The organism is Aquimarina sp. KJ22-3, from assembly GCF_055808215.1.
This window is the reverse complement of sequence record NZ_CM147859.1, coordinates 3,633,672-3,680,000: the sequence shown is the minus strand read 5'-3', so window position 1 is coordinate 3,680,000 and position 46,329 is coordinate 3,633,672. Positions and strand designations below refer to the sequence as shown.

Below are 46,329 nucleotides of genomic sequence, written 5' to 3'. Positions count from 1 at the left end.
GAGAAAATGTTTAACTATACCTTGGGTCTTGTATATAATCTTGCTTCACAATTTTGATGATTTCTATACTTAAGAAGCCAAACTCTTCAACCACCTTACCATACATTCTATAAATACCTTTTCCTTTTAGTCTATATTTTTCTTGTACAGGAGGAAATAATACGGTATCGAATACGTCTCCATACTGATCTAAAAATGTACCAAACGACATTCGCTTCCCGTTATGAGTTCTTGTATTTTTCATAGCAATAAGGTATCCGTAGATGTCAATTTTTTTATTTAGATACTCCTTTAATTGAAGCGCACGATTTTTATTTGCTGGGGGGATGCCAATATGGGATAATATCCGCATATGGGAAAACCAAAGGATTCTATTTGTTCAAAAGCCATTTCTAGTGATGATGTAGTTAATTCGGGTAATTCATATTTAGTCCTTTTTTCATGAAATAAGAGTTGTTGGTTGGTATATGGAGTAGGTGTATGGTTGAGTTTGAAATGAGCTTCCCATAACAATTCGTGTTTGTTTTTTTGTGTGAACCTAAAAGCGTCAATTTTAATAAGAATACTCATTTGTTCGATACCAATAGGTACACGATCAATAAAATCGTCTAAACTAGAGTAGGGGCCATTCTCATTTCGATCCATCAAGATAATTTCTATTGTTTTATGATCCAGGTCTCTTAAAATCATTAGCCCTAGGAAAATCGTTTTTCCTTTTAATATATGTTCGTAACTACTAGTATTTATACAAGGAGTCAACACGATGGCTCCTAGCTGCATTGCTTCATGCAGATATACTTCTGGGCGATAGAATCCACCACCATTATTCAGTGTAGCAACCAAATATTCTATTGGGAAATAGGCTTTTAAAAACAGACTTTGGTAGCTTTCTACAGCATATGATGCCGAGTGACCTTTTGGGAAAGCGTATCCTGCAAAACTAGAGACCTGATTCCATATTTCGAAAATTAGAGATTCTGCATACCCTTCGGCTCTACAATTGGAGATAAACTTGTCTTGAACCTCTTTAAACTCTTTTCTGGATCTAAATTTTCCACTCATTCCTCGTCGCAACACATCAGCTTCATCAAGAGTAAGTTTTGCAAAAAAATGGGCCACTTTGATCACATCTTCCTGATATACCATAATGCCATAAGTATCTTCCATTAGATCCAGCATGATGGGGTGAGAGTTTTTTCTTCTTTCTACATCATGTTCCCGTAGGATATACTCTCGCATCATTCCGCTTTTTGCTACTCCAGGGCGTATGATAGAACTGGCAGCAACCAAACCTAGATAATTATCGGTTTTTAACTTGCTTAATAGCATCCGCATTGCTGGGGACTCTACATAAAAACAAGCTAAGCATTTGGCCTCTTTTATTAGTTTATTAATATTAGGATCTTCTTTAAATCTTTGGATATCATGAATATCAAAATCCGCCTTTTTGGGTTGATTATACGCTATAATTTTGATCGCTTCTTTGATCTTTGCTAATCCGCGTTGGCCTAGAATATCATATTTGTATAAACCAAGGTCTTCGGCAATAATCATATCGAATTGTACAGTAGGAAATCCTTTTGGAGGTAAATCGGTAGCAGAGTAATAGTGCAATGGTTGTTCGCTGATTAAGATGCCGCTGGCATGAATACTGATGTAATTTGGCATGCCCTGGATGAGCTGACTATAGATAACTACCAGTTTATGGATATGATCCAGACTATTGTAGTTGTAATCCCCTTCACTAAGTTTATCAATCTCAAATTTGGGCAATCCAAATACTTTTCCGATTTCTCGTACGGCTCCCTTATAATGAAAGGTAACATAGGCTCCTAGTAATGCTACATTTTTGAATTCTTCAAAAATAAATCGTGTAACATCTTGTCGATCCCTCCATGAAAAATCTACGTCAAAATCAGGAGGACTGGTACGATGTGTATTGATAAATCGCTCAAAATAAAGATCTAATTCGATAGGATCTACATCGGTAATACGCAATAGGTAAGCTACGATACTGTTGGCCCCACTACCACGTCCTACATAATAATACCCTTGTTCTCGCGCATAATTAATAATCCTCCAGTTGATCAAAAAATAAGAAACAAAGTTCATTTTGATGATAAGAGTTAATTCTTTCTCGAGGCGATCAGTAACATCTTGTGTAACTATTTTGTATCGATATGGGAGACCTTCTTGACAGAGTTTTCGTAATAGCTTGTTGTCTTCTTCTATCGTCCCTGTATATGTCTTTTGGTTGAGGGAGGGGTTGTTTTTTGAAAAATCAAAATCTATAGTACATTCTTTGAGAAGATGTTCAGTATTGTGATTGATGAAATCAAATTCTGAAAAATGTTCCTTTATGGTATTTGCAGGAATCATCTGTTCAGAAAAAGAAGCTTGTTGTTCTGTAGGTAGGCGACTGAGTAAAATATTGTTATCTATGGCTCGAAGTAAACGATGCGTATTGAAGTCTTTTTTATTCCTGAAGGTAACAGGTTGAAGAACGACTAGTTTTTCTTTGAGGTGTACATATTTTGAAAATCGGAGTTTTGGGATTTCTTTGATAGAAACACCAATAAATTCGTTGGATTCAAATTCGGTTTTATGTATTGCAATTACTTGTTCTAGTGGATAGATAACAAACGCATGCTTGAAATGAGGTGCCAGAACGGGTAAATCAATTTTTTGGTGAGCATGAAATGATAAGAAATCATTGAGCTCTTTGTATCCTTCATTATTTTTGGCTAATGCTACATATAATGGTTGGTGGTTATTTCTGAAGTCGATACCAACGATGGGTTTTATTGCATACTCTCTTGCTTTTCTTACGAAGTTTAGGCAAGCCGAAGTGTTGTTGATATCTGTTAAGGCTAGAGACTCTACATGGTTTTTTTTAGCCAATTCTAATAGCTCTATTTCGGAAAAAGTTCCGTAGCGTAAACTGTAATATGAATGGCAATTGAGATACATTACCGATACTATTTTGACTATTGTTTTCTATGGGCCAATACAACAGGAGGTTGCCCATTAAAAGGATTGTGCATTCTCCCGATAGTAGAAGCCCCCATAGCAGCCGCCCTGATGACACTTCGATCCCCGTATCGAATTCTTATGTCATCAAGGGCTTGATATAAATTGAGCTGCTTTTCATTGTCCTCAAAAAGATTAATCTGATAATTACCACTGACTAGATGGCTAAATCGAATCCCTATTAATCGTACCAATAATCGTTTTTGGTACAACTTTTCAAACAGTTCCAAAATTTTAGGTATAAGAATATGGTCTGCGCTGGTGTATGGTATTTTGAGTTGTTTGGAATAGGTGTTAAAATCAGAATATCTCACTTTTACAGCAATGCATGCTGTAAGCTTATCTCCTCTTCGCAATTGAAAAGCTAGATTTTCGGTCATTGCGATCAGGATGTTTTTAAGTTTATGTATATCGATGGTATCTCTATCAAAAGTTCGTTCTGTAGAAATTGATTTGCGTTCAGAAAACCCGATAACAGGAGTGTTATCGATACCATTAGCTCGTTTCCAGATGGTAAGGCCATTAACTCCCAAAACACCTTTCATTACATCTGCAGGCATTTCCTGTACTGTTTTTACATAGCGAACACCAAGATTTCGTAATGTATGATAGGTTTTATCTCCTACCATTGGGATTTTTTTAATAGATAATGGAGCGAGGAAAGGTTTTTCGGTCCCGAAATCGATCTTTAACTGGTTATTGGGTTTGGCTTCATTGGTTGCCACTTTGGAAACTACTTTATTGACAGATAAACCAAATGATATGGGTAAACCAGTTTCAGCAATTACCTTTTGGCGTAATTCTGTAGCGTATTGATAGGCTCCAAAAAATTTATCCATTCCCGAGAGATCAGCATAAAACTCATCGATACTTGATTTTTCAAATACCGGAACTTTTTCTTTAATGATCTCTGTAACTACATCAGAGTATTTACTGTAGGTTCCCGCATTGCCTTTTATCACTACTGCTTCTGGGCATAACTCTTTTGCAATTTTCATCGACATTCCTGAGTGTACTCCATACGACCTTGTTTCGTAACTGCATGCGGCTACAACACCACGATCACTTGTACCACCTACTAACAAAGGTTTACTTTGAAGGGAAGTATCTATGAGCCGTTCTACCGACACATAAAAGGTATCTAAATCGAGATGTAATATGGTTCTCAAAACATTGTATTTGGAATAATTCCAAAATTATGGAAATTTTCCAAATATATTGAGATTATGCCTGATTTTTTATTAACATCGTAGCATAAAAAAACGACACCCAGATGACCGGATGTCGTTTTGTAAAAATTTTATTTTGGGGCTACAAAATAAAATTCAGCATTTGTTATCGTTAGTTCTCCAGGTTATAGCTAGCAAACTGTTGCATCGCTGTTTGGGTCAATTCTTTTGCTCTATTTACATAGAATGACTTTGTATCGTCTAAAGATTCATTCTTTAATTCGTTTTCGCTTCTTAGATAGTCTGATTGTGTTTCGAAACTAGATTTTTCGTTTAATACAACACTTAATTCTTGTAAAGCGCTCTCTAACTTCTTAAGTGCAGTTTCGGCTTTAGTCTTCACAATCGCTTGTTCTTTCAACTCAGCAGCACGCTTTGCTTCCAACTCAGCTTTCATTCTATTCTGCTCAGCAATTTGAGCTTCTAGTTTTTGTTGTTCTAATTCTAACTCACGACGTTGTGCTTCAAGCTCTTGCTGTTTTGCAGCCATTTCACTTTTCATCTCTGCAATTTCATTTTCCTCTTCTTCGATAGAAGCCTCATCTGCATATGCATAATCACCTGCATTAGCCTGACAAGTAGTCAATATATCTAATAATTTTGGACTAGCGTCTTTTGCTCTTTTTGCAAAATATCTACTACGCTCGTAAGTATCCTGCTCCAAAGCACTTTGCATATCTACTCTTGCTTGATATGCAATTTCGTTTGCAGCCTTACATCCGCATTCTTCAGCTAATGCTTCTACTTTTTCGAATGCCTCAATAGCTTTGTCTGCATACTCTTGAGTGTGATATACATTATTTGCACCGTGCGCTTTTTTACTATGCGAATATGCATAACTAGCGGCTGTTAGTGCATCATCATATATTTCCTGTGCATTAATCTGAAAAATAAAAAAAGATAAAAATAAGGGAAGTGCAATTTTCTTCTTCATAATGGGGGCTTTTAAATCACAAAGCAATTATACAATATTTTTTAGGTAACATCCAAAAAAATCCGTCATTAATCGATAAAATGCGCACTTTATCTTGAATTTTACGGGTAAACCACATTTTTAGTGAAAAATATCCTACTGTTTTGGTAAGAATAGGGGGATTTAATAACATCGGACTGTTCTTAACAACGCAGATATTTCGGTAATATTTTAAAAAATGCATAAAAAATAAATTTTCTATTCTCTTGGTTTATCTTGTAAGTTAATTGTGTATCTTACGTCTATAAATTTTATGAAAAGACAAATAATAGCATCAATTAATCATAACCTTGGCAGAGCGATTGCTTTGTTAGACGTAATAGACTCCAAAACCTATCAAGATACTTCTATCGGTCCTTACTATTCTAGTATTGGTTCTCATATTAGACATACGCTAGATTTTTTTGATTGTATCATTAGTGGATTAGACACCAATGACATTGATCTTACAGCCAGAAAGCGCGATGAAGTTATCTCTACAGATAAGGACGCTGCAAAAGATCATATCTATAAAATTCAGGAGACATTGACTTCGTATACCGATGTAAATACAGATTACCTAATCCATGTTACAGATAATATGGGGCAAGGAAAAATTACTGTTAATTATACGCTGGAGAGTATTTTGGCTCATGCCAATAGTCATGCTATCCACCATTATGCTACTATAGGATATATGCTAGAACAATTGGGAGTGTCTATTAAAATTCCTGGTTTTGGTTATAACCCTACCACACCTGTAAATAAAAGAGAAGGTATTTAATTGTAATTGATATTCCGGCTATTTCTTACCGAAAAGGGATTCCATGATGGTTCGAAGCCCTTTAAATGCCATAAAAATTGCAAAACCAGCACCAAGTAGCCCAAGGATTAGTATAGGAATATACCAGGGATGATCTTGATTTTTGAAAGCAGAATGGATAATTACCGGGCTTATAAACATAAAAAGCAATGCCATAGCCATGCGTTGTATTCCTTTTCCTAATAATTGTTTATCGGTTCTTTTAGGCTCCATAGTTTGTGATTGCATTACGAACACTTCCGTGTAGTTCTAATAATTCTGCTGCGGTTTCTTTGTCAATATTTAACTCTTCCATAATCATTCTGGTTCCTCTATCTACCAGTTTGTTGTTGCTAAGTTGCATGTCGACCATTTTATTGCCTTTTACTCTTCCTAATTGGATCATGGTAGCAGTAGAAATCATGTTTAGTACCAGCTTTTGCGCAGTACCGGCTTTCATACGAGAACTTCCGGTTACGAATTCTGGACCGACTGTTACTGCTACGGGATGCTGAGCGGTAGTAGCTAATGGGCTTCCTTGATTACAAGTGATGCATCCTGTACTAATATTGTTTTCATTACATTGTTGCAATGCCCCGATAACATAGGGTGTAGTCCCAGAAGCAGCAATACCGATTACCACATCTTTTTCTGAAATGTTATATTTCTTGAGGTCTTCCCATCCTTGATCTGTACTATCTTCTGCAAACTCTACTGCTTTTCTGATCGCCTGATCTCCTCCAGCAATTAATCCAATTACCAGATCATGAGAAACCCCAAAAGTAGGAGGGCACTCGCTGGCATCTACAATACCTAATCTTCCGCTGGTACCTGCCCCCATATAAAAAAGTCGCCCCCCATCTTTTAGTCTGTCAACGACTACAGAAATCAATGTTTCTATTTGAGGAATTGCTTTTTGAACCGCTAGGGGTACAGATTGATCTTCTTTATTAATATTGGTTAACAATTCATTAATGCTCATTTTTTCTAAATGATCATAATGAGAAGATTGCTCGGTAATTTTTGTAAAGGTCATGGTACAAAAATACTGATTTTTGAGTTGAGAAAAATAGATCTCAACAGGACTATTTGGGATTACTTTGCTTCGATAGTAAATTCAGAACGGTTAGCTTCAGAAAGATTAAAGTACCCTAGAGGGTAATTATCTGGATTTGTTGTGTTTAGGATATTTCCTCGTAATACCGCTGGAGGCGTTTGAAATGGGTTCCCTCCATCCTGTTCGCTTTGTTCGATAAGTAAAGAAGAGTAATTAAAATAGCGTTCGTCTATTCCTAATATTTTGATAGTTACATCTTGTCCTGCAACCATATCTTCGTAGAAATAAGAGAAATTAAACGATTCTCCCTGGTAAAAACGGTCTTCACTGGGTAGAAATAGGCTAAAATCAAAATCGAAAAGATAAAAATCATCTCGTGATCCATCATCCGTAAAGAAAATAATCACTTCTGTCTCATCTCCATCAAAAAGTGTGGCATCTCCTTGTACAATATTGTCGATAGGAACACTAGGTACCAGTTCTGTAGTCGCAATATAAGTTTCGTTGTCATGAACTACTGTAAGTGTATACGAAGTCCCGAATTCTGGAACAAAAACTCCAGCCGGGAGATAAAGCCCTTCTGTCGCTTCAAAAAAATTGATTACCGAATCATCACTATTATTAGTTACAAAAACGGTAGCATCACTTACTGTGGGGACGTCATCATCAAAGAAAGGAGCAGATAAAGTGAGTCGAATTCCGCCTTCTACATCGATTTGGGGTTCGTTAAGATATACTTCAAAAGAAGCATCAATAACCAGTCTGGGTTCCCCGGTAGGAAGATCAACATCTATCACATCTTCACAACTGGTAAACAGAATAACAAGCAATAAAAGATATTGTAAATTTTTCATGCTCTAGAATTTAAAATTATAAGTCACTGCAGGAATGATTCCAAAAATCGATGTCCTAATCGCTTCATTGGCAAAGGTGTCTTGATTTCTACTAAAAGCAATCGAAGCAGCATTTCGTCGGTTATATAAATTGTAAATGCTAAATACCCATTCTCCCTGCCATTTTCTACTTTGATTCTTTCTAGGTGTAAGTGTCGCAGAGATATCTATACGATGATACTCTGGTAATCGTTCGCTGTTTCGAAGTCCATCGAATACAGGTACAGATAAGCCCTGAAATTCGAATTGCCCTGTTGGGAAATTTGTGGGCTGACCGGTTTGAAATACAAAATTAGCTCCAAATTTCCATTTTTCGTTCAGCTCATAACTCCCGTTGAAGGATATGTCATGCGTCTTGTCATATGGAGTGTTATACCACTCTCCATTATTAATCCCTGGCTCTAACGGAGTTCTTCCGGGTGTTCTTTGTTCTGATTTTGATAAAGTGTAGGCTAACCAGCCTTTAAATTTACCTTCGTTCTTTCTCAACAAAAATTCCAATCCATACGCTCTGGCCTCACCATTCAAAATATCTTGTTCGATGGCATTGTTGGCAATAAGCTCGGCACCATCAATATAATCTATTCTGTTTTCGATCTCTTTATAGAAAACTTCGGTTTCTACAGAATACTCATTGTCTTTGATGTTTTTAAAAAAACCAAAGGCATATTGATTCAATAATTGTGGTTTGATGTATCTGCCACTAGGTGTCCATACATCCAGCGGAGTAGGAGAGTTGGTATTTGATAATAGATGTAAATATTGTGCTAATCGGTTATAACTTGCCTTGATAGAGGTGTTTTCGTTAAAGGCGTACGCCAGTGCTATTCTAGGTTCCAGATTGGTGAAGTTTTCGATTTGATCACTTCGGTTAAAACTTTCTGTTCCTATAGGTTCTGCAGATTCATAGATCTGTAGTTCTTGGTTAAAAAGCAGCGGATTATCATTTTCGTAAACGTTTAATTCGTTTTGCCCTAGTCTAATAAAATTACTGATTCGTAATCCGTATTGCAGCGTCAGCTTATTAGAAATTCGATGTTCGGCATCGATATAAGCTCCAAATTCGTTGGCATATTTATCGATCAGTTTTTCCCGGATAATACCAGATTCTTCACTATCAGGTTTTATTTCTCCAGGATTAAATCTGTAGTAAATGTTGTTGATACCATAATTCAACTGAAAATTATCACTCAAATAATGTTTCAGATCGTATTTTACATTAAAATTTCGTATCCCCGAATCCCATTCGAAACCAACAAAGTCTAATTCTAACCCATAGAAATAATCCGAATAGATCAAAGAGAGGTTAGAAAACAATTTGTCCGAAAACAGATGATTCCAACGGAGGTTAAGCACGGTGTTGCCATATATATTTTCGAAACTTTCAGAAATGCCAAATACATCTCTACCAAAATAACCAGATAGATATAGGTTATTGTTTTCGTTAAGCTTGTAATTGAGCTTGGTATTCAAATCAAAGAAATAGGCAACATTATCATTATCGAACAAAGGAAGAAAAAGATGCGCATACGATGCTCTACCTCCAACCAAAAAAGCACCACGATCTTTCACAATAGGTCCTTCTGCCAATAATCTACTAGAAACAGCACCTAAGCCTCCACTAGTCTTGAATTTTTTGCTATTTCCTTCTTTTTGATATATATCCAATACGGAAGAAACGCGACCACCATAACGGGCAGGGATTCCTCCTTTGTACAGTTTGATATCTTTGATAGCGTCTGGATTAAAAACAGAGAAAAAGCCAAAAAGGTGAGAGGAGTTAAAAATGGTAGCTTCATCTAATAAGATTAGATTTTGATCGGCAGCGCCCCCTCGTACATTAAAACCCGAAGCTCCTTCGCCACCACTTGTTACACCGGGTAAAAGAATGATGGACTTGATGACATCGGCTTCTCCCAAAACCACAGGAATTTGCTTTATGGTATTGGCCGAAAGCTTGTTGATGCTCATCTGAGGATTTCTAATATTTAGTTTTTCGGTTTTTTCGGTAATCACAACTTCCTCCAACATTTCTGAGGATTCCGATAACTGAAAATTAAGTTTCATATCCTCATTTAACACAACTTCTTGTACAATGTCTTTAAACCCAAGATAGCTTACCTGAACCGTATATGTGCCTTCGGTAAGTGTAATAGAATAAAAACCATATTCGTTGGTAACGACACCATTCCCAATTTCTGGAAAAATGACGTTGACTCCGATCAAGGTTTCGTTACTTGATGCTTCGGAAATTGTGCCACTGATGGTGAATTTCTCTTGACTAAATATTGAAAAATGTAATGTACAAATGGCCAAAAGGCTCAATAAAATGTTCTTTTTCAAAAGCAATATTTTTAAAATTTGTACGGTTAGGAAGGTAATTAAATATATGCTAAAGTATCCAAAATTAATAAATAATAACCCTTCGTTATTGAGTACATATCCTAAATAAATGTTATTTATCCGCAGGAATATACCAATAAGAAGAGTGTATCAACTAATTGTTACTTTAAAGAATTGTAAAATTATGTGGTTGAATTATTATGATTGTGTTTGCCCATAGGGCACACTTAACCACAACCTGTATGGTTACATTGTTTAATTAAGATTCCCAGCAAAAGCTAATGGGTATCCATTCTGAGGAGTGTATAAAATTACTACTTCTGGATTGATCACCGGGATGGCATTTAAGATATACCTTGTCGTCTTCTGCAAATACATAGGCACTATTAATTTTGTTGGTTCGTATTTTGTTTTTTTTCATCCGGGGCTTATTAAAAGGTTTTCACCTATCAATGTAACATCAATTACTGTGCCTAAAATTAAAAGTAGCTTTTGATTACGTTATTTTACGGAATTGAAAAGGTTGTTTTTTTAATTTTAAATAACTGAAAAACAAGTGTTTGGTTTTGGTTTGTTGTTTTTTTAGTATTTGCTGTATTTCTTATGCTTTTTAGATTCTATACCCTATTCCGATTTTCAAAATATTCACATTAGTGTTGAAAGTGGTATCAGGTACATCATCGTTTGTACTTAGCTTTACAAAATCACATTGTAACTGAATAAAGAACTTTTTGAAAACATCATAAGCTATCCCTGCATTTAGGTTGATTCCGCCTTCGGTTTCACTGGTGTCAACTGGAGCTATGCTAGATCCACCAGAAGCATCAAAAAACATGATGGTATATCCAACTCCAAGAGAAGGGTGCAATTTTTGAAGAGATGGGATGTCAAGTTCTCCAAAGATTCTAGGTTGTACTGCATATGCGGTGATATCGATATTTTGAAAGTTATCGTTGATGAATAGACTTCCATTTAAAGAAGCTCCAATTTTGATAAATTTTATGTTGGCAAATCTGTAATCTATACCCAGATCGATGATTCCATCATAATTCTCTCCTATAAAATTCTGATCGATAGGTAAAGGGTAATTCAATTCTAAACTAATTTTAGAGTCTTGAGAAAAAGATGTACTTGCAAAGATTAAAAGCAGGGCGAATAATAGGTGACGTTTCATAATATTTAAGATGTTACAATGTTAGTTTTGATGATCGTGTAATTGTTTTTTGTATCTATTTTTTCCTAAGTTGAAAACTCCAATTTTGGCGCCTAGCCCTATTGAGGTTCCATTAATGTTATCCAGTACTGTGGGTACAGGATCAATAGGGGTAGAGAATCGGTATTTGATACCTCCTTCTAACTGGATGTATTTATTGAGGTTATAGAGAACGTTTATTCCTGGTTCTAATACTCCCATCATATCTGTGCTTTTTGTAAAATCGCCAGAACCGTTAATATATCCGATCCCTAGTAATACGGGTATAGATAATTTGACCTTCTTATTATTGAAGAATACATTCTCCACATGAAGTCCTCCGTAAATACCTCGTAGGTCAAAATCTCCACCGGATGTTTTATCAATTTCTGTTAATCCAGAAAAAAGTGTTCTCACTGCTATTCCCAGTTCCATTTTCTGATTGGCTACATACGCCACTTTTATTCCAAAAATGGAGACGTTATTTTTCCCGTCAATTTTTCCATAGGCAACATCAAAACCCAGATAAACACCGTGAAGAATGTTTTTTCGATCGTTAAATTCTATATAGCCTTGTGATTCTTTTTTTGTGAGTATCCGGTGAAGTTGTATGCTATACAGCATAACAACAATAGTTTTGTTGAGGTTTTCATAGATGACGTTTAGTGTTACAGGTATAGACAACTCACTTTTGTAGGGGTTGCATAAAACGCCAAATATTTTTATTTCCTAAATGCCTATAAATTAAAAAAGGCTTGTAAAATCTAAATTTTACAAGCCTTTTTGTTGAAAATAAAACTTTTCTATCCTATAATGTTGTTCAAAGTTTCACTTGGACGCATCGCATTGGATACTTTTGACACGTTTGGCCAATAATATCCTCCCATATCCACAGCACTTCCTTGAGCGTCATTCAATTCATTGATGATGGTGGTTTCATTATCGGCTAGAGCTTTTGCGATGGCTTCAAACTCATTTTTTAAGTCTGCATCTTTGTCTTGTGCAGCTAGCGCTTGTGCCCAGTACAATGCCAAATAATAATGGCTTCCTCTATTATCAAGCTCGTTGACTTTTCTGGAAGGGGATTTTTTATTATCCAGGAACTTGATGGTAGCTTCGTCTAAAGCTTCTGCAATTACCAAAGCTTTTGGATTGTTGTTTACCTCTCCTAAATGCTCCAGAGAAACGGCTAGGGCTAAGAATTCACCTAAAGAATCCCATCGTAAATGTCCTTCTTTGTTAAACTGTTGTACGTGTTTTGGAGCTGATCCTCCCGCACCAGTTTCAAAAAGTCCACCACCATTCATTAGAGGTACAATAGAAAGCATCTTTGCGCTTGTTCCTAACTCTAGGATAGGGAATAAATCTGTATTGTAATCTCTTAATACGTTTCCAGTTACCGAGATGGTATCTTTCCCTTCTTTGATACGCTCTAGAGAGAAACGTGTAGCTTCTACTGGCGACATAATTCTAATGTCTAAACCGGTGGTATCGTGAGCTGGTAAATAGGCATTTACTTTTTTGATCAATTGCGCATCGTGAGCTCTGTTTGGATCCAACCAGAAAACCGCTGGAGTATCAGTAGCTTTTGCTCTATTCACTGCAAGCTTTACCCAATCCTTGATAGGAGCATCTTTGGTCTGACACATACGCCAGATATCTCCTTGTTCTACGGTGTGCTCGATTAAGGTGTTGCCAGAGGCATCTACAACTCTTACGGTTCCATTACCTGCAATTTCAAATGTTTTATCATGAGAACCATACTCTTCAGCTTTCTTTGCCATCAATCCAACATTTGGAACAGTACCCATAGTCACAGGGTCAAAAGCGCCATTCTTTTTACAGAAATCGATAGTTTCTTGATAAATACCTGCATAACTACTGTCTGGAATCACTGCTTTGGTGTCTTGAGTATCTCCATTTGCATCCCACATTTGACCAGAGTTACGGATCATCGCTGGCATCGATGCATCAATAATCACATCACTTGGTACATGAAGGTTGGTAATTCCTTGATCAGAATTTACCATCGCTAATTTTGGTCCATTTTCGTAACAAGCTTTGATATCTGCTTCTACTTCTGCTCGCTTAGCATCAGGAAGTCTTTTAAGCTTATTGATTAAATCACCAAAACCATTATTGACTTCTACGCCTATTTCTTCAAGAGCTTCTGCGTGTTTGCTAAAGACATCTTTAAAAAGATCTCTACCGCATGGCCAAAAATAATTGGATCAGATACTTTCATCATAGTAGCTTTCATATGTAATGAAAACAACACATTTTTATCTTTGGCATCTGCTATTTGTTCTTCGAGGAAAGCGATAAGTGCTTTTTTGCTCATTACGGTTGCATCAATCACTTCACCTTCTAGTAATGGTGTTTTTTCTTTTAAAACGGTAACACTTCCACTATCATCTACAAACTCAATTCGTACATCACCAGCTTCATCAACGGTTAATGATTTCTCATTAGATCTGAAATCACCACTAGACATGGTAGCTACATGAGTCTTAGAATCAGCGCTCCATGCCCCCATAGAATGAGGATTTTTTCTAGCATATTGCTTCACTGGTTTAGGAGCTCTTCGGTCAGAATTTCCTTCTCTTAGTACCGGATTAACGGCACTACCTTTTATTTTGTCGTATCTTGATTTGATATCCTTTTCGGTATCGTTTTCTGGTTCTTCTGGATAATTTGGGAGATCAAATCCTTGTAATTGTAATTCTGCGATTGCTGCTTTTAACTGTGGTATTGAAGCACTGATATTTGGAAGTTTGATGATATTAGCTTCAGGTTTTTGAGCAAGCTCTCCCAACTCGGCAAGTGCATCAGCCTGTTTTTGCTTATCTGATAGTTTTTCAGGAAAATTGGCTAAGATACGTGCGGCAAGAGATATGTCTTTGGTTTCAATATCTATGTTGGCCGATTTTGTGAATTTTTTGACGATTGGTAGAAAAGAATAAGTAGCTAAAGCTGGTGCTTCGTCAGTTTTGGTATAAACAATCTTTGAGGTGTTAACTCCCATATTTCTTGTTTTTTCAGGATATCAGGTTGCAGTGTTGGAACCCATGATATCGAATTAAATTATGATGTTGTTTTTATAATGGAAATAATTAGTCGTTTGCTTTTGCGATGACAAACAAAGTGTTCAAAAAAAGATCAATGTTTTGTTTGATCGGACTTATCAAATTTTTTCCGTGCGCGAAGATACAAATCTACTCATCCATATGCAACCTGAGGGATGTTAGTTTTGAGTTAAAGGATGCGTATTGTAGAATACTAAAAATAAAGAGAGTATATTAGGAAGAAGGGGAGAAAAGCATGTCAAAATTAGGATTTTGACAAAAAATAAAAAGCCATATCAAGAATACGAATATTTTGATATGGCTTCATTGGAAATACTACTACAATGTTAGCTGTTTTACCCGCAATAAAATAAAAACTTTCGTTTTTTATACCATAGTGTCCTATTTCCGGTTTGAATAGACTTAAACTTGTCAAATCGTAATTTGTATAATTTACTTCTATTCATACGACTAATTCGAATGCTTTAAATCGCTGTACGATTTTCCTATATTCATCCGAGAAGTCTAATGCCGTTTTAAATTAAAAAGGTGTCAAAACTTAATTTTTTCTTTTGAATTTCATTTTGAAATGATTTCAAAGTAAAGCCCTTTAAAGTTATTTCAAGGATGTACTCAAAAAAATAACTTTCGTCTTATATTTATTTTAATTTAATCAGGTCTTAAGATGTTCAAAGAACGTATTGTGTGAATTACATATCAGGAATCCTTTTGTCATCACTTAACAATGTAATTTCTATATTAAATATAGTGAAAATTGATGAGGTAATCAAAAAATACTATAATCTTAGTTATCAACCACTTATAAACTTAAGTTATTAACTTTTGTTCATAAAAAAAGCTGCTCGTTTGAGCAGCTCTTTTTGTATGTTATTACTAAGAAATTAGTTTCTTTTTTCTTTAATACGAGCTTTCTTACCAGTAAGACCTCTGAAGTAGAAAATACGTGCTCTACGTACCTTACCTCTTTTGTTCACTTCGATTTTTTGAAGTGCCGGTAAGTTAACTGGGAAAATACGCTCTACTCCAATAGTACCAGACATTTTTCTGATGGTAAATGTTTCGGTAGCTCCAGAACCTCTTCTTTGGATAACAACTCCTCTAAAGAACTGTGTACGTGTTTTGTTTCCTTCTTTAATTTCGTAATACACTGTGATAGTGTCTCCTGCTGCAAACTCAGGAAATTCTTTTTTGGTAACAAATTCGTCTTGTACGAATTTTACTAAATCTTCCATTTTGATATAGTTTCTTAGGTTTCCTTAAAGCAACATTCACGATTTTCGCCAGAGGTTGTTCTAATCAGGCTGCAAAAATAAATATATTTTGTGTATTCACAATGTTTTTATTGTATTTATTTTCAGGAGTTAATCATTTAATAGGTCCGGTCTTCGTTCTTTAGTTCGTTGATAGGCTTGTTCTTCTCTCCAGGCTTCAATTTTTGGGAAATTGCCAGAAGTTAGAATTTCCGGAACTTTCCACCCTTTATACTCAGCAGGCCTAGTGTAAATAGGTGGAGCAAGCAGATCATCTTGAAAAGAGTCGGTGAGGGCAGAGGTTTCATTTCCGAGTACACCTGGGATTAGCCGTATGATCGCATCGCATAGGATCAGAGCTCCAAGTTCACCTCCAGATAAAACATAATCGCCTACGGATATTTCTTTGGTGACAAAATGATCCCGGACTCTTTGGTCTACGCCTTTATAATGACCACAAAGAATGATTAGATTCCCTTTTAGTGATAGTTGATTGGCAATACCCTGATTAAGTGTTTCTCCGTCTGGTGTCATATAGATCACCTCGTCGTATTCACGTTCCGATCGTAATTTGGAAATACATTTATCAATAGGTTCTATCATCATCACCATACCAGCGCCTCCACCAAATTGGTAGTCATCAACCTGTCGATAGTTATCGCTCGTATAATCTCTGAGATTGTGTAAATGGACCTCTACCAAGCCTTTTTCTATAGAACGCTTCATTATAGAAGCTTCAAAGGGGCTTTTTAGAATGTCGGGAACTACTGTTATGATATCAATGCGCATCTTTCATCATTTTCCTGAGAGCTGCAAAGATGCAAAAGAATATGTAAATAATCTAGAAATAGTGCTTACTTGGCACCTGCTTTTCGCTGCTTATTGATTTCATCCTGAAGTTTACGCATCACCTTTTGTTCGCGCTCCAGAGCTCTTCTTCTGTGATCTTCAAATTCGGCTTCAGTTTCTGCTAGGGCTTTTTTAGCTTGTATAGTAACTGCATTGCTGTTTTTGAATTTGAAAATAAAGAAACTCAACAATAGAATAAGTCCACCAACGATCAACCACATAATGGTTTTGTAACTGGATTTTGAAACCGAAGCTCCCACAAAACTCATACTGTCTTTTTCGTTGGTTACGGTAGCTAAATCTTCGTTGGTTTTATTTAGAGATTCTTGAAGTCCACTTATCGTGGTCTTTTGTTGTTCGATTTGTTGGTTAGAAACATTTAGCTTTGATTCTAGCGTTTTAATCGAATCTATAGTGTTTGATTTCAGTTTATTTAACCAAACTTGCTTTACTACCTTGTATTCCTGGTATCTCCCAGACTTTTTGATCACTACATCAAACTGCCCTTCAATATCCTCTTGTTGTAAAGCTTGTTCTGCAGATAGATTTTCTTCCTGAGCTTTGGCTTGGTTTAAAAATGATAAAGTGATTATGATAGAAAAAAATAGATATTGTAGTAATTTCATGTGAATAGTATTGTTTTTGGTCGTTGAATGTAAGATGGAATGCCTAAATTATTTTAAAAATGTAGTAGCAAAATAACCCATTAGATTCCTAGTTTAGATTCTAACGAATTTTTAGCTCCTTTTATCTACGTTTAATTTCTTCTGTAACGGTAATAAATGTACGATATTGTAAGTAATTATGAAGTTTTTTTGTAAGAAATTACTTTGGGTTGGTTTTTGGATTAATTGTCTGCAAATGAAGTGGTTGTTTGCATGGATTTTTAAAGGGTTTTCTGCTGCTTTTGACAAAAGAAGTAATTGTGGTAGGGGCAAAAGAAAAAAATGATATAAAATAAAAAGGTGGTTATTCAAATAACCACCTTTTCTTGTTTCTGTTTTGTTGCTTTCTAGTAGTACGTAAAACGTCTTACTTTGGCAATGTATTTTGATAGTCGAATTACCTGGTGACTATATCCATACTCATTATCGTACCATACATATATGATAGCATTATTTCCGCTTGCATCTACAATAGTAGCATTACTATCATAGATCGAAGGAGCAGAAGATCCTACGATGTCAGATGATACTAATTCATTGTCTAATGAATATTTGATTTGCTCTACCAAGTTTCCTTCTAGTGCATATTTTTTGATTACCGAATTAAGGCTTTCTTTAGAGGTCTTTTTCTCGAGATTAAGGTTTAAGATTGCTAAAGAACCGTTTGGTACAGGAACACGAATAGCGTTAGAAGTCAATTTACCTTCCAAACTCGGTAATGCTTTTGAAACGGCTTTACCAGCTCCTGTTTCAGTAATTACCATGTTTAAAGCCGCAGCACGACCTCTTCTGTATTTTTTGTGCATATTATCTACCAGGTTTTGGTCATTGGTATATGCATGAATGGTTTCTAAGTGACCGTTTACTACACCGAAGCTTTCTTCTATTGCTTGTAAAACAGGAGTAATGGCGTTTGTTGTACATGAAGCCGCAGAAAAGATATTCACCTTATCAGGATCGTTCTCTTTGTGATTTACTCCGTGAACGATATTAGGGATTCCTTTTCCAGGGGCAGTAAGTAAAACTTTGTCTACTCCTTTTGCTTTTAAATGACGACTTAGTGCTTCTTGATCTCTGAAAGCACCCGTGTTGTCTATTACCAAAGCATCATCGATGCCGTAAGTTGTGTAATCGATGTCTTCTGGATTGTTGGCACTAATAATATGTACAGTAGTTCCGTTGATGATTAGTGAATTGTTTGCGATATCGGTCTCTACAGTACCAGCAAACTCACCATGTACAGAATCATTTCTTAATAAAGAAGCTCTTTTTTCTAAAACTTCTTCAGTAATTGCTCCTCTAGTTACAATGGCTCGAAGACGAAGTTGACTTCCTTTACCGGTAATCGTCATTAATTCTCTTGCTACCAAACGCCCAATTCTTCCAAATCCATATAATACTACATTTTTAGGAGAAATAGGTTTGAATGTTTTGGCATCTTTCAATTTTTCCTGTACAAAACGATTTACAGAACCAAATTCATCACTTGCCAAATGGTACTCATAAGTTAGTTTACCAATATCTAATTTAGAAGGAGGTAAATCCATCAATTTGATCGCTTGGGCGATCTCTACAGAATCAAAAATGGAAATAGGTTTTTGCACGAACTCTCCAGCATATTCATGTAGATTGATGATTTCGCTTACATTTTTGTCTATCAATTGGTTTCTAAACAATACCAATTCGATAGAGTTGTCGTACCATAAATCACTCACAGTCTTGATAAACGCTACTGTTGCTCGCCGTCTGTCTGCTTGGAAGGCAAGTTCTTTTTCATAAACTTCGTTAGAACTCATAATTTTGTTGTGTTTTTTACAGTCTTGAAATTTCGTGCAAAAGTATATATTTCAAACGTTTTCGTAAAACCTTTTTTAATAAAAAACTCCCATTACTTTTTGATTGCAATGGGAGCCTTTATTTTATAAGGGTTTGGTGCTTGTTTTATTGAAAAACAAACTCTCTTTTTCTCCATCTCTGTCTATCAAACTAATGGTTAGATCTTCGTCAGGGTATCTACTGTCAATAATTTCTTTGACTTCCATAACATTTTTGACCTTTTTACCATCAATCTCGCTAATGATTAATCCCTTTAGGTTATATCGTTGCATTCTTGCACTTAGCGCTTTTGAGATGACTACACCATGATCAGTATTAAAACTTTTAAGATAATCTTTTGGGGGATTAGCAACTTCTACACCTACATCCTGTAAAATATACTGTTGGATAACGTATTTGCTTAACCGAACAGGTTTTATAAGTTCGTTATTATCTCTAACAATTTTTACATTAATCACATCATTCGGGCTCTTACTGCTTACATATCCTGTCAGGTCAGCGAATTTTCTAATACGTAATCCATCAATTTCTTTAATTAAATCTCCTTCTTGTAAACCTGCCTTTGCAGCTCCACTATTTTCTTCGATACCTGCGATGATTACTCCTTGAGATTCGGTAATCTTATATTTCTCTTTGTAATCCTCTGTGAATGGAGCTGCATTAATACCGATAATGGCTTTTTGCACATCTCCAAACTCCAAAATATCTTCTACAATTTTTTTTGCATTGTTGGAAGGCACGGCGAAGGCATATCCCACATAGCTTCCCGTTTGTGAGGTAATCGCAGTGTTGATGCCAATCAATTCTCCACGGGTATTGACCAAAGCACCACCGCTATTACCAGGGTTGATCGCAGCATCGGTTTGTATAAAAGACTGGAAATTAGCATCTTGTTCATTTAGATCTCTTGATTTTGCACTGATAATACCAGCGGTTACTGTAGAGGTAAGATTAAAAGGGTTTCCTACAGCAAGTACCCATTCTCCAATTTTGGCATTATTTGAGTTGCCAAATGGGATATAGGATAATTTTTCTTGCGGGTCGATCTTAATTAATGCAATATCGGATTGAGGAGAAGTTCCTACAACTGTAGCTTTGTATGATTTGTTGTTGTTTAAGGTGACTTCTAAATCTGTTGCACCATCAATAACGTGATTGTTGGTAACGATATATCCATCTTCGGTAATGATCACTCCTGATCCTGCTCCCTGAATTCTTCTTTCCTTTTCTCCTCCATTTCTGAAAAATTCCATCAAATTTCTTGGAGCGCGTGTAACCCCATATTGTTTAACATGCACTACGGCATTTACTGTTTTTTCTGCAGCAACGGTAAAGTCTGCTCCAACTTGTGCAGCAGCATTTAATTTTGTATTAGCAACCGTATAAGCTGTGGGAATCGCACTGGTCTTGGATTCACTTTGGGTAATTACTATTTTCTCTGGTTCTGGTTCTAAAAAGGCTTTGTAAGCACCCAGGGTAAGCACTCCTGCTAGAATTGCCACCGCCAATAAACTCAAAAATCTTTTCATTTGCTTAACTTTTTATATTTTACTTTGACTAATTATTTCTTGAATAGACTATCAATAACTATTAAAATTACAATTATAGTATACTTTTTTTGTGATTTTTAACTCACAATTAACAGCGGTATTATGTCATCATTCTTTGTACCTTTGCCTTTTACAAAAAAAGAATAATGATCCTTACATTTTATAAATATCAGGGTACCGGAAACGATTTTGTAATTATTGATAATCGTGATGCTATTGTGTCCAAAAATAATACCAAATTGTTTGCGAGACTTTGTGACAGGAAATTTGGAATTGGAGCAGATGGTCTCATGTTGTTGGAGCAACCTCAAAATGATGAGGATGATTTTACCATGGTGTATTTTAATGCTGATGGAAATGAAAGTTCAATGTGCGGTAATGGAGGTAGGTGTCTTGTTGCTTTTGCAGCTTTTTTAGATATTATAAAAGATAAAGCAACGTTTACCGCGATTGACGGGAAACACCATGCAGAGATTAAGGATGGTCTTGTTCGTTTGCAAATGCAAGATGTACAAGAGATTGAAAAATATAAATCTCACCTTTTTTTAGACACAGGATCGCCACATCATGTAACTATGGTAGACCGGCTAGCTGAGTTTGATGTACAAAATGTGGGTAGATCCATTAGGAATGGAGCGCCTTATTTTGAATCTGGTAGTAATGTGAACTTTGTCGAAAAAAAGAATGGTAATTTGTTTGCTGTAAGAACTTATGAAAGAGGTGTAGAGGATGAAACACTTTCTTGCGGTACAGGAGTAACGGCAGTTGCACTTTCAATGCATGCTACTCAACAAGTGGATCAGGAAGAAGTGAATATAGATACTCCTGGGGGAGCGTTGAAGGTGACTTTTAAACCTACGCCTGAGGGATACAAGGATATTTTTCTGATTGGCCCTGCCGAACAAGTTTTTAAGGGAGAAATTGAATGTTAACATTAAAAGGAGAACATATTTATTTAAGGGCACTTGAGCCTGAAGATCTTGATTTTGTTTATGTTATTGAAAACGATGAACAAATTTGGGAAATGAGTTCTACACAAACCCCATATTCGCGATTTTTAATCAAACAATATCTCGAAAATGCGCATCAGGATATTTATGAAGTCAAGCAGTTGAGATTGGTGATTTGTACCACGGACGATGCTTCGATAGGACTAATTGATTTATTTGATTATAATCCAACTCATAATAGGGCAGGAGTTGGGATTATTATTGCAGAAAAGGAACATAGAGGGAAAGGATATGGAGCTGAGGCCCTACAATTAATCATACAATACGGTTTTACTCATCTTAGGTTACATCAGCTATACGCTAATATTTCTGAGGATAATTTAACCAGTATTAAGTTATTCGAGAGTCGAGGTTTTCAAAAAATTGGAGTAAAAAAGGATTGGAACCTTATCAATAACACTTACAAAGACGAACTTTTATATCAATTGTTATATGTACATTAAAAAAATATTATTGGCAATAGCTCTTATGGGATTAATAGGAGGAGGGATTTTTGCTTACAATGTGTATCAGGCGGTTTTTTCTCCAAACACCAACTTTGAGGAAGATTCGGTTATCGTACAGATACCTACAGATGCTACTTATACAGAGTTAATCGAAATAATTTCACCATCCATTAAGGATATTTACAGTTTTGATAGGATTGCCAGTAGAAAAGGGTATTCAAAAAATATAAAGGCTGGTAGATACATTATCAAAAAAGGACTGAATAATAATGATATTGTAAATATATTGAGAAGTAAAAATACTCCGATTAATGTTACTTTTAATAATCAGGAACGATTAGAGAATCTTGCGGGACGTATAGCGCAACAAATAGAAGCTGATAGTACTTCCTTAATTACTGCTTTTAAAGAAGAAGCTTTTGTTCAAGAGCATGGTTTCTCCTTAGAATCTGCATTGTCAATGTACATTCCTAACAAATATGAATTTTTCTGGAATACTTCGGCAAAACAGTTCAGAGATAGGATGCTCAAAGAGTATACCCGTTTTTGGGAGGGGAAGCGTACAGCTAAAGCAAAAAAAATAGGGCTTACACCTACTCAGGTAATCACTGTAGCATCTATAGTACAAAAAGAAACCGCCAAGGTCGATGAACGGCCAAGAGTAGCTGGGGTGTATATGAATCGATACAATAATGGATGGAAACTAGATGCGGACCCAACCGTTATTTATGCGATAAAAAAACATAGGAATGACTGGCAAACAGTGATCAAAAGAGTTTTGTACAAAGATCTTGAACTAGATAGTCCTTATAACACCTATAAGTATGCAGAATTGCCTCCAGGACCTATTACAATGCCAGATATTTCTGCAATCGATGCCGTTCTTAATTACGAGAAGCATGAGTATTACTTTTTTGTAGCTAATGTAGAAAATATGGGATACCATAAATTCGCGAAAAGTATAGAGCAACATAATCGTAATAAAAAGCAGTATATCGATTGGATAAATAAGCAAGGAATTAGACGATAATTCCACTTCGTCAAAAAAAGGCTAGACAAGCTTTTCTACCTCATTTTACGGTTTTAAAAACAAAATTTATTCACAAAAAATCATTTTTTTTGTGAATAAACTCATGAATTGCGTGATTAATTTTTATCGACGAAGTAACTTCATTTGACGTTTAAGTGTTTGGTTTTAGTGTTTTTGATGCTTTTTTTAAGCTTTTTTTAGGTATTTTTAAAGCTAACTATTTGATTTACAATGTTATAATTTATTTAACACTTTGTAATTTGTTTGTAATAAAAAAGCTGTATCTTTGCACGGCAAAAATTTAAGTAGAAGGGGAACACTTTTAGGGTGTCTACTTAGAAATTTTTTATATGATAAAGAAGATAACAGGATTATCTATTTTGCTTACAATTGGGGGTTTATTTCTACTGAGCTTTAGGGCTGAGGAAAAGGTAGATTTAAGTTCATACAGCACTGCAGATTTGGACTTGTTTTATGTAGCTCCAAATTTTAACGAAATAGAAGAAGAGGAGGAAAGTATAGTTGTTTCTCCTAAACTGGGGAAATCTTATATCGGTTTTAAGGAAGCGATCGCTTTTAAAGAATCTAGGGGAGATTACGGTGTAGTGAACCAGTTTGGATACATGGGGAAATATCAATTTGGAAAAGGAACTCTGGCTCTTATTGGGCTTAAAAAGATTAATAGAGAGGAGTTTTTAACAAATCCAGCACTTCAAGAAAAGGCGTTTTACGCTAATCTTTCACGAAATAAATGGGTACTACGTAGAGATATCAAATGGTTTGAAGGAAAAAGGATGAATGGGGTAATGGTCTCTGAATCTGGTATTCTAGCTGCCGCACATTTGGCAGGTCCTAAAGCGGTAAAGCGTTACTTGCGTAGTGGTGGTGTCGAAGGCTTTGCAGATGCATTTGGTACGACTATTCGCTATTATATGAAGCGCTTTGAAGGTTATGATACTTCGTTTGTAGAAATGAATCGGTATGCAAAGGTAGAAAGAGAGCTGCTTTAGTGGTCTCTTTGTATGATATAGATAGCAGGTCTTTTGTGTAAATCAACTTCTTCTGGGTTCCATTCTTCAACACGTTTGGTGGCTATATATTCTGTAGTCAGTGTAATATCACAAGCGACGCATAATCGGGTGTTTGGGTGCAGTATAGCTTTAAGATCGGCTAGCATTTTATCATTTCGGTATGGGGTTTCGATAAAAATCTGCGCCTGATTTTTTTCTAATGATATTCTTTCCAGCTGCTTGATGGTTGATTTGCGTTCTGCTTTGTCAATAGGTAAATAACCGTTAAACGTAAAGCTTTGCCCATTCATTCCACTACTCATCATCGCCAGTAATATCGATGATGGACCTACAAGAGGAGTGACCTGGATTCCCTTTTCGTGAGCAATCTTAACAACTTCGGCTCCAGGATCTGCGATTCCTGGACACCCGGCATCAGACATTAGTCCGATAGATTCGCCATTTAAACAAGGAGTTAAATAACTTGGGATTTCAGCAGTATCTGTGTATTTGTTTACGGTATGAATCACTAACGAGCGCTGAGATTTACTAGGGCTTACTTTTTTAATAAATCGTCGGGCAGGTTTCTCGTTCTCTACAATGTAGTGATTGATTTGTTCCAAAACCTTTTTTATAGAGATGGGTAGTACTTCTAAAGGGACATCGTCTCCTAATCGAGTAGGAATCAAATATAATTTTCCTTTGGGATCTAGGGGTTTAAGCTCCATAGGGTTGTTAGTGGATTGTTTTAGGTTTATTGATTTGTGTTACTATTGGCAGGGTGTTGGTTGTATTACATCCTTATTTATAGTTAAATATACAAAAACTTTAGGTCTGGAAAAGTTAAGTTGTGCTTTCTAGCTTTGTAGCGATAGTGTTACAAGCTTGGTCTAGCATTTCAAAAACTTCTTCAAATCCTCTTTCGCCTCCATAGTAAGGGTCAGGAACATCTAGGGTCTCGTTGAGCTGTAATTCGTCCAAAATTAGTTTTACCTTCGATTGGTCCTCGGTATTACGAGCTAACTTTATAATATTTTGATAATTAGAACGATCCATTGCGTAGATAGTGTGGTATTGGTCAAAATGACCGGTACTAAATTGAGCGGCTCTTTGATCAGTAATGTCTATATGGTGTTCTTTTGCAATTTTAATGGATCTGGTATCAGGTTTGCTTCCGATATGATAACTGCTTGTTCCGCAAGAGTCTACCTGATATTTTTCTGGATCTAGTTTGGATTTTAATATACCTTCAGCCAAGGGGGATCTACAGATATTGCCAAGGCATACCATCAAAATCTTAGTTTTCATACTGCTAAAGGTTATGTTATAATGTAAGTTTCTTGCCTAGATCTTCTACGTACTTTCTAAATTGTTTGTCGGTAGAGGATAAGTTGTCTACTGTTTTGCAGGCGTGAAGTACTGTGGCGTGATCTCTCTTTCCTATTTGTGTTCCAATACTAGCTAAAGAAGCTTTGGTTAGTTTTTTTGCAAAAAACATAGCTAATTGTCTGGCTTGAACAATATGTCTTTTTCTTGTTTTGGATTGTAGGGTTTCTACATCCATTTGGAAATAATCACTTACAACTTTTTGTATGTAATCTATAGAGACTTCGCGTTTTGTATTTTTTACATAATTGTCTACAATCGCTTTGGCCAGATCAATGGTAATATCCTTTTTGTTGAAGGAAGAGTGTGCAATCAAGGAAATTATAGCACCTTCCAACTCTCTGATGTTGGTTTTGATATTGTTGGCCAGGAATTCAACAATCTCTTCTGGCATTTCTACACCATCTCGATACAGTTTGTTCTTGATAATAGAAACTCTTGTTTCGAAATCTGGTTGGTGTAACTCTGCAGATAATCCCCACTTGAAACGAGAAAGTAGTCGCTGCTCGATATCTTGCATATCTACAGGAGCTTTATCACTAGTAAGGATTACTTGCTTGCCGTTTTGGTGTAAATGGTTGAATATGTGGAAGAACACATCTTGAGTTCCTGCCTTACCCGATAATAATTGAATATCATCAACAATAAGAACATCTATAATTTGATAGAAATGAATAAAGTCGTTTCTATTGTTCTTTTTTACAGACTCTATATATTGTTGTGTAAACTTTTCCGCAGAAATGTATAAAACCGTTTTTTCAGGATAGTTGTCTTTGATATTTACACCTATAGCATGAGCTAAGTGTGTTTTTCCTAGTCCTACCCCTCCAAAAATCAATAGTGGGTTAAAAGATGTTCCTCCGGGCTTGTTGGCTACAGCCATACCAGCTGATCGTGCTAATCTGTTAGAGTCCCCTTCAAGGAAATTATCAAAATTATAGCTCGGATTAAGTTGCGACTCAATTTTTACGTTTCTAATCCCAGGAATTACAAAAGGATTTTTTAATTCTGGATTTTTACTTTTGATAGGAACGTCTACTTCTTGAGTGTTAACCGGAGTGCGATTTGCACTAGGAATCTTTTCGGTAAACGGCTTTTTGTTGCCGTAAGTGTTTTCCATTTTAATTACATAAACCAATTTTGCACTTTCACCCAGTTCGCGAGTTAAAGACACCTTCAAAAGGTTAACATAATGTTCTTCTAACCATTCATAGAAAAATTTACTAGGTACCTGAATACTCAAAGCACTATCTGTAAGTTTTACAGCTTTAATTGGTTCGAACCAAGTTTTAAAAGCTTGAGGTGTAATGTTGTCTTCTATAAAAGACAGACAGTTATCCCAAACAGATTGCGCAGTTACATTCATTCGAGTGGCCGGATTTACTATTTTTATTAGGTTATGTAAAAGAAATTGTTGAAAAACTCCTTACTATTTTTGCATGACAAATATGTGAACAAAAAATGTAAAAAAAACGATTTAGGGGTTGAATTTTAATTATTTTTTTCGCATAATTTGATAGTGTTTCTATTAAAAATGTTAATAATCATTTCAAAAGATATATGCTAATCACTTCAGAAACAGGACTCAGAGTACGTTATTCCGAAACAGACCAAATGGGGATTGTCCATCATGGAAATTATGCACAGTACCTAGAGCTGGCACGAATTGACTGGCTATCCCGATTAGGGATTTCTTATAAGTCTATGGAAGAAAATGGTATAATGCTTCCTGTGTTTACTTTAGACTTTAAATTTAAGAAATCTGCTTTCTTTGACGACGAATTGATTGTTAAAACTCATTTAAGGAAAATTCCTACAGTTAAGATTATTTTCGATTACGAAATATATAATCAACATCAAGAATTGTTAACAACAGCTTCTTCTATATTAGTATTTGTTGATGCTGCAACTAGAAAACCGATCCCTTGCCCTTCTTTTTTATTGGAAAAAATAAAAGCGGTTAGTCAGCCAGCTTCTTAATTTCTATTTCATACAACGGGGAAAAAACCTCATTTATTTTATGGGTTATTTTTTTCTTACCGAAATGTAAATTTTACAACTTAATTCTAGCTCTTGCTTGGTTATTTTTAAGTTGTGTTCCTTGATTATGCGCATTACTTTGTTCATGTCTTTATACTCGAAGCTGATGACATAATCAATGTTAATCGTTTTTTCAACAATAACCGAATTTTGTAGTGCTAGCTGTGCACTGGTTTTATAGGCGTTTATCAATCCACCGACCCCAAGTTTTGTTCCGCCAAAATACCGAACCACAACCACAAGAACATTAGTAACATCAAATGATTGGATTTGTCCATAAATAGGCTGCCCGGCAGAGTTCGATGGTTCTCCGTCATCATTGACCCGACGTTTTGTTTTTTCGGTTCCTATTTGCCATGCATAGCACCAATGTCTTGCGCTGTGATGTTGTTTTTTAAGACTGTCAAGTAGATGTTTAGCTTCCTCCTCTGATGCGATAGGGAAAGCATATCCGAAAAACTTACTGTTTCTGTCCTTGAAAAGAGTTTCATCTCCTGGTTTTTCAAGCGTATTATATGTGTCTTTGGTGTCCAATTTAGGCTATTGAAAGAGCGACTAATATAATGCTAATTACTGCCAGGATGATTCCGATCCAATTTTTGGGAAGTAATTTTTCTTTGAAAAAGAAGATCCCGGCTAATGTTGAAACCAATAGGATAGAAACATTATTGATGGTGAACACCGTAGAGCTATCCATTACATCATGTCGTAATGCCTTTATTAAAAAGTAGATAGAAAAATAGTTAGGAACACCTAACCCAATCCCTGCAATGATATTTTTGACTGAGATTTGTAAGGATTGTGTAAAAGATTTATAGAGGAGTGTGAGTATTCCTATAGAAGCTGCAAATCCAAAAATTGTAGCCGAAAAGATAGAAACATCGTTTTTTGCAACATAATTGGTTTCCATATATTTTAGACTAGTATCTATAATTCCACTACCTATAAATACAAGCAATGGGAAGATAAGGTTTCTTTTGGTAAGAGAGGATCCTTCTTCGTTTTTCATCGAAGTCAGATACACCGCAATAAGTGCAATGACAATCCCAATAATTTTGACTGCTCCAGTACTTTCTTTATAAACAATGATCCCGAAAATAATAGGTATGGCTAAACTCATTTTTGTAGCTACTGCAGCTACAGAAAGTCCATTTTTTTGAGTGGTTATGGCCATGAGATTAAAAACAGATATAAACACAACTCCCAATATCATCGCTCCATAAAACCAGTCTTGTTTTGTTATATAAGTAATGCTAACCGAATTTCCCTGTGCAATAACTCCAGAGATACAGGCAACTACATAATTTACGATTATAGCTTGTAGCGTATTTACATTGTATTTGGCAAAAAGCTTGAAGATTACAAAGATCAAGCTTGAGGATAAAATGCTTAAAATAAGGTATATCAAAATAAATCAGATTTTGAGGTAAATAAATCAATGACATCGTCTGCTTTTGGATTGTTATTCCATACGTGAATACCTAATTTTTGGGCAGCATCCGTGTTTTCTTTGGTGTCATCCACAAAAAGTGTTTCAGTGGGTTGGATTTGATGCTCTTGGAGCACAAATTCAAAAATGTCAGAGTTTGGTTTTCTATATTGAATCTCGTGCGATAGATAAAATGAATTAAAACAAGATTTAAACTCTTCATAAAAAGAAATGTGTTGCTTGATCCAGTTGATATGCAATTCATTGTTGTTACTCAAAAGAATTAATTTGTAGTCTCCTGTAGCCGCAAGATGTTTTACGAAATCTAGTCGGTATTTCGGAAAATCTGAAAGAATAGCATTCCATGCTTCAATAAGTTGTTGTTCTGTTGCTTCTGGTAAGAGACGGTGATAATTTTGAATAAATTCTTTGGTAGTTATTTTACCTACTTCATACTGGTTGTTAAGATCTTGTATCGAATCGTTGAATTGAAAATCGCCTAGTTGTGATAATTCTCTTAAGGTTGCCGGTTTGTCTAAGTTGATGAATACATCTCCAAAGTCAAAAATTATAGTCTTGATCATTTTGGTATATGCTAAGAGTATCTTTTTCTATTTTTTTTGTCAAAGGTAATCTTTTAGTAAAATCTGGGGCTAAGATTCCCTTTTCAAAGGTGAGGTTGCCTTCAAAAACACGAGCTTCATCCCATAGATTTTCATCTATAAAAGACTGAAGCGTCGTGGTTCCCCCTTCAATAATAACGGATTGGATGTCGTGTTTGTATAAAATGGCACATATTTCTTGGGCAATATTTTTTTTGGTACTTACTTCTTCGTAAATCAAAGATTCAGTGCTTTCTTTTAGATGTTGCTTCGATGTGAGGACAATAGTTTTGATCGAATTATCCGTTACAAAAGAATCTTTAGGTATTTTATTGGATCTGTCGATTACAATTCGAATAGGATTTTGCCCATGCCAATCTCTTGCATTTAATTTAGGATTGTCTTTAATAACGGTTTGGTTTCCTACCAATATAGCTTGTTCCTCTGTTCTCCATTGATGAACTAGTTGTCTAGAATAAGGACTAGTGATCCAAACTGGTGTTCTCTGATTCTTAGTGTCTGGAGCAATATATCCATTGCTGGTTTGGGCCCATTTTAGAATGATGTAGGGACGTTTTTTCTTATGAAATGTAAAAAATCGTTTGTTGAGCTCGTTGCATTCTTTTTCCAATACTCCAACGGTAACATCACAACCTGCATTCATTAGTTTTTTTATACCTGCTCCAGAAACTTTTGCAAAAGGATCTATGGTACCAATCACTACTTTTTTAATGCCTTTGCTGATGATCAAGTCACTGCAAGGAGGTGTTTTGCCAAAGTGACTACAAGGTTCTAGACTTACATAGATAGTGGAACTTTCTAATAGAGAAACGTCTTTTACCGAATTAACAGCATTTACTTCGGCATGAGCTTCTCCGGATTTGTAATGCCATCCTTCACCAATAATTTTTCCATTATGAACGATTACGCAACCCACCAAAGGGTTGGGGTAGGTGGTGCCTAATCCATTTTTAGCGAGTTGGATACAACGTGCTATGTAATTCTCGTGAGTATTCATGTTTATTTGGATACTGCAATTTTTTGAGTTTTTTCTATCTCATAGGGGTAAGAAAAATTTCCAAGATGATATCTCAAAACTCCTTTGTATTCTATTTGTAAAGAATCTGTTTGAATTACTTTTAATACACTTCCTAATAAACTTTGTTTGTGTTGCTCGTAAATTTTAGAAAGTGAGAAGGTTCCTTGTAACGGAATAGAAAATTCATCCTTGGCAGGAACTTCAAATTCTCTGGCAGAGATGGTTCCCATTGCTATGTTATCAACAAAAACCTGAACATCTTCTATAGATAAGGTTCCGCCTAGGTAGTTAGGATTGTCAAAAACAGCATCTGCATGTAGTGTTATATCCCGAAGACTTACGTTTTTAACCTCTAAATTATCAATGTGCTTTAATTGTGGTTTTTTGGAGAATGAGCAGCCAGAAAACAAGGTGATTATTGTTAATAACAATAGAATTTTCATCATTGATTCCTGTGCGGATTTGGCGTATATTTCAGTATTCATACTCTGTCCTTTTAGAACAACGCAAAAGTAGTATTAAAAAGTAATGGATGCTATAAAAATTAGAACAATTGAAAAGAAAGATAATGAATTCATCGCCAGTATTATAAGAGAGGTATTGGTAGAAATGGGGGTTCCAAAGGTGGGAACCGCTTATGAAGATGAATCTTTGGATAAAATGTTTGAGACGTATAACCAACCCAAAAGCGTGTATTATGTGGTAGAGGAAAATGGTGTGATTTTGGGTGGCGGTGGTATTGCGCCTTTAGAAAATACGGATGAAAATATTTGCGAGCTTCAGAAAATGTATTTCTTACCAAGTCTTAGGGGTAAAGGGATCGGGAAGAAAGTAATTCAACAATGTTTGGATTTTGCGAAAGCCTCTAAATACTCAAAATGTTATTTAGAAACCATGCCGTATATGAAAGCGGCACGGGCGCTTTATGAAAAAGTAGGCTTTTCAAATTTGGAACAACCGGTTGGGGATACAGGACATTATAGTTGTCAGGCTTGGATGATAAAGGAACTCTAATGATCATAAAAACATCAATTTGAAGATAAAAGATTTACGTACTCATTTCAAGAATGCGCTGTCAAAAGCATATGATGCCGAAGAAGTGATGTCATTTTTTTATTTGCTTACAGAAAAAAGATTAGGTTTGCGTCGTGTAGATATTGCGCTACAATTGGAAAAGGAGCTTGCCGAAGATGTACTAGCATTTTTTAAGGAAGCCGAAAACAGGTTATTAGACTTTGAGCCTGTACAATATATTATTGGAGATACAGAGTTTTTTGGTTTGTCCTTTTTGGTCAATGAAAATGTACTAATTCCTCGACCTGAAACCGAAGAATTAGTAGATTGGATCCTGAAGGATCATTTAGGCGTAGCCGATGAGTTGAAAATATTGGATATCGGTACTGGGAGTGGTTGCATTGCCATTACGTTGGCAAAAAATCTTCCCAATGCAAAAGTGTATGCGATTGATGTTTCTGAAAAAGCGTTAGCCCTTGCCAAGCAAAATGCCTATAAAAATCAGGTGAAAATTGAGTTTATTCAGCTAGATGTTTTGAAAGAAGAGATCGATGAAGTCAACTTTGATATTGTGGTATCGAACCCTCCGTATGTTAGAGAGCTTGAAAAAACAGAAATGAAAACAAATGTGTTGGAGAACGAACCTGCTCTAGCGCTTTTTGTGTCTAATGATGACCCTCTTATTTTTTATAGAAGAATTAGCGTGTTGGCTAAACAATTGTTGACAGAGCACGGGAGGTTGTATTTTGAAATCAATCAGTACCTGGGGACGGAAACTAAAGAGCTTATAGACAAGTTACAGTTCAATACTGTAACTTTACGTAAAGATATTTATCAAAATGACCGTATGATACGGGCCGATTTAAATTGATTAAAATATGAATGTATTAAATTCGATTTGTGTTTTTTGCGGAAGCAGCGAAGGAAATCACGAAGAAGTTATATCACAAGCTATTCTGCTTGGAGAAAAGCTGGCTGAACAAGAGATTGCCTTGGTATACGGAGCAGCCAAAATTGGTATCATGGGGCATGTGGCCAAAGGAGCATTAGATCATAATGGTAAAGTGATTGGCGTTATCCCAGAATTCTTAAAACTCAAAGAAGTAGTGCATCAGGGGCTGAGTGAATTGATCACAACAGAAAATATGCACCAAAGAAAAATGAAAATGCATGACCTAAGTGATGGGTTTATTACATTACCAGGAGGATTTGGTACCTTAGAAGAGTTGTTCGAAATTATTACCTGGTCACAACTTGGATTACATCAAAAACCGATTGGTCTGCTCAATGTGGGAGGGTTTTATGATCATTTATTAGGGTTGTTAGAGAATATGGTGAGGAGGGGGTTCCTGAAAATGGAAAACTTCGAATTGCTATTGGTCGATGACAATATCGATGGTTTGCTGGAAAAGATGAGAGCTTTTAAACCAGCTCAGGTTCCAAAATGGTTAAAACCTAGCAGAACATAGGAACAATAAAAAATGCAATTAATAATCAAAGTTTGCAATAGTAAACAAGGTGTGTAATAGAAATGAATACAGAAGAACAAATTAATCAATTAAGGGAAGAACTACGTCAACATAATCACAATTACTACATTTTGGATGCACCTACCATCAGTGATTATGAATTTGATATGAAATTAAAAGAGCTTCAGGCTTTAGAAGATAAACATCCAGAATATTACGATGCTAATTCTCCCACCTTAAGAGTAGGCGGAGGGGTTACCAAGAGTTTTGAAACCGTGGTTCATGAAGAGCGGATGTATTCCTTGGATAACTCCTATTCTAAAGAGGATTTGTTGGATTGGGAAAAGCGGATTAAAAAAATCGTTGATGGAGAAGTAAATTATACTTGTGAACTTAAATACGATGGAGCTTCTATTAACCTCACTTACGAAAATGGAGCGCTAGTTAGTGCAGTTACTCGAGGAGATGGTATACAAGGGGATAACGTAACCACTAATGTAAAAACCATAAAATCTGTTCCGCTTAAACTAAAAGGGGATTATCCGCCAAAATTTAACATCCGTGGAGAGATTGTATTGCCTTATGATGGTTTTGCAAAGATGAATCAGGAAAGAATCGCGGCAGGAGAAGAGCCTTATGCTAACCCTCGTAATACGGCTTCAGGAAGTTTGAAACTTCAGGATAGTAGTGAGGTGGCAAAACGTCCTTTGGATTGTTTACTGTATAGTATCAAAGGAGATCGATTGGGGATTAAAACGCAATTCGAAAATTTGGACAAAGCAAGACAATGGGGGTTTAAAGTTCCTGTAGAGTCAAAGTTGGTAAAAAATATTGATGAGGTACTGGAGTTTGTAAATTATTGGGATGAGCATCGTCATGATTTACCCTATGAGACCGATGGAGTGGTGATCAAAGTAAACGATTTACAGCAACAGGACGAACTTGGGTTTACGGCCAAAGCACCCAGGTGGGCAATGGCTTATAAGTTTAAGGCAGAGCAGGTTGCTACCGTGTTAAATGAGATTACGTATCAGGTAGGGAGAACTGGGGCTATAACCCCAGTAGCAAACCTCGATCCGGTCTTGTTGGCAGGGACTACGGTAAAAAGAGCTTCCTTGCATAATGCAGATCAAATTGAAAAACTGGATATTCGAGAAGGAGATACTGTTTTTGTAGAGAAAGGAGGAGAAATCATTCCTAAAATTGTTGGAGTAGATTTTCAGAAAAGAAGTCAGGATTCTCAACCCACTCAATATATAACCCATTGCCCCGAGTGTCATACAGAGTTGATTAGAAAAGAAGGAGAAGCACAACATTACTGCCCTAATGATAAAGGGTGTCCTCCGCAGATTATTGGTCGTATCCAACATTACATTTCTAGAAAAGCCATGGATATTGAAGGTCTGGGTGGAGAGACTGTAGCCTTGTTGGTAAATGAAGGGCTGATTACAAATTATGCAGATCTTTACGATTTAAGAAAAGAACAGGTTATTCCATTAGAAAGGATGGCTGAGAAAAGTGCCGAAAACCTGGTAAGTGGAATAGAGAAATCCAAAGAGATCCCTTTTGAACGGGTGCTGTTTGCTTTGGGAATACGATATGTAGGAGAAACCGTGGCCAAAAAGCTGGTTAAGCATTATAAAACTATAGATGCTATTGTGAATGCTAGCGAAGAAGAATTGGTGAATGTGGATGAAATTGGGATTAAAATAGCGCAAAGCGTTAAGGAGTTTTTTGCTTCAGAAGAGAATAGAATCTTGGTAAAACGCCTTGAAGAATATGGGGTTCAATTAGAGATGTCGGCAGAAAAGCTGGCAAATCAAACTGATACGCTTAGTGGACAAACTTTTGTGGTGTCTGGAGTCTTTGAAAAAGTGTCTCGAAACGAGCTTAAAAAATTGATAGAAGATAATGGAGGCAAGGTTTCAAGTTCCATATCTTCCAAAACATCCTATGTTGTTGCAGGAGCTAATATGGGGCCAAGTAAACTCGAAAAAGCAAACAAATTAGAAGTGCCTATAATAAGTGAGGACGATTTTCTTGATATGGTTAAATGAAAATACGAACGCTGATTAAAATATTGCTTTTAATTGCAGGAGCACTTTGTGTTCTTAGCACGGCGTTTCAGTGGCCAATGATAGAATTGTATGCAAAACCGACAACGGTTCCTCTTTTTTTATGTTATACTGGTTTCAGGTAAAAAAAATAGATGGACTTTTTTGGTGATATTGTTTTTGTGCTTTTTGGGGGATATCTTCTTGCTGATTGATGTACAGAGCAGTTTTATGTTTGTATTACTTAGTTATACCATTTGCTATCTCATCTTATTCTATTATTTATACAAGAACTTTAAACCTATTGACTATGGGGTTACAGATATCATATATTTGATTGTTTTCTTTGTAGCGTGGACATTTATTGTATACGAAATTTATGATGTGACCGAAAAAGAAATGGGAGATATAAGGCCGTACGGAGTGGGATATATTATTATACTTTATTTACTACTTATCGGTGCTGTTTTTCAATATGCAAATGTGAGATCTTCAAAATCTTTATGGTTTTTGATAGCGGTTTTGAATTTTGTGATTAGCGATTCTTGTTTTGCACTTAATAAATTTTATATTCCTTCTATAGAATTTGAAATTATAAATTCTATATACCAGTTGTTGGCGGTATTCTTCTTGGTGCAGTTCAAAATATCGAGTCCAACACCATTAAAGCTAAAGGATATCCAGGGCTAAATTTCTGAAAGTCATTTTTTTGTTAAATTTTAGTATATTGTTAATTCATTTCTCACAATATATTAATGGGCTGTACTTATGATATAAAGCTGTAAGCTTTGGGTGCAAAAAAGTTTAATGGATGATAAAAAAATACTAAAGTTTTTAATTTCTTTTTTGATCATTACACAGGTGTTGACTTTTGTGTTTGAAATAGAACTTTTATACACAATTTCAAAAATCACCCTTTCTGTATCCATCCCTATTTTTTATTGTATTAGAACGGTGAAAATTAAAATATATCATCTATCTGTAATAATGTTATTTGCTATGGGAGATTTGATTGTTTTAACGAATTTCAAAAACACCATACGTTACGATATGATTATTCATATTGTGGGTTATGTGCTATTATTTTACTTCTTGTACTATAATCACAGGTCTTTTGAGTATAACAGTCGAGATGTTTTTACACTACTACTAGGTAGCTTGTTGTATACGGTGATTTTTGTTTTGACATATACTGTGCTCAAAACTCCAATGGGTGACATGAATATATTGGGCTTTTTGTTGTTGTTATTGTTATATGTGTTATTGATTGTGGCTGCAATGCATTATATCAATACACGATCAGAAAAGTCGCTTTGGTTTTTTTAGCGATTTTAAACTTTGCGTTTAGTGATTTTATGTTGTTGCTTAATGCTTTTTATGTGCAATCGTATGAGTTGCAAGTTTTGATGTTGTTGTGTACTCCAATGGCCTGGGTCTTTTTGGTGAGTTATATGGTTACTAAGCCTCTGAAGTTAAAAGCAGAAGAATTCGATGCGTATTAAAAAGAATTGATTTTTTGAAAACAGAAAAATTAGCATATCAGTTGTTTTACATCACTAGCTTTGCTTTTGTAGTAATTTCTGTTTTTGCGCAACATCTATCTGTTTTCTTTAAGCCTCCGGTAATTCTTACTTTGTGTTTTATTTACCTAATCAAGTCCCAGGATAAGAAGGTTTTGGTGCTATTAACAATGTTGATCATTTTGATTGCAGAGGTACTCACCATGAAGGATTTTATAGGCTATTTTAGACTGTTGAATGTATTACTCTCGATATATTATCTACTGAATATCATTTTGCTTTGGGAGAGTCTGCAAAAAATAAAGATCAAACTGAATAAAGTGTTTACCGTACAACTCCTTATCACAATGGGATTGATTACCTATGTCTTGTCTTCGGTGGCAGGGTTAATATTGCCAAGTGTTCGAGAAGATCGGATGTTTCTATTCGTTCTTATTTTGTTTTTTGCCTCCTTCGTTGGGATTTGTTACTATATCTATTTAAATAGTAAAACTGTCATTAGTTCTTCACTAATGGTGGCAGCTTCGTGTTTTTTGATTGTAAATATCATAACCGCCTTGTATAAGCTGTATGTGTTTCTAGAAGTCTTTGTAATTATTGCAAATTTATTGCAGGTGTTTGGGCAGTTTTTCCTCATCAAATTCTTTATAGAACAACAGGAATTAACACCAAATGGTGAAGATTTTTTTAAAAATTAGTATCGATTTAAATGCTCTAAGTATCTTTAGTTACCATTTGAGAGTCTTTGAAAAGTGCTAACATTACATATGCGTTATTTTATATTTCTTTTTTGACAGTTCTTGCGTTTGCTGTTTTTTTGGAAAAGAAATATCTTTTATATGTAAAACCTTTCGCTACAATTTCCTTGATTATACTGTATCTGGATCACGCGAAAACTAAAAATGTTTTTGTAATTATAAGTTTGTTGGTGATTATAGCGACCGACACATTTACCTACATTGATTTTGAAGGATATTTTGAAAGAATAGCTTCGTTGATAACAATTTTTTACTCTTTTTGCGTTTTGGCATTACGAGGGTATCTCTCAGAAGAAGAGGTGAACCCCGCAAAGTTGGTTTCTGTACCTGTGATTATTAGTGCTATTCTGATTTCATATCTCATATATACTATTACCGAGATGGTGTTCCCTAAAATAGAGGACTCGATAGTTTTTGTGGTAATGATTGTGATTAGTTTGGTAACGTTCTTTTTGATCTGTTTTTTTATTTATGTGGCCGATAGATTCGAAAAGTCAATATTTCTTTTTGTAGCTGGATGTTGTACGATGTTTGTCGATGCACTTTTGGCGGTAAACGAACTGTATTATTATACTACGGTTTTTACCGTATTAATCAACTTTGCAGAAATACTGGGGCTCTATTTTTTTATACGCTTTTTTATACAAGCAAAGCCCAAAGATATACAGTCTTTAACCAAAGAATACTTTTGAAGATGCTGATTTACAGGCTTTTTCTTTTTCTTAAGAAAGACTGGATGATTTTAAACTGTAAAATAGCTACATTTGTGGCTTCTTAATCTTTTGGATAAATGATTTTAAAGGGTCTTAAAAGGAATGCAATAAAGAAGAATATTGAATCTCATATCGAGAAAAGAAATTCTTCTTCGCCAAGTATTTCCAGTCTTAATACTCTCGCTATTCTTATCGATGCAACAGAGCCTGTAAATATAGTGGCTCTAGTTAAACTAGCTAATGAACTCGGGGTAAAATCTGAAAACTTAAAAGTAATTGGCTATAAAGAAGATAAAGATATTATCGACGAAAAAGGAGCATCATATTATAACGACAAAAGTTTTGGCATGAATGGTTTGATCAAAAACCAAATGTTACAAGACTTTATTCGTAAGGACTTTGATGTTTTGATTAGTTTTTATACCGAAGATAAGATAGAATTACAATATGTGGCTGCTGCTTCCAAGGCAAAACTAAAAGTGGGCTTTGCAGAAGTAGACCACAGAATAAATGATTTGATAATAGGATCGACTATGAACAATGCGAATCTTTTTATAGTCGAACTAAAAAAGTATTTAAAAATATTACAAGTAATATGAGTAGTTTTCTGAGAGGAACGGGTGTGGCCTTGGCAACACCATTTAATGCAGATGGTACGATAGATTTTGAAGGAGTTACAGCCTTGGTGAATTTTTGTATTGAAGGAGGTATAGATTACTTAGTGGTTTTGGGAACCACCGCAGAATCGGTAACTCTGTCCAAAGAAGAGAAAAAAGAGCTGGTAGCGCATATTGTTTCTGTAAATAATAAAAAGCTTCCTTTGGTTTTGGGGATAGGAGGGAACAATACAAAAGCTATTTTGGATGAAATAGGACAAACAGATCTGTCCAATTTTGCAGCAATACTCTCTGTAGTGCCTATGTATAATAAGCCTACTCAAGAAGGGATATACCAACATTATTTGGCAATCAATAATGCAAGTCCTGTCCCAGTATTGTTATATAATGTTCCTTCTCGCACAGGAACCAATATGACGGCAGAAACTACGCTGCGATTAGCGGAGTTGGATAAAATAGTTGGGATCAAAGAGGCAGTTGGTGATTTTACACAAGTGCTAAGCATATTAAAAGACAGACCAAAGGACTTTTTGGTGATATCGGGAGATGATACCCTGGCTTTACCTTTAGTTGCCGCTGGTGGTGATGGGGTAATTAGTGTTATCGGACAAGGTTTTCCTGAAGAATTTTCTAAAATGATACGTTTAGGGTTAGAAGGAAACACAGAACAAGCGTTTCAGATTTTGTATCAATTGTTACGAGTGATCGATTATGCTTTTGAAGAAGGAAACCCTGCTGGGATCAAAAACATTCTAAAAGTAAAAGGAGTGTGTAAAGATCATGTTCGTTTGCCTTTGGTTGCTGCTTCTTCGGCTTTAGAGGGTAAAATTGAAAATTTTATTGAGAATCTGTAGTGTATTGATATGGCTAAAAAAATAAAAGATCCTGGAATCGGAAGGTCTTCTAACCAAAATGCAAGGCGTTTCATCAATCCCGATGGTTCTTTTAATATTAAGCACATCAATCGACCAAATTCGGTTTCCGAAAGTTATGATTACCTAATCAATATTACCTGGACCAAGTTTTTTTTGTGGGTGTTGTTAGGGTATACGCTTATCAACATAGTTTTTGCTCTGATCTATACACTTTTAGGAATTTCAAGTATTACTGAGCCTTCAGGTAGTTTTTTTCGTGATTTTTTAAATGCTTTCTTTTTTTCAGCGCAAACGGTTACTACAGTAGGATATGGGGCTATGGCGCCCAAAGGGTTACTTTTTGGAATTATTTCTTCTTTTGAAGCCCTTGTTGGATTATTGAGTTTCTCTTTTGTAACTGGGTTGTTATATGGGCGATTTTCTAAACCAAGAGCTAATATTCAGTTTAGTAAAAATATGGTGCTCAGAAAACATAATGGTGAGGATTGTATTATGTTTAGACTAATGAGTCGTAGCGTAAATGTGATGATTAGACCCAGGATAGAAGCTACATTGTCGTTATCACTAAAAAACAAGGATGGCAAATTTGTTAACAGTTTTTATAATCTGAAATTAGAACGTAATTCAATTACCTATCTTCCTACGACCTGGACTGTGGTACATCCTATTAAAGACACCAGCCCTTTGTTTGAATTTGATAGCGATAAAATAAAAAAGCTAAATGGAGAGGTTCTGATTCTGGTGAGTTATTACGATGAATCGTTTTCTCAGGAGGTACATCAGGTGCATTCTTATGTGCTTAAAAATTTAAAAATGAGAGAACGATTTGTTCCTGCTTTTTACTACGATGACGATGGATATACGGTCTTGGATCATGATAAGTTGAACAAGACAATGCCTGCAAACGAGGACTAGTTTTTGAGATTTTCCTATTTCCTTATCATTTTCTGCAACAAAAGAAACAGCTTATAGTTATTAAATTGAGTATGCATTATAAGATGATTAGCTATCTGGGAGCTGTTTTTTGATAAGATCTATGAATCCCAGCAGAGCTAAGGGGGTATCGTGATGATTTGATTGTTTAAAGTTTTTGTAATACGGCAGAAATATCTATTTTTGCCAGATGTTTTTTTACCTATGAAAAGATTACTGTATTTATTAATTTTTATTTTATTCCTAGGCTCTTGTAGCGAGTATCAAAAGGTAGTAAGAGAAGATGATGTGGCTGCCAAGTATAAAATGGCTGAGGAGCTTTATAAAGAAGGGAGATACAAAAAGGCATTGCGACTTTTTGAGCAAATCGTTCCTCAATATCGAGGGAAACCTCAGGCAGAAAGAATAATGTATTATTATGCAGATACTTATTATCAGTTAGAAGATTATTATTTGTCGGGTTATCAATTCGATAGGTTTACAAAATCATATCCTAGAAGTGATAAAAAGGAAGAGGCTGCTTTTAAAGGAGCTCGTAGTTATTATTTTTTATCCCCTAGGTTTAGCTTGGATCAAGAGGAAACTACACAAGCCATTGAAAAGCTTCAAGCTTATATCAATGCATATCCGGAGAGCGAAAACTTGAAAGAAGCTAATGCAATGGTGGCAGAGCTTAGAGAGAAGAAGGAGAAGAAAGCATACGAAGTGGCAAAGCAATACCATCATAGAAGAGACTATAAAGTTGCTATTTCTGCATTTGATAACTATCTTGTGGATTACCCAGGATCGATTTTTAGAGAAAAGGTATTGTATTATAAATTAGAATCAGAGTATCTTTTGGCGATCGGAAGTTATGAGAGTTTAGTAAAAGAGCGTCTGGAAACGGCTCAAGGTTTTTATAGTAACTACAAAAAATACTATAAAGAAGGAGAGTATACCCAAAAAGCAGAAGAGATTGCTGAAGATATTAAAGTAAGATTAGAACAAATTAAATAGAAAATACGTAGAAGATGGATTTGAAAAAAGTAATGCGCCGGTAAATACGACTACTATAGATAAAAACTTAGTAGATCAACCTACAAATAATATTTACGAGGCGATTTCTATAATTTCTAAAAGAGCTACACAGATTAATACTGATATTAAAAAAGAGCTTTTAGAAAAGTTAGATGAATTTGCTACCTACAATGATAGTCTAGAAGAAATCTTTGAGAATAAGGAGCAAATTGAAGTGTCTAAATTCTATGAAAGATTACCTAAACCACATGCGTTAGCAGTACAAGAATGGTTAGAAGGTAGAATCTACCATAGAAATACAAAGACAGACTCAGAATCACTATAAGTCTATGTCAATTTTAAGCGGTAAAAAGGTTTTATTAGGAATTACCGCTGGTATTGCTGCTTACAAAACAGCTTCTTTGGTACGCTTATTTATCAAAGCAGGTGCAGAAGTGCAAGTGGTGATGACACCAGCGGCCAAGGATTTTGTAACTCCGCTTACCTTATCCACATTATCCAAAAATCCAGTTCATTCCTCTTTTTTTGATGAAGAAGATGAGAACGCAGTTTGGAATAATCATGTAGACTTAGGGCTGTGGGCTGATTTCATGATCGTAGCCCCGGCAACGGCTAATACGCTTTCAAAAATGGCTAGTGGAAATAGCGATAATTTGCTATTGGCTACCTATTTGTCGGCAAAATGTCCGGTGTACTTTGCACCAGCTATGGACTTGGATATGTACAAGCATCCATCTACTCACGAAACTTTTGATAAACTGATATCTTTTGGTAATGTTATGATCCCTGCAGAGGCAGGAGAACTAGCAAGTGGTTTGGTAGGACAGGGTAGAATGGCAGAGCCAGAACATATTATAGATTTCTTAGAAAAAGACCTGTTGAGTAAATTACCTTTGAAAGGAGAGAAAGTATTAATTACTGCTGGTCCAACGTACGAAGCCATAGACCCCGTTCGATTTATCGGAAATCACTCTAGTGGTAAAATGGGTATAGAGTTGGCGCTAGCTGCTGCCAATCTCGGGGCTCAGGTCGATTTAGTTTTAGGACCATCTTCCCTAAAAATAGATCATGGCTTGGTCAATGTCATTAATGTAGTAAGTGCAGAAGATATGTATCAGGCTGTGGCGTCGTTGTATGATGGTTGTACTATTGCTATAGCTTCAGCAGCGGTTGCAGATTATAGACCCAAACAAGTAGCTTCACAGAAAATTAAAAAGTCAGATTCCGAATTTTCAATAGCACTAGAACGCACCAAAGACATCCTAAAATGGATGGGTGAGCAGAAGAAGCATCAGTTTTTGGTTGGATTTGCATTAGAGACCGAAAACGAAGAAGAAAACGCGAAGAACAAACTGATCAAGAAAAATCTGGATTTGATTGTTTTGAACTCACTTAATGATAAAGGGGCAGGTTTTAAGGGAGCTACAAATAAAGTAACCTTGATCAATCATAAATTTGAAAGTAAAGCGTTTGAACTAAAAACGAAAGCTGAGGTTGCTAAAGATATTTTTGATGAAATTGATCAAATGAAGCGTGTGGCAGATTTGGCTACCAACGGATAGCGTTGTATAGCCATTCGTTATTTTTTAGGCGAGGGGAAAATGCATATAAATCGAATACTCAAAAATTTAAACTCAAAAAAATGAACAGAATCTTTCTTATTGTACTTCTTGTATTTGGATGTAATGTTTATGCTCAAGAGTTTAATGCAACGGTTGTGGTAAATGCAGAGCAAACCGGTAACCCTAATTTGCAGGTGTTTAAAACTTTGGAGCGGTCGTTGACTGAGTTTATTAATAATACCGTTTGGACCAACATAGATTACCGTACCGAGGAGCGAATTGATTGTAGTTTTTTTATCACCGTAGTTGGGTTTGATAATGATGCGTTTACAGCAACGCTACAAGTACAAGCTTCTAGACCTGTTTATGGTTCTAATTACAGTACAACTATTTTGAATGTAAATGACCGACAGTTCAATTTTAATTATTTAGAGTTTCAGCCTCTAAATTACAATCCCAATAATTTTGAATCGAATCTCATTTCCGTAGTATCATTTTATTTATATATGATTCTAGGAGTCGATGCAGATAGTTTTGCGCTCAATAGTGGTACCGATTTTTATCAAGAAGCCAAAAATATAGTAGGTAATGCACAAAGCAGTAATGCTTTGGGATGGAATCCTGCGGATGGACTACAGTCAAGATTTAGGTTTAATGATGATCTATTGTCTGGGACTTTTGATGGATATCGTGAAACGATGTACACCTACCACCGTGAAGGTTTGGATCAAATGCACAACAATATAAAACAAGGGAAGCAAACCATTCTAAAAGCGATGAAATCCCTGGAGAAATTGCATAGTGTTCGACCAAATTCCTTTATCATGAGAGTCTTTTTTGATTCAAAAGCCGGAGAAATTTCTAGTATACTTTCTGGAGGACCTTCTGTAAACATTGCGGAGACAGTAGGGATCTTGAATAAGATAGCACCAACCTACGCGGATAATTGGAAAGATATCAAATTTTAAAAAACTTCGGCTGTTGAAAAGCAGGTGAAAAAGTTTTATTTTTTCATTCGTAATCGCATATAATCTTCTGAAATCTATAGTATATTTACAAGCTAGAACGACTAAATATTTTATCCTTTGCTTGGAGCTCTTTCTATAAAAAATTTCGCATTAATAGAACAATTACAGGTTTCCTTTGATGCCGGGTTAATTACTATTACCGGAGAAACTGGGGCGGGTAAATCCCTCTTGTTGGGAGCCTTGGGGTTGTTGTTGGGTAAAAGAGCAGATTTAAATAGCGTAAAAGACAATTCTCAAAAATGTGTTATCGAGGGAGTTTTTAGGATTGCAAAATATGATCTCGAAACATTTTTTGATGAGCAGGAACTGGATTATGAAGAAGAGACCATCATTAGAAGAGAAATCCTTCCTTCGGGTAAATCCAGGGCTTTTATTAATGATACTCCGGTTACTTTGCAGGCACTATCGGCTTTGGGAGCCAGGTTGATCGATATTCATAGTCAACATCAAACTTTGGAGGTGACCACCAATGATTTTCAGTTCGAGGTACTAGATGCATTGGCTCAGGTAGATCGTGAGGTGAAATCTTATCAAAGAGGTTTGAGGCTATTGAAAGAAAAGCAAAAAGAAGTTGATCTTCTAATAGCCAGCAAAGATAGCTTTACCAAAGAATATGAGTATAATTCGTTTCTGCTAAAAGAATTGGATGAGGCCAAATTAAAGCCTGGTGAGTTGCAAGAGCTAGAAGAAATGCATGATCGCCTCAATAATATAGAGGAAATTCAGGAGCGACTTTCTGGTGCGATCGCAATTATAACTTCAGAAGAAGTTGGGGTTGGAGATCAGTTGAACACCATAAAAGCAAATCTCTCAAAAATAGCTTCATATTCTGGTCCTTTGAATGACTTGTCAGAAAGGATTCAGAGTTTGTATATAGAATTAGATGATGTTCAGGGATCCTTGCTTAATGAATTAGAAAAATTAGAAGCAGATCCAGAACAGCTTGAAAAAGCAAGCCAGCGATTGCAGTTACTTCATAACCTTCAGACAAAACATAATGTGTCAAGTGTTGAAGAATTGGTAATTATACAAGAAGAACTTCAGCAAAAAGTATCTCAAACAGAATCGCTTTCAGGAGATATTGAAGCACTTCAAAATGAAATTGACACCATAAAAGCTCAATTGGACGAAGTTGCCCATAAGATTCATGAAAAGAGAAATAAAGCTTTACCAGGATTAATTGAAGAGTTGGAAGAAATACTAAACGCTTTAGGTATGCCTAATGCAAGTTTTAAAACATCTTTGACATTACAGGATACGTATTTCTCTAACGGTAAAGAAAATCTAGAGTTTCTATTTTGTGCTAACAAAGGAGGAAGCTATGGAGAGCTTAAAAAAGTAGCTTCAGGAGGAGAGTTGTCTAGGATAATGCTGGCAATAAAAGCAATTCTTTCCAGGTATGCACAGCTACCTACGATCATTTTTGATGAGATAGATACGGGAGTATCCGGAGAGATTGCACATAAAATGGCAGATCTGATGTTGAATATGAGCAAGAATTTGCAAGTATTTAGTATTACACATTTACCTCAGATTGCGGCCAATGGACAAAGCCAGTACAAGGTATTTAAGCAGGATATCAATGATACAACGGTTACGCAACTCAAATTATTAAATCAAGAAGAACGAATTACTGAAATTGCTGAAATGATCGGAGGGAAGAGTATTTCGGAGTCCGCGCTATCGCATGCCAAATCTTTGCTGCTTAATTAAGCTAAAATTACACGGAAATAGTATCAGTTTGGGCTGTTTTGTTATCTTTACAGCTTGTATAACGATCTTTAATTTACAACTAATGTCACACAATTTATTAAAAGGCAAAAGAGGAATTATTTTTGGAGCACTTGATGAGAGTTCAATTGCTTGGAAAACAGCCGAAAAAGTTTTTGAACAAGGAGGGAGTTTTGTGCTAACTAATGCTCCGGTAGCTATGAGAATGGGAGCAATCAATACCCTTGCAGAGAAAACAAATGCTCAGGTAATACCTGCAGATGCTACATCTATTGAAGATCTTGAGAATCTTGTAGAAAAATCGATGGAGAT

48 protein-coding genes and 1 pseudogene (1 of these 49 cut by a window edge) are annotated in these 46,329 nt (G+C 35.7%); 24 read left to right on the top strand and 25 right to left on the bottom strand.

The window, feature by feature from the left end; genetic code table 11:
* Positions 1–10 precede the first annotated feature (10 nt).
* The 4 genes from AC0L3Q_RS16870 to AC0L3Q_RS16855 form a co-directional block, all read right to left on the bottom strand.
* Positions 11–244, bottom strand: coding sequence for a hypothetical protein (locus AC0L3Q_RS16870; RefSeq protein ID WP_473281234.1), 234 nt, complete (start codon positions 242–244; stop codon positions 11–13).
* A 47-nt stretch (positions 245–291) separates the two neighbouring features.
* Positions 292–2,970 (bottom strand): DNA polymerase III subunit alpha, encoded by a 2,679-nt coding sequence (locus AC0L3Q_RS16865; RefSeq protein ID WP_473281233.1) that lies wholly within the window; start codon positions 2,968–2,970, stop codon positions 292–294.
* 17 nt (positions 2,971–2,987) lie between these two features.
* The gene (locus AC0L3Q_RS16860; RefSeq protein WP_473281231.1) at positions 2,988–4,199 is read right to left on the bottom strand and encodes a DNA polymerase Y family protein; all 1,212 of its coding nucleotides are present in this window, start codon (positions 4,197–4,199) and stop codon (positions 2,988–2,990) included.
* A gap of 172 nt (positions 4,200–4,371) precedes the next feature.
* Positions 4,372–5,193, bottom strand: a complete 822-nt coding sequence (locus tag AC0L3Q_RS16855; protein WP_473281229.1) for a hypothetical protein — start codon at positions 5,191–5,193, stop codon at positions 4,372–4,374.
* A gap of 292 nt (positions 5,194–5,485) precedes the next feature.
* Between AC0L3Q_RS16855 and AC0L3Q_RS16850 the strand changes: the two genes are divergently transcribed.
* The gene (locus tag AC0L3Q_RS16850; protein ID WP_073316226.1) at positions 5,486–5,995 is read left to right on the top strand and encodes a DinB family protein; all 510 of its coding nucleotides are present in this window, start codon (positions 5,486–5,488) and stop codon (positions 5,993–5,995) included.
* Positions 5,996–6,013: 18 nt separating this feature from the next.
* Here the strand turns inward: AC0L3Q_RS16850 and AC0L3Q_RS16845 are convergent, their stop codons facing one another.
* The 13 genes and pseudogenes from AC0L3Q_RS16845 to AC0L3Q_RS16785 all read right to left on the bottom strand — a co-directional run bounded on the left by AC0L3Q_RS16845 (position 6,014) and on the right by AC0L3Q_RS16785 (position 20,713).
* Positions 6,014–6,247: a DUF6095 family protein gene (locus tag AC0L3Q_RS16845; protein ID WP_073316227.1), complete on the bottom strand. Its 234-nt coding sequence runs from the start codon at positions 6,245–6,247 to the stop codon at positions 6,014–6,016.
* Complete coding sequence (gene murQ / locus AC0L3Q_RS16840; protein WP_473281226.1) at positions 6,237–7,049, bottom strand: N-acetylmuramic acid 6-phosphate etherase; 813 nt, start codon at positions 7,047–7,049, stop codon at positions 6,237–6,239. The genes AC0L3Q_RS16845 and murQ overlap by 11 nt, the downstream gene beginning before the upstream one ends.
* Before the next feature lie 59 nt (positions 7,050–7,108).
* Positions 7,109–7,924, bottom strand: a complete 816-nt coding sequence (locus AC0L3Q_RS16835; RefSeq protein WP_473281224.1) for a DUF4249 family protein — start codon at positions 7,922–7,924, stop codon at positions 7,109–7,111.
* Positions 7,925–7,927: 3 nt separating this feature from the next.
* Positions 7,928–10,306 (bottom strand): TonB-dependent receptor, encoded by a 2,379-nt coding sequence (locus AC0L3Q_RS16830; RefSeq protein ID WP_473281222.1) that lies wholly within the window; start codon positions 10,304–10,306, stop codon positions 7,928–7,930.
* A gap of 259 nt (positions 10,307–10,565) precedes the next feature.
* Entirely contained in the window at positions 10,566–10,727 is a 162-nt protein-coding gene (locus AC0L3Q_RS16825; RefSeq protein ID WP_170864595.1) for a hypothetical protein, read from the bottom strand.
* A 189-nt stretch (positions 10,728–10,916) separates the two neighbouring features.
* A complete protein-coding gene (locus AC0L3Q_RS16820) occupies positions 10,917–11,480 on the bottom strand; it encodes an outer membrane beta-barrel protein (RefSeq protein ID WP_473281220.1) in 564 nt (187 codons plus the stop codon).
* A 21-nt stretch (positions 11,481–11,501) separates the two neighbouring features.
* Complete coding sequence (locus AC0L3Q_RS16815; protein WP_473281218.1) at positions 11,502–12,122, bottom strand: hypothetical protein; 621 nt, start codon at positions 12,120–12,122, stop codon at positions 11,502–11,504.
* A 179-nt stretch (positions 12,123–12,301) separates the two neighbouring features.
* Positions 12,302–14,523 (bottom strand): annotated as a pseudogene (locus AC0L3Q_RS16810) (NADP-dependent isocitrate dehydrogenase).
* A gap of 942 nt (positions 14,524–15,465) precedes the next feature.
* Positions 15,466–15,816, bottom strand: a complete 351-nt coding sequence (gene rplS / locus AC0L3Q_RS16805; RefSeq protein WP_473281216.1) for a 50S ribosomal protein L19 — start codon at positions 15,814–15,816, stop codon at positions 15,466–15,468.
* Positions 15,817–15,945: 129 nt separating this feature from the next.
* Positions 15,946–16,623 carry a tRNA (guanosine(37)-N1)-methyltransferase TrmD gene (trmD, locus tag AC0L3Q_RS16800; RefSeq protein WP_473281214.1) on the bottom strand — a complete coding sequence of 226 codons (678 nt, stop codon included), beginning with the start codon at positions 16,621–16,623 and terminating at the stop codon, positions 15,946–15,948.
* A 65-nt stretch (positions 16,624–16,688) separates the two neighbouring features.
* Positions 16,689–17,309 (bottom strand): tRNA (guanine-N1)-methyltransferase, encoded by a 621-nt coding sequence (locus tag AC0L3Q_RS16795; protein ID WP_473281213.1) that lies wholly within the window; start codon positions 17,307–17,309, stop codon positions 16,689–16,691.
* Positions 17,310–17,695: 386 nt separating this feature from the next.
* Entirely contained in the window at positions 17,696–19,144 is a 1,449-nt protein-coding gene (locus AC0L3Q_RS16790) for a glyceraldehyde-3-phosphate dehydrogenase (RefSeq protein WP_473281212.1), read from the bottom strand.
* Positions 19,145–19,267: 123 nt separating this feature from the next.
* Complete coding sequence (locus AC0L3Q_RS16785; RefSeq protein ID WP_473281210.1) at positions 19,268–20,713, bottom strand: S1C family serine protease; 1,446 nt, start codon at positions 20,711–20,713, stop codon at positions 19,268–19,270.
* Between the two features lie 167 nt (positions 20,714–20,880).
* Here AC0L3Q_RS16785 and dapF point away from each other — a divergent pair, with 167 nt between their 5' ends.
* From dapF to AC0L3Q_RS16765, 4 genes are all read left to right on the top strand, one after another.
* Complete coding sequence (dapF, locus tag AC0L3Q_RS16780) at positions 20,881–21,666, top strand: diaminopimelate epimerase (protein ID WP_473281208.1); 786 nt, start codon at positions 20,881–20,883, stop codon at positions 21,664–21,666.
* Positions 21,660–22,187 carry a GNAT family N-acetyltransferase gene (locus AC0L3Q_RS16775; protein ID WP_473281206.1) on the top strand — a complete coding sequence of 176 codons (528 nt, stop codon included), beginning with the start codon at positions 21,660–21,662 and terminating at the stop codon, positions 22,185–22,187. The genes dapF and AC0L3Q_RS16775 overlap by 7 nt, the downstream gene beginning before the upstream one ends.
* Positions 22,177–23,220, top strand: coding sequence for an endolytic transglycosylase MltG (gene mltG / locus AC0L3Q_RS16770; protein WP_473281204.1), 1,044 nt, complete (start codon positions 22,177–22,179; stop codon positions 23,218–23,220). Before AC0L3Q_RS16775 ends, mltG begins: the two co-directional genes overlap by 11 nt.
* Positions 23,221–23,570: 350 nt before the next feature.
* The gene (locus AC0L3Q_RS16765; RefSeq protein ID WP_073316243.1) at positions 23,571–24,230 is read left to right on the top strand and encodes a peptidoglycan-binding protein LysM; all 660 of its coding nucleotides are present in this window, start codon (positions 23,571–23,573) and stop codon (positions 24,228–24,230) included.
* On the opposite strand, the gene AC0L3Q_RS16760 is transcribed toward AC0L3Q_RS16765, so the two are convergent.
* The 3 genes from AC0L3Q_RS16760 to dnaA form a co-directional block, all read right to left on the bottom strand.
* Positions 24,227–24,958, bottom strand: coding sequence for an SAM-dependent methyltransferase (locus AC0L3Q_RS16760; protein ID WP_073316244.1), 732 nt, complete (start codon positions 24,956–24,958; stop codon positions 24,227–24,229). The genes AC0L3Q_RS16765 and AC0L3Q_RS16760 overlap by 4 nt on opposite strands.
* A gap of 115 nt (positions 24,959–25,073) precedes the next feature.
* On the bottom strand, positions 25,074–25,538 hold the full coding sequence (locus AC0L3Q_RS16755) for a low molecular weight protein-tyrosine-phosphatase (RefSeq protein ID WP_473281201.1): 465 nt from the start codon (positions 25,536–25,538) through the stop codon (positions 25,074–25,076).
* 16 nt (positions 25,539–25,554) lie between these two features.
* Positions 25,555–26,982, bottom strand: a complete 1,428-nt coding sequence (gene dnaA, locus AC0L3Q_RS16750; RefSeq protein WP_073316246.1) for a chromosomal replication initiator protein DnaA — start codon at positions 26,980–26,982, stop codon at positions 25,555–25,557.
* Positions 26,983–27,176: 194 nt separating this feature from the next.
* On the opposite strand from dnaA, the gene AC0L3Q_RS16745 reads away from it, so the two are divergent.
* Complete coding sequence (locus AC0L3Q_RS16745) at positions 27,177–27,596, top strand: acyl-CoA thioesterase (RefSeq protein WP_473281198.1); 420 nt, start codon at positions 27,177–27,179, stop codon at positions 27,594–27,596.
* A 45-nt stretch (positions 27,597–27,641) separates the two neighbouring features.
* Here the strand turns inward: AC0L3Q_RS16745 and AC0L3Q_RS16740 are convergent, their stop codons facing one another.
* Genes AC0L3Q_RS16740 through AC0L3Q_RS16720 form a run of 5 tightly spaced genes read right to left on the bottom strand, consistent with a single transcriptional unit; the run spans position 27,642 to position 31,211 of the window.
* Complete coding sequence (locus AC0L3Q_RS16740) at positions 27,642–28,190, bottom strand: IMPACT family protein (protein WP_473281196.1); 549 nt, start codon at positions 28,188–28,190, stop codon at positions 27,642–27,644.
* A gap of 1 nt (position 28,191) precedes the next feature.
* Positions 28,192–29,064 carry an EamA/RhaT family transporter gene (locus AC0L3Q_RS16735; RefSeq protein ID WP_473281194.1) on the bottom strand — a complete coding sequence of 291 codons (873 nt, stop codon included), beginning with the start codon at positions 29,062–29,064 and terminating at the stop codon, positions 28,192–28,194.
* Positions 29,061–29,669, bottom strand: coding sequence for an HAD family hydrolase (locus tag AC0L3Q_RS16730; protein WP_473281192.1), 609 nt, complete (start codon positions 29,667–29,669; stop codon positions 29,061–29,063). Before AC0L3Q_RS16730 ends, AC0L3Q_RS16735 begins: the two co-directional genes overlap by 4 nt.
* Positions 29,647–30,705: a bifunctional diaminohydroxyphosphoribosylaminopyrimidine deaminase/5-amino-6-(5-phosphoribosylamino)uracil reductase RibD gene (gene ribD, locus AC0L3Q_RS16725; RefSeq protein WP_473281190.1), complete on the bottom strand. Its 1,059-nt coding sequence runs from the start codon at positions 30,703–30,705 to the stop codon at positions 29,647–29,649. The genes AC0L3Q_RS16730 and ribD overlap by 23 nt, the downstream gene beginning before the upstream one ends.
* 2 nt (positions 30,706–30,707) lie before the next feature.
* Positions 30,708–31,211, bottom strand: a complete 504-nt coding sequence (locus AC0L3Q_RS16720) for a hypothetical protein (RefSeq protein ID WP_473281188.1) — start codon at positions 31,209–31,211, stop codon at positions 30,708–30,710.
* Between the two features lie 43 nt (positions 31,212–31,254).
* Between AC0L3Q_RS16720 and AC0L3Q_RS16715 the strand changes: the two genes are divergently transcribed.
* The 18 genes from AC0L3Q_RS16715 to AC0L3Q_RS16630 all read left to right on the top strand — a co-directional run.
* Positions 31,255–31,740, top strand: coding sequence for a GNAT family N-acetyltransferase (locus AC0L3Q_RS16715; protein WP_073316253.1), 486 nt, complete (start codon positions 31,255–31,257; stop codon positions 31,738–31,740).
* Between the two features lie 19 nt (positions 31,741–31,759).
* Entirely contained in the window at positions 31,760–32,611 is an 852-nt protein-coding gene (gene prmC / locus AC0L3Q_RS16710) for a peptide chain release factor N(5)-glutamine methyltransferase (RefSeq protein ID WP_473281185.1), read from the top strand.
* Positions 32,612–32,618: 7 nt separating this feature from the next.
* The gene (locus AC0L3Q_RS16705) at positions 32,619–33,209 is read left to right on the top strand and encodes an LOG family protein (RefSeq protein WP_473281183.1); all 591 of its coding nucleotides are present in this window, start codon (positions 32,619–32,621) and stop codon (positions 33,207–33,209) included.
* Between the two features lie 62 nt (positions 33,210–33,271).
* On the top strand, positions 33,272–35,266 hold the full coding sequence (gene ligA, locus AC0L3Q_RS16700) for an NAD-dependent DNA ligase LigA (RefSeq protein WP_473281181.1): 1,995 nt from the start codon (positions 33,272–33,274) through the stop codon (positions 35,264–35,266).
* A 90-nt stretch (positions 35,267–35,356) separates the two neighbouring features.
* Positions 35,357–35,953: a lysoplasmalogenase family protein gene (locus AC0L3Q_RS16695; RefSeq protein WP_473281179.1), complete on the top strand. Its 597-nt coding sequence runs from the start codon at positions 35,357–35,359 to the stop codon at positions 35,951–35,953.
* A gap of 117 nt (positions 35,954–36,070) precedes the next feature.
* The gene (locus AC0L3Q_RS16690; RefSeq protein ID WP_473281177.1) at positions 36,071–36,589 is read left to right on the top strand and encodes a hypothetical protein; all 519 of its coding nucleotides are present in this window, start codon (positions 36,071–36,073) and stop codon (positions 36,587–36,589) included.
* Entirely contained in the window at positions 36,577–36,765 is a 189-nt protein-coding gene (locus tag AC0L3Q_RS16685; RefSeq protein ID WP_473281175.1) for a hypothetical protein, read from the top strand. Before AC0L3Q_RS16690 ends, AC0L3Q_RS16685 begins: the two co-directional genes overlap by 13 nt.
* Positions 36,766–36,779: 14 nt before the next feature.
* Positions 36,780–37,481, top strand: a complete 702-nt coding sequence (locus AC0L3Q_RS16680; RefSeq protein WP_473281173.1) for a hypothetical protein — start codon at positions 36,780–36,782, stop codon at positions 37,479–37,481.
* Positions 37,482–37,573: 92 nt separating this feature from the next.
* The gene (locus tag AC0L3Q_RS16675; RefSeq protein ID WP_473281171.1) at positions 37,574–38,233 is read left to right on the top strand and encodes a hypothetical protein; all 660 of its coding nucleotides are present in this window, start codon (positions 37,574–37,576) and stop codon (positions 38,231–38,233) included.
* Positions 38,234–38,331: 98 nt separating this feature from the next.
* Entirely contained in the window at positions 38,332–38,853 is a 522-nt protein-coding gene (locus tag AC0L3Q_RS16670; protein WP_473281169.1) for a DUF6913 domain-containing protein, read from the top strand.
* Positions 38,850–39,725 carry a 4-hydroxy-tetrahydrodipicolinate synthase gene (gene dapA, locus AC0L3Q_RS16665; protein WP_473281167.1) on the top strand — a complete coding sequence of 292 codons (876 nt, stop codon included), beginning with the start codon at positions 38,850–38,852 and terminating at the stop codon, positions 39,723–39,725. Before AC0L3Q_RS16670 ends, dapA begins: the two co-directional genes overlap by 4 nt.
* Positions 39,726–39,734: 9 nt before the next feature.
* Positions 39,735–40,661 carry an ion channel gene (locus AC0L3Q_RS16660; RefSeq protein ID WP_073316262.1) on the top strand — a complete coding sequence of 309 codons (927 nt, stop codon included), beginning with the start codon at positions 39,735–39,737 and terminating at the stop codon, positions 40,659–40,661.
* A 222-nt stretch (positions 40,662–40,883) separates the two neighbouring features.
* Positions 40,884–41,675, top strand: a complete 792-nt coding sequence (locus AC0L3Q_RS16655; RefSeq protein ID WP_473281165.1) for an outer membrane protein assembly factor BamD — start codon at positions 40,884–40,886, stop codon at positions 41,673–41,675.
* Positions 41,676–41,730: 55 nt separating this feature from the next.
* Positions 41,731–42,021, top strand: coding sequence for a DNA-directed RNA polymerase subunit omega (locus AC0L3Q_RS16650; RefSeq protein WP_473286955.1), 291 nt, complete (start codon positions 41,731–41,733; stop codon positions 42,019–42,021).
* A gap of 4 nt (positions 42,022–42,025) precedes the next feature.
* Positions 42,026–43,258: a bifunctional phosphopantothenoylcysteine decarboxylase/phosphopantothenate--cysteine ligase CoaBC gene (coaBC, locus tag AC0L3Q_RS16645; protein WP_473281163.1), complete on the top strand. Its 1,233-nt coding sequence runs from the start codon at positions 42,026–42,028 to the stop codon at positions 43,256–43,258.
* An 80-nt stretch (positions 43,259–43,338) separates the two neighbouring features.
* Complete coding sequence (gene porD, locus AC0L3Q_RS16640) at positions 43,339–44,226, top strand: type IX secretion system protein PorD (RefSeq protein ID WP_473281161.1); 888 nt, start codon at positions 43,339–43,341, stop codon at positions 44,224–44,226.
* Positions 44,227–44,343: 117 nt separating this feature from the next.
* Positions 44,344–45,999, top strand: a complete 1,656-nt coding sequence (gene recN, locus AC0L3Q_RS16635; RefSeq protein ID WP_473281159.1) for a DNA repair protein RecN — start codon at positions 44,344–44,346, stop codon at positions 45,997–45,999.
* An 82-nt stretch (positions 46,000–46,081) separates the two neighbouring features.
* Positions 46,082–46,329, top strand: partial view of an enoyl-ACP reductase FabI gene (locus AC0L3Q_RS16630; protein ID WP_473281157.1) — the beginning only. 571 nt of this gene lie beyond the right edge of the window; the window shows 248 of its 819 coding nt (coding positions 1–248); the start codon lies at positions 46,082–46,084; its stop codon lies off the right edge, out of view.

What these genes read in the sequence shown, in the direction of transcription:
- AC0L3Q_RS16870 (WP_473281234.1), bottom strand. Translation starts at nt 244, where the DNA reads ATGAAAAATACAAGAACTCATAACGGGAAGCGAATGTCGTTTGGTACA.
- AC0L3Q_RS16865 (WP_473281233.1), bottom strand. Translation starts at nt 2,970, where the DNA reads ATGTATCTCAATTGCCATTCATATTACAGTTTACGCTACGGAACTTTT.
- AC0L3Q_RS16855 (WP_473281229.1), bottom strand. Translation starts at nt 5,193, where the DNA reads ATGAAGAAGAAAATTGCACTTCCCTTATTTTTATCTTTTTTTATTTTT.
- AC0L3Q_RS16850 (WP_073316226.1), top strand. Translation starts at nt 5,486, where the DNA reads ATGAAAAGACAAATAATAGCATCAATTAATCATAACCTTGGCAGAGCG.
- AC0L3Q_RS16845 (WP_073316227.1), bottom strand. Translation starts at nt 6,247, where the DNA reads ATGGAGCCTAAAAGAACCGATAAACAATTATTAGGAAAAGGAATACAA.
- murQ (WP_473281226.1), bottom strand. Translation starts at nt 7,049, where the DNA reads ATGACCTTTACAAAAATTACCGAGCAATCTTCTCATTATGATCATTTA.
- AC0L3Q_RS16835 (WP_473281224.1), bottom strand. Translation starts at nt 7,924, where the DNA reads ATGAAAAATTTACAATATCTTTTATTGCTTGTTATTCTGTTTACCAGT.
- AC0L3Q_RS16825 (WP_170864595.1), bottom strand. Translation starts at nt 10,727, where the DNA reads ATGAAAAAAAACAAAATACGAACCAACAAAATTAATAGTGCCTATGTA.
- AC0L3Q_RS16820 (WP_473281220.1), bottom strand. Translation starts at nt 11,480, where the DNA reads ATGAAACGTCACCTATTATTCGCCCTGCTTTTAATCTTTGCAAGTACA.
- AC0L3Q_RS16815 (WP_473281218.1), bottom strand. Translation starts at nt 12,122, where the DNA reads ATGCTGTATAGCATACAACTTCACCGGATACTCACAAAAAAAGAATCA.
- rplS (WP_473281216.1), bottom strand. Translation starts at nt 15,816, where the DNA reads ATGGAAGATTTAGTAAAATTCGTACAAGACGAATTTGTTACCAAAAAA.
- trmD (WP_473281214.1), bottom strand. Translation starts at nt 16,623, where the DNA reads ATGCGCATTGATATCATAACAGTAGTTCCCGACATTCTAAAAAGCCCC.
- AC0L3Q_RS16795 (WP_473281213.1), bottom strand. Translation starts at nt 17,309, where the DNA reads ATGAAATTACTACAATATCTATTTTTTTCTATCATAATCACTTTATCA.
- AC0L3Q_RS16790 (WP_473281212.1), bottom strand. Translation starts at nt 19,144, where the DNA reads ATGAGTTCTAACGAAGTTTATGAAAAAGAACTTGCCTTCCAAGCAGAC.
- AC0L3Q_RS16785 (WP_473281210.1), bottom strand. Translation starts at nt 20,713, where the DNA reads ATGAAAAGATTTTTGAGTTTATTGGCGGTGGCAATTCTAGCAGGAGTG.
- dapF (WP_473281208.1), top strand. Translation starts at nt 20,881, where the DNA reads ATGATCCTTACATTTTATAAATATCAGGGTACCGGAAACGATTTTGTA.
- AC0L3Q_RS16775 (WP_473281206.1), top strand. Translation starts at nt 21,660, where the DNA reads ATGTTAACATTAAAAGGAGAACATATTTATTTAAGGGCACTTGAGCCT.
- mltG (WP_473281204.1), top strand. Translation starts at nt 22,177, where the DNA reads ATGTACATTAAAAAAATATTATTGGCAATAGCTCTTATGGGATTAATA.
- AC0L3Q_RS16765 (WP_073316243.1), top strand. Translation starts at nt 23,571, where the DNA reads ATGATAAAGAAGATAACAGGATTATCTATTTTGCTTACAATTGGGGGT.
- AC0L3Q_RS16760 (WP_073316244.1), bottom strand. Translation starts at nt 24,958, where the DNA reads ATGGAGCTTAAACCCCTAGATCCCAAAGGAAAATTATATTTGATTCCT.
- AC0L3Q_RS16755 (WP_473281201.1), bottom strand. Translation starts at nt 25,538, where the DNA reads ATGAAAACTAAGATTTTGATGGTATGCCTTGGCAATATCTGTAGATCC.
- dnaA (WP_073316246.1), bottom strand. Translation starts at nt 26,982, where the DNA reads ATGAATGTAACTGCGCAATCTGTTTGGGATAACTGTCTGTCTTTTATA.
- AC0L3Q_RS16745 (WP_473281198.1), top strand. Translation starts at nt 27,177, where the DNA reads ATGCTAATCACTTCAGAAACAGGACTCAGAGTACGTTATTCCGAAACA.
- AC0L3Q_RS16730 (WP_473281192.1), bottom strand. Translation starts at nt 29,669, where the DNA reads ATGATCAAGACTATAATTTTTGACTTTGGAGATGTATTCATCAACTTA.
- ribD (WP_473281190.1), bottom strand. Translation starts at nt 30,705, where the DNA reads ATGAATACTCACGAGAATTACATAGCACGTTGTATCCAACTCGCTAAA.
- AC0L3Q_RS16720 (WP_473281188.1), bottom strand. Translation starts at nt 31,211, where the DNA reads ATGAATACTGAAATATACGCCAAATCCGCACAGGAATCAATGATGAAA.
- AC0L3Q_RS16715 (WP_073316253.1), top strand. Translation starts at nt 31,255, where the DNA reads ATGGATGCTATAAAAATTAGAACAATTGAAAAGAAAGATAATGAATTC.
- AC0L3Q_RS16705 (WP_473281183.1), top strand. Translation starts at nt 32,619, where the DNA reads ATGAATGTATTAAATTCGATTTGTGTTTTTTGCGGAAGCAGCGAAGGA.
- ligA (WP_473281181.1), top strand. Translation starts at nt 33,272, where the DNA reads ATGAATACAGAAGAACAAATTAATCAATTAAGGGAAGAACTACGTCAA.
- AC0L3Q_RS16695 (WP_473281179.1), top strand. Translation starts at nt 35,357, where the DNA reads ATGCAAAACCGACAACGGTTCCTCTTTTTTTATGTTATACTGGTTTCA.
- AC0L3Q_RS16690 (WP_473281177.1), top strand. Translation starts at nt 36,071, where the DNA reads ATGGATGATAAAAAAATACTAAAGTTTTTAATTTCTTTTTTGATCATT.
- AC0L3Q_RS16670 (WP_473281169.1), top strand. Translation starts at nt 38,332, where the DNA reads ATGATTTTAAAGGGTCTTAAAAGGAATGCAATAAAGAAGAATATTGAA.
- dapA (WP_473281167.1), top strand. Translation starts at nt 38,850, where the DNA reads ATGAGTAGTTTTCTGAGAGGAACGGGTGTGGCCTTGGCAACACCATTT.
- AC0L3Q_RS16660 (WP_073316262.1), top strand. Translation starts at nt 39,735, where the DNA reads ATGGCTAAAAAAATAAAAGATCCTGGAATCGGAAGGTCTTCTAACCAA.
- AC0L3Q_RS16655 (WP_473281165.1), top strand. Translation starts at nt 40,884, where the DNA reads ATGAAAAGATTACTGTATTTATTAATTTTTATTTTATTCCTAGGCTCT.
- coaBC (WP_473281163.1), top strand. Translation starts at nt 42,026, where the DNA reads ATGTCAATTTTAAGCGGTAAAAAGGTTTTATTAGGAATTACCGCTGGT.
- porD (WP_473281161.1), top strand. Translation starts at nt 43,339, where the DNA reads ATGAACAGAATCTTTCTTATTGTACTTCTTGTATTTGGATGTAATGTT.